The sequence below is a fragment of the Andreprevotia sp. IGB-42 genome (genome assembly GCF_009848685.1).
In the GTDB taxonomy this organism is placed as follows: Bacteria; Pseudomonadota; Gammaproteobacteria; order Burkholderiales; family Chitinibacteraceae; genus Andreprevotia.
The window spans coordinates 171,690-226,394 of the sequence record NZ_WXTX01000002.1; the positions used below are offsets into that span (position 1 = coordinate 171,690).

The 54,705-nt window shown below is 62.4% G+C and carries 65 protein-coding genes and 1 tRNA gene (2 of these 66 running past the window's edge); 13 read left to right on the plus strand and 53 right to left on the minus strand.

Features of this window, described 5'->3' with window-relative positions; translation table 11 throughout:
• The 7 genes from pth to IGB42_RS03535 all read right to left on the minus strand — a co-directional run.
• Positions 1-112, minus strand: the 5' portion of a protein-coding gene (pth, locus tag IGB42_RS03505; protein ID WP_159666863.1) for an aminoacyl-tRNA hydrolase. The gene continues 503 nt to the left of window position 1, outside the view; the window shows 112 of its 615 coding nt (coding positions 1-112); its start codon is at positions 110-112; its stop codon lies beyond the left edge, outside the window.
• 98 nt (positions 113-210) lie between these two features.
• The gene (locus IGB42_RS03510; RefSeq protein WP_159666866.1) at positions 211-789 is read right to left on the minus strand and encodes a 50S ribosomal protein L25/general stress protein Ctc; all 579 of its coding nucleotides are present in this window, start codon (positions 787-789) and stop codon (positions 211-213) included.
• Positions 790-869: 80 nt separating this feature from the next.
• Entirely contained in the window at positions 870-1,820 is a 951-nt protein-coding gene (locus tag IGB42_RS03515) for a ribose-phosphate pyrophosphokinase (RefSeq protein ID WP_159666869.1), read from the minus strand.
• A gap of 61 nt (positions 1,821-1,881) precedes the next feature.
• Positions 1,882-1,958, minus strand: a tRNA-Gln gene (locus tag IGB42_RS03520).
• Between the two features lie 17 nt (positions 1,959-1,975).
• The gene (ispE, locus tag IGB42_RS03525; RefSeq protein ID WP_159666872.1) at positions 1,976-2,833 is read right to left on the minus strand and encodes a 4-(cytidine 5'-diphospho)-2-C-methyl-D-erythritol kinase; all 858 of its coding nucleotides are present in this window, start codon (positions 2,831-2,833) and stop codon (positions 1,976-1,978) included.
• A 12-nt stretch (positions 2,834-2,845) separates the two neighbouring features.
• Positions 2,846-3,385 (minus strand): lipoprotein insertase outer membrane protein LolB, encoded by a 540-nt coding sequence (gene lolB / locus IGB42_RS03530; protein WP_159666875.1) that lies wholly within the window; start codon positions 3,383-3,385, stop codon positions 2,846-2,848.
• Positions 3,385-5,160, minus strand: coding sequence for a tetratricopeptide repeat protein (locus IGB42_RS03535; RefSeq protein ID WP_159666878.1), 1,776 nt, complete (start codon positions 5,158-5,160; stop codon positions 3,385-3,387). Before IGB42_RS03535 ends, lolB begins: the two co-directional genes overlap by 1 nt.
• A gap of 160 nt (positions 5,161-5,320) precedes the next feature.
• Between IGB42_RS03535 and mutM the strand changes: the two genes are divergently transcribed.
• Both mutM and IGB42_RS03545 read left to right on the plus strand, forming a co-directional pair.
• Entirely contained in the window at positions 5,321-6,139 is an 819-nt protein-coding gene (gene mutM, locus IGB42_RS03540) for a bifunctional DNA-formamidopyrimidine glycosylase/DNA-(apurinic or apyrimidinic site) lyase (RefSeq protein ID WP_159666881.1), read from the plus strand.
• Positions 6,140-6,219: 80 nt separating this feature from the next.
• Positions 6,220-8,247, plus strand: a complete 2,028-nt coding sequence (locus IGB42_RS03545; protein ID WP_201799809.1) for a dynamin family protein — start codon at positions 6,220-6,222, stop codon at positions 8,245-8,247.
• A gap of 109 nt (positions 8,248-8,356) precedes the next feature.
• Here the strand turns inward: IGB42_RS03545 and IGB42_RS03550 are convergent, their stop codons facing one another.
• The gene (locus IGB42_RS03550; RefSeq protein WP_159666884.1) at positions 8,357-8,899 is read right to left on the minus strand and encodes an NAD(P)H-dependent oxidoreductase; all 543 of its coding nucleotides are present in this window, start codon (positions 8,897-8,899) and stop codon (positions 8,357-8,359) included.
• Positions 8,900-9,028: 129 nt separating this feature from the next.
• On the opposite strand from IGB42_RS03550, the gene moaC reads away from it, so the two are divergent.
• Genes moaC through IGB42_RS03565 form a run of 3 tightly spaced genes read left to right on the plus strand, consistent with a single transcriptional unit; the run spans position 9,029 to position 11,115 of the window.
• A complete protein-coding gene (gene moaC / locus IGB42_RS03555; RefSeq protein WP_159666887.1) occupies positions 9,029-9,535 on the plus strand; it encodes a cyclic pyranopterin monophosphate synthase MoaC in 507 nt (168 codons plus the stop codon).
• 59 nt (positions 9,536-9,594) lie between these two features.
• Positions 9,595-10,329 carry a pseudouridine synthase gene (locus IGB42_RS03560; protein ID WP_159666890.1) on the plus strand — a complete coding sequence of 245 codons (735 nt, stop codon included), beginning with the start codon at positions 9,595-9,597 and terminating at the stop codon, positions 10,327-10,329.
• A 42-nt stretch (positions 10,330-10,371) separates the two neighbouring features.
• Positions 10,372-11,115 carry a TlyA family RNA methyltransferase gene (locus IGB42_RS03565; RefSeq protein WP_159666893.1) on the plus strand — a complete coding sequence of 248 codons (744 nt, stop codon included), beginning with the start codon at positions 10,372-10,374 and terminating at the stop codon, positions 11,113-11,115.
• A gap of 13 nt (positions 11,116-11,128) precedes the next feature.
• Here IGB42_RS03565 and IGB42_RS03570 read toward each other — a convergent pair whose 3' ends face one another.
• The 27 genes from IGB42_RS03570 to IGB42_RS03700 form a co-directional block, all read right to left on the minus strand.
• Entirely contained in the window at positions 11,129-11,542 is a 414-nt protein-coding gene (locus IGB42_RS03570) for a VOC family protein (protein WP_159666896.1), read from the minus strand.
• 57 nt (positions 11,543-11,599) lie between these two features.
• Positions 11,600-13,825: an O-antigen ligase family protein gene (locus IGB42_RS03575; RefSeq protein WP_159666900.1), complete on the minus strand. Its 2,226-nt coding sequence runs from the start codon at positions 13,823-13,825 to the stop codon at positions 11,600-11,602.
• Entirely contained in the window at positions 13,825-14,565 is a 741-nt protein-coding gene (tatC, locus tag IGB42_RS03580; RefSeq protein WP_159666903.1) for a twin-arginine translocase subunit TatC, read from the minus strand. The genes IGB42_RS03575 and tatC overlap by 1 nt, the downstream gene beginning before the upstream one ends.
• Positions 14,566-14,567: 2 nt before the next feature.
• The gene (gene tatB / locus IGB42_RS03585; protein WP_159666906.1) at positions 14,568-15,122 is read right to left on the minus strand and encodes a Sec-independent protein translocase protein TatB; all 555 of its coding nucleotides are present in this window, start codon (positions 15,120-15,122) and stop codon (positions 14,568-14,570) included.
• Between the two features lie 3 nt (positions 15,123-15,125).
• The gene (gene tatA / locus IGB42_RS03590; RefSeq protein WP_159666909.1) at positions 15,126-15,338 is read right to left on the minus strand and encodes a Sec-independent protein translocase subunit TatA; all 213 of its coding nucleotides are present in this window, start codon (positions 15,336-15,338) and stop codon (positions 15,126-15,128) included.
• Between the two features lie 124 nt (positions 15,339-15,462).
• Complete coding sequence (locus IGB42_RS03595; RefSeq protein ID WP_159666912.1) at positions 15,463-15,819, minus strand: histidine triad nucleotide-binding protein; 357 nt, start codon at positions 15,817-15,819, stop codon at positions 15,463-15,465.
• Positions 15,820-15,823: 4 nt separating this feature from the next.
• Positions 15,824-16,150, minus strand: coding sequence for a phosphoribosyl-ATP diphosphatase (locus tag IGB42_RS03600; protein ID WP_159666915.1), 327 nt, complete (start codon positions 16,148-16,150; stop codon positions 15,824-15,826).
• A gap of 147 nt (positions 16,151-16,297) precedes the next feature.
• A complete protein-coding gene (gene hisI, locus IGB42_RS03605; RefSeq protein ID WP_159666918.1) occupies positions 16,298-16,684 on the minus strand; it encodes a phosphoribosyl-AMP cyclohydrolase in 387 nt (128 codons plus the stop codon).
• Positions 16,685-17,032: a hypothetical protein gene (locus IGB42_RS03610; protein WP_159666921.1), complete on the minus strand. Its 348-nt coding sequence runs from the start codon at positions 17,030-17,032 to the stop codon at positions 16,685-16,687. It lies immediately after the preceding gene.
• Entirely contained in the window at positions 17,029-17,796 is a 768-nt protein-coding gene (hisF, locus tag IGB42_RS03615) for an imidazole glycerol phosphate synthase subunit HisF (RefSeq protein ID WP_159666924.1), read from the minus strand. The genes IGB42_RS03610 and hisF overlap by 4 nt, the downstream gene beginning before the upstream one ends.
• 8 nt (positions 17,797-17,804) lie before the next feature.
• Complete coding sequence (locus IGB42_RS03620; protein ID WP_159666927.1) at positions 17,805-18,575, minus strand: class I SAM-dependent methyltransferase; 771 nt, start codon at positions 18,573-18,575, stop codon at positions 17,805-17,807.
• 4 nt (positions 18,576-18,579) lie between these two features.
• Entirely contained in the window at positions 18,580-19,323 is a 744-nt protein-coding gene (hisA, locus tag IGB42_RS03625) for a 1-(5-phosphoribosyl)-5-[(5-phosphoribosylamino)methylideneamino]imidazole-4-carboxamide isomerase (RefSeq protein ID WP_159666930.1), read from the minus strand.
• Positions 19,324-19,358: 35 nt separating this feature from the next.
• Positions 19,359-20,006 (minus strand): imidazole glycerol phosphate synthase subunit HisH, encoded by a 648-nt coding sequence (gene hisH, locus IGB42_RS03630; RefSeq protein WP_159666933.1) that lies wholly within the window; start codon positions 20,004-20,006, stop codon positions 19,359-19,361.
• 52 nt (positions 20,007-20,058) lie between these two features.
• Entirely contained in the window at positions 20,059-20,661 is a 603-nt protein-coding gene (gene hisB / locus IGB42_RS03635; RefSeq protein ID WP_159666936.1) for an imidazoleglycerol-phosphate dehydratase HisB, read from the minus strand.
• Complete coding sequence (gene hisC, locus IGB42_RS03640; RefSeq protein ID WP_159666939.1) at positions 20,661-21,734, minus strand: histidinol-phosphate transaminase; 1,074 nt, start codon at positions 21,732-21,734, stop codon at positions 20,661-20,663. Before hisC ends, hisB begins: the two co-directional genes overlap by 1 nt.
• Entirely contained in the window at positions 21,731-22,084 is a 354-nt protein-coding gene (locus IGB42_RS03645; RefSeq protein WP_159666942.1) for a TfoX/Sxy family protein, read from the minus strand. The genes hisC and IGB42_RS03645 overlap by 4 nt, the downstream gene beginning before the upstream one ends.
• A gap of 118 nt (positions 22,085-22,202) precedes the next feature.
• Positions 22,203-22,448, minus strand: a complete 246-nt coding sequence (locus IGB42_RS03650; protein ID WP_159666946.1) for a hypothetical protein — start codon at positions 22,446-22,448, stop codon at positions 22,203-22,205.
• Between the two features lie 88 nt (positions 22,449-22,536).
• Positions 22,537-23,835, minus strand: a complete 1,299-nt coding sequence (locus IGB42_RS03655) for a DUF58 domain-containing protein (protein ID WP_159666949.1) — start codon at positions 23,833-23,835, stop codon at positions 22,537-22,539.
• On the minus strand, positions 23,832-24,800 hold the full coding sequence (locus IGB42_RS03660; RefSeq protein ID WP_159666952.1) for a MoxR family ATPase: 969 nt from the start codon (positions 24,798-24,800) through the stop codon (positions 23,832-23,834). The genes IGB42_RS03655 and IGB42_RS03660 overlap by 4 nt, the downstream gene beginning before the upstream one ends.
• Complete coding sequence (locus tag IGB42_RS03665) at positions 24,797-25,969, minus strand: DUF4350 domain-containing protein (protein ID WP_159666955.1); 1,173 nt, start codon at positions 25,967-25,969, stop codon at positions 24,797-24,799. The genes IGB42_RS03660 and IGB42_RS03665 overlap by 4 nt, the downstream gene beginning before the upstream one ends.
• Positions 25,966-27,570, minus strand: coding sequence for a DUF4129 domain-containing protein (locus tag IGB42_RS03670; protein WP_159666958.1), 1,605 nt, complete (start codon positions 27,568-27,570; stop codon positions 25,966-25,968). The genes IGB42_RS03665 and IGB42_RS03670 overlap by 4 nt, the downstream gene beginning before the upstream one ends.
• Positions 27,560-28,507, minus strand: coding sequence for a stage II sporulation protein M (locus IGB42_RS03675; protein ID WP_159666961.1), 948 nt, complete (start codon positions 28,505-28,507; stop codon positions 27,560-27,562). Before IGB42_RS03675 ends, IGB42_RS03670 begins: the two co-directional genes overlap by 11 nt.
• Positions 28,504-29,196 (minus strand): RDD family protein, encoded by a 693-nt coding sequence (locus IGB42_RS03680; protein WP_159666964.1) that lies wholly within the window; start codon positions 29,194-29,196, stop codon positions 28,504-28,506. Before IGB42_RS03680 ends, IGB42_RS03675 begins: the two co-directional genes overlap by 4 nt.
• 9 nt (positions 29,197-29,205) lie before the next feature.
• Entirely contained in the window at positions 29,206-29,790 is a 585-nt protein-coding gene (locus IGB42_RS03685; RefSeq protein WP_159666967.1) for an RDD family protein, read from the minus strand.
• A 109-nt stretch (positions 29,791-29,899) separates the two neighbouring features.
• Positions 29,900-31,198, minus strand: coding sequence for a histidinol dehydrogenase (gene hisD, locus IGB42_RS03690; RefSeq protein WP_374705044.1), 1,299 nt, complete (start codon positions 31,196-31,198; stop codon positions 29,900-29,902).
• Between the two features lie 104 nt (positions 31,199-31,302).
• Positions 31,303-31,974 (minus strand): LysE family translocator, encoded by a 672-nt coding sequence (locus IGB42_RS03695; protein WP_236822483.1) that lies wholly within the window; start codon positions 31,972-31,974, stop codon positions 31,303-31,305.
• Between the two features lie 42 nt (positions 31,975-32,016).
• Positions 32,017-33,318 carry a DUF805 domain-containing protein gene (locus IGB42_RS03700; RefSeq protein ID WP_159666970.1) on the minus strand — a complete coding sequence of 434 codons (1,302 nt, stop codon included), beginning with the start codon at positions 33,316-33,318 and terminating at the stop codon, positions 32,017-32,019.
• Between the two features lie 200 nt (positions 33,319-33,518).
• On the opposite strand from IGB42_RS03700, the gene IGB42_RS21940 reads away from it, so the two are divergent.
• From IGB42_RS21940 to IGB42_RS03720, 4 genes are all read left to right on the plus strand, one after another.
• Positions 33,519-34,295, plus strand: coding sequence for a sterol desaturase family protein (locus tag IGB42_RS21940; RefSeq protein WP_159666973.1), 777 nt, complete (start codon positions 33,519-33,521; stop codon positions 34,293-34,295).
• Complete coding sequence (locus IGB42_RS03710; protein WP_201799810.1) at positions 34,285-35,139, plus strand: fatty acid desaturase; 855 nt, start codon at positions 34,285-34,287, stop codon at positions 35,137-35,139. The genes IGB42_RS21940 and IGB42_RS03710 overlap by 11 nt, the downstream gene beginning before the upstream one ends.
• Positions 35,139-37,028 (plus strand): iron-containing redox enzyme family protein, encoded by a 1,890-nt coding sequence (locus IGB42_RS03715; protein WP_159666979.1) that lies wholly within the window; start codon positions 35,139-35,141, stop codon positions 37,026-37,028. The genes IGB42_RS03710 and IGB42_RS03715 overlap by 1 nt, the downstream gene beginning before the upstream one ends.
• 289 nt (positions 37,029-37,317) lie before the next feature.
• A complete protein-coding gene (locus tag IGB42_RS03720; RefSeq protein WP_159666982.1) occupies positions 37,318-38,205 on the plus strand; it encodes a hypothetical protein in 888 nt (295 codons plus the stop codon).
• Positions 38,206-38,267: 62 nt separating this feature from the next.
• On the opposite strand, the gene hisG is transcribed toward IGB42_RS03720, so the two are convergent.
• The 14 genes from hisG to IGB42_RS03790 all read right to left on the minus strand — a co-directional run bounded on the left by hisG (position 38,268) and on the right by IGB42_RS03790 (position 47,283).
• A complete protein-coding gene (gene hisG / locus IGB42_RS03725) occupies positions 38,268-38,918 on the minus strand; it encodes an ATP phosphoribosyltransferase (protein ID WP_159666985.1) in 651 nt (216 codons plus the stop codon).
• 5 nt (positions 38,919-38,923) lie between these two features.
• On the minus strand, positions 38,924-39,328 hold the full coding sequence (locus tag IGB42_RS03730) for a DUF4870 domain-containing protein (RefSeq protein ID WP_159666988.1): 405 nt from the start codon (positions 39,326-39,328) through the stop codon (positions 38,924-38,926).
• Positions 39,328-40,578 carry a UDP-N-acetylglucosamine 1-carboxyvinyltransferase gene (gene murA, locus IGB42_RS03735; RefSeq protein ID WP_159666991.1) on the minus strand — a complete coding sequence of 417 codons (1,251 nt, stop codon included), beginning with the start codon at positions 40,576-40,578 and terminating at the stop codon, positions 39,328-39,330. Before murA ends, IGB42_RS03730 begins: the two co-directional genes overlap by 1 nt.
• Before the next feature lie 78 nt (positions 40,579-40,656).
• A complete protein-coding gene (locus tag IGB42_RS03740) occupies positions 40,657-40,854 on the minus strand; it encodes a hypothetical protein (protein WP_159666995.1) in 198 nt (65 codons plus the stop codon).
• Positions 40,851-41,093, minus strand: coding sequence for a BolA family protein (locus IGB42_RS03745; protein WP_159666998.1), 243 nt, complete (start codon positions 41,091-41,093; stop codon positions 40,851-40,853). The genes IGB42_RS03740 and IGB42_RS03745 overlap by 4 nt, the downstream gene beginning before the upstream one ends.
• Positions 41,094-41,299: 206 nt before the next feature.
• Positions 41,300-42,055 carry an ABC transporter permease gene (locus IGB42_RS03750; protein ID WP_159667001.1) on the minus strand — a complete coding sequence of 252 codons (756 nt, stop codon included), beginning with the start codon at positions 42,053-42,055 and terminating at the stop codon, positions 41,300-41,302.
• Positions 42,052-42,486 (minus strand): GNAT family N-acetyltransferase, encoded by a 435-nt coding sequence (locus tag IGB42_RS03755; protein WP_159667004.1) that lies wholly within the window; start codon positions 42,484-42,486, stop codon positions 42,052-42,054. Before IGB42_RS03755 ends, IGB42_RS03750 begins: the two co-directional genes overlap by 4 nt.
• A complete protein-coding gene (locus IGB42_RS03760) occupies positions 42,487-43,395 on the minus strand; it encodes an ABC transporter ATP-binding protein (RefSeq protein WP_159667007.1) in 909 nt (302 codons plus the stop codon).
• Positions 43,392-44,189 (minus strand): VacJ family lipoprotein, encoded by a 798-nt coding sequence (locus tag IGB42_RS03765; protein WP_159667010.1) that lies wholly within the window; start codon positions 44,187-44,189, stop codon positions 43,392-43,394. The genes IGB42_RS03760 and IGB42_RS03765 overlap by 4 nt, the downstream gene beginning before the upstream one ends.
• Positions 44,190-44,268: 79 nt before the next feature.
• A complete protein-coding gene (locus IGB42_RS03770; RefSeq protein WP_159667013.1) occupies positions 44,269-44,544 on the minus strand; it encodes a lipid asymmetry maintenance protein MlaB in 276 nt (91 codons plus the stop codon).
• Positions 44,541-45,158 carry a phospholipid-binding protein MlaC gene (locus tag IGB42_RS03775; RefSeq protein WP_159667016.1) on the minus strand — a complete coding sequence of 206 codons (618 nt, stop codon included), beginning with the start codon at positions 45,156-45,158 and terminating at the stop codon, positions 44,541-44,543. The genes IGB42_RS03770 and IGB42_RS03775 overlap by 4 nt, the downstream gene beginning before the upstream one ends.
• Before the next feature lies 1 nt (position 45,159).
• Complete coding sequence (gene mlaD / locus IGB42_RS03780; protein WP_159667019.1) at positions 45,160-45,684, minus strand: outer membrane lipid asymmetry maintenance protein MlaD; 525 nt, start codon at positions 45,682-45,684, stop codon at positions 45,160-45,162.
• Entirely contained in the window at positions 45,684-46,478 is a 795-nt protein-coding gene (mlaE, locus tag IGB42_RS03785; protein WP_159667022.1) for a lipid asymmetry maintenance ABC transporter permease subunit MlaE, read from the minus strand. The genes mlaD and mlaE overlap by 1 nt, the downstream gene beginning before the upstream one ends.
• Positions 46,471-47,283, minus strand: a complete 813-nt coding sequence (locus IGB42_RS03790; protein ID WP_159667025.1) for an ABC transporter ATP-binding protein — start codon at positions 47,281-47,283, stop codon at positions 46,471-46,473. The genes mlaE and IGB42_RS03790 overlap by 8 nt, the downstream gene beginning before the upstream one ends.
• Before the next feature lie 461 nt (positions 47,284-47,744).
• Between IGB42_RS03790 and IGB42_RS03795 the strand changes: the two genes are divergently transcribed.
• On the plus strand, positions 47,745-48,371 hold the full coding sequence (locus IGB42_RS03795) for a type II secretion system protein (protein ID WP_159667028.1): 627 nt from the start codon (positions 47,745-47,747) through the stop codon (positions 48,369-48,371).
• A gap of 96 nt (positions 48,372-48,467) precedes the next feature.
• Entirely contained in the window at positions 48,468-49,613 is a 1,146-nt protein-coding gene (locus tag IGB42_RS03800) for a GNAT family N-acetyltransferase (RefSeq protein ID WP_159667031.1), read from the plus strand.
• Between the two features lie 65 nt (positions 49,614-49,678).
• Here IGB42_RS03800 and grxD read toward each other — a convergent pair whose 3' ends face one another.
• The 4 genes from grxD to mgtE all read right to left on the minus strand — a co-directional run bounded on the left by grxD (position 49,679) and on the right by mgtE (position 53,212).
• Positions 49,679-50,005 carry a Grx4 family monothiol glutaredoxin gene (gene grxD, locus IGB42_RS03805; RefSeq protein ID WP_159667034.1) on the minus strand — a complete coding sequence of 109 codons (327 nt, stop codon included), beginning with the start codon at positions 50,003-50,005 and terminating at the stop codon, positions 49,679-49,681.
• A gap of 84 nt (positions 50,006-50,089) precedes the next feature.
• Positions 50,090-50,908: a peptide chain release factor N(5)-glutamine methyltransferase gene (gene prmC, locus IGB42_RS03810; RefSeq protein ID WP_159667037.1), complete on the minus strand. Its 819-nt coding sequence runs from the start codon at positions 50,906-50,908 to the stop codon at positions 50,090-50,092.
• A gap of 32 nt (positions 50,909-50,940) precedes the next feature.
• Complete coding sequence (locus tag IGB42_RS03815) at positions 50,941-51,654, minus strand: EAL domain-containing protein (protein WP_159667041.1); 714 nt, start codon at positions 51,652-51,654, stop codon at positions 50,941-50,943.
• Between the two features lie 127 nt (positions 51,655-51,781).
• Complete coding sequence (gene mgtE / locus IGB42_RS03820; RefSeq protein WP_159667044.1) at positions 51,782-53,212, minus strand: magnesium transporter; 1,431 nt, start codon at positions 53,210-53,212, stop codon at positions 51,782-51,784.
• Between the two features lie 412 nt (positions 53,213-53,624).
• Between mgtE and corA the strand changes: the two genes are divergently transcribed.
• Positions 53,625-54,587, plus strand: a complete 963-nt coding sequence (corA, locus tag IGB42_RS03825) for a magnesium/cobalt transporter CorA (RefSeq protein ID WP_159667047.1) — start codon at positions 53,625-53,627, stop codon at positions 54,585-54,587.
• Positions 54,588-54,628: 41 nt separating this feature from the next.
• Positions 54,629-54,705: the beginning of a carboxylesterase gene (locus IGB42_RS03830; protein WP_159667050.1), read on the plus strand. The gene runs 760 nt beyond the window's last position; 77 of the gene's 837 nt are visible here — the first part of the coding sequence; the start codon lies at positions 54,629-54,631; its stop codon lies off the right edge, out of view.

A 54,705-nucleotide genomic window follows, 5' to 3' on the forward strand; every position in this document is an offset into this window, starting at 1 on the left:
CCTTGCCGTCCCGGGCCAGTTCATCCACCCACCAGAACCCGGCGTTGTGGCGGGTATCGGCATATTCGGCACCCGGGTTACCCAAGCCGACAATCAGTTTGATCTGGGACATTACGCTTCAACACTCGACAATCAAGCCGTCATTATCGCACGGACATTAAAAAACCCGCCGGGCCGGAGCCGGGCGGGTTTCTGCGGAGCAAGGCGTGATCAGACTGCCTTGGCACCGTTCAGGCTTGCAACTGCCAAGTCTTCACCGCGAGCCAGCGACGGCAGGCTGACGCCTTCCGGCAGGGCGATATCGGACAAGTGGGCAATGGCATGGCCAGCGTTCAGCGTGGACAGATCGACGGTGAGGAATTCCGGGATCTTGGTCGCAACGCAACGCACCAGCGCTTCGTTCAGGATGTGGCTGACCGAACCGCCTTGCAGCTTCACGCCTTCCGAAGCATCAGCACCGACGAAGTGCAGCGGAACGCGGATTTCGACCTGGGTGCTGTCGTCCACGCGCTGGAAATCGATGTGCAGCACCAGTTGCTTGAAGGGGTGATAGTTCACCGAACGCACCAGCACCTGCTCAGCCTTGCCGTCAACCGACAGCTGGACCAGCGAAGTGTGGAACGCTTCTTCTTGCAGCGTGTAGTACATGCTGTTGTGATCGAGCACAACGGCTTGCGGCTCGGTGCTGCCACCGTAAACGATGCCCGGGAGCTTGCCGGCTTTACGCAGGCGGCGGCTCGCACCGGTACCCTGCTCTGCACGTGCTTGGGCTTCAATTTGATAAGTCATGATGTAACTCCGTTACTTCAAAGAACGCCACCCGCCCGCGACCAGAACGAGTTGCGATTCCGGGCACGATTGCCCGTGAATTAGTCGACGAAGAGGGTCGAAACCGATTCTTCGTTGTTGATGCGGCGCATCGTCTCGGCCAGGAGGCCGGCAATCGATACCACGCGGATACGATCCGAACCGCGGCCGGCTTCCGGCAGCGGAATGGTATCGGTGACCACGACTTCGTCGAGATCGGACTGCAGGATGCGCTCTACCGCAGCACCCGACAGCACCGGGTGCGTGGCATACGCCATCACCTTGCGGGCACCGTGCGCCTTGAGCGCCTGCGCAGCCTTGCACAGGGTATTTGCGGTATCGATCATGTCATCGATGATCACGCAGGTACGGTCTTTCACATCACCGATGATGTGCATCACTTCGGCCACATTGGCCTTGGGGCGACGCTTGTCGATGATGGCCATGTCCACGCCCAGTTGCTTGGCCATGGCGCGGGCACGCAACACGCCACCCACGTCCGGGCTGACAACCATCAGGTTTTCGTGGTTTTGCGCACGAATGTCCGACAGGAGCACCGGGGTGGAGTAGATGTTGTCTACCGGGATATCGAAAAAGCCCTGGATCTGGTCGGCATGCACATCGACCGTCAGCACGCGGTCTACACCGGCGATGGTCAACATGTTGGCGACGATCTTGGCCGAGATCGGCACGCGCGCCGAACGCGGGCGGCGATCCTGGCGGGCATAACCGAAGTACGGGATGGCGGCAGTGATGCGCCCGGCAGATGCGCGCTTGAGCGCATCGACCATCAGCATCATTTCCATGATGTTGTCGTTGGTGGGCACACAGGTGGACTGCAGGACGAAAACATCGCGACCGCGGACGTTCTCGAGCAGCTCCACCGTGACTTCGCCATCGGAGAAACGGCCGACTGTGGCACGTCCCAGCGAGATGTCGAGGTGATTGACCACATCTTCGGCAAGCTTGGGGTTAGCATTGCCGGTAAACACCATGAGGCTGTCGTAAGCCATTTCCGAACCCTGAAAAAACGAAAAGCGTGTAACGGGCGTACACGCTTTTCTACTTTCGAATTGGCAGGGGAAGAAGGATTCGAACCTTCGCATGTCGGAATCAAAATCCGATGCCTTAACCAACTTGGCGACTCCCCTATCGACACGTCCGCAAACTAGTCCGCGGCGTATTCGCATAACGGGTGACGACGCAGCGTTTCCGCTGCAAAACCTGTCGTTCCGTTAGGAAGCCGAGATACTACATTGAGAATTTCGTTTTGTGAAGCCCCAAATGCAAAAAGGCACGCGCCGGAGCCGGTCATGCGGGCCGGCAGCTGCTGCGCCAGCCAGTCGCGCACCGCGCCGACCTGCGGAAAAAGCCGGCAGGCCACCGGCTCCATGTCATTGCGACTTGCTTTGTAATCAATATCTTGTACGCGTATCGCCGGCGTATCGCGCACCAGGTCGTCCGCCCTGAAAATGGCCGGCGTGGGCACGTGCACGCCCGGATGCACCACCGCATACCAACCGTGCGGTGTTTCCACCGGCGTCATGATTTCGCCGATGCCTTCGACAAATGCATTGCGGCCGTAAATGAAGAAAGGCACGTCCGCCCCGAGCGCGAGGCCGATTTCCATCAGCCGCCGGCGCGGCAGGTTGACGCCCCACAGCCGGTTGAGCGCCAGCAGCACCGTTGCCGCGTCCGAGCTGCCACCACCCAGCCCGCCGCCCATGGGCAGCCGCTTGGTAACGCCGAGGTCGACGCCGGCAGTCACACCGGTTTCTGCCTGCAGCAGCCGGGCAGCACGCACGCTCAGATCGGTATCCGCCGGCACCCCGGGCAGCGGGTTGTGGTGCACCACCGCGCCATCGGCACGCACGTGCATGTGCAGCGTGTCGCCGTAATCGATCAGCTGGAATACCGATTGCAGCAGGTGATAGCCGTCGGCACGGCGGCCAACGATATGCAGGAAGAGGTTGAGCTTGGCGGGGGCCGGATAGGCGTGCCAGCCATCAGTCTGTGTAAAGGTCATGCCGGAGCGGGATCAGGGCCAGTCGGTGACGGCGATGCGCACGTCGAGTGCATCACGCTTCAGTTGTATCAGCTTGGGGTATAGCGGCGACGGCGCGCCCAGCGACACCTGCCAGCCGGCCTGCGCAAAGCGGCGGGCGCCAGCCGCATCGGTTGCATCGTCGCTGAGCGGGGCATCGGGCGCCGGTTTGCCTTCCAGCCACCAGCGCAGCGGCGTGACGGGGATGGCGTAGCCGGTGGCATCGAACAGCAGCGCATCGGCATCGCCAGCCTGCCGTACCGTGCCACGGGAATCGATCAGCTCGGCCCCGCCGGCATCGAAAGTAAGCCGCGCCTGGGTTTCGCCCAGCGGGCTGCCCAGTTCGACCTCGGTGCGCTCGCCGCTGCGCTTCCAGCGGAAATTGGCGGTTTCGGACACCTTGTTGCCGTCGATCTCGCCACGGATGGCCAGCCGCCCATCCGCGGCGAAATCGGCACGCTGCGCGGGCGGCTGGCCCGGTGCCGCACAACCGGCCAGCCACGCCGCCAGTAGCACGGCAACAAAAAGCCGCATCAACGTACGCCCAGACGCTTGTTGAGTTCCTGCAACACCTCGCTGGCCGGGTCGCCCAGCAACGCGGCATCGTAGACCTTGCGTGCTTCACTCTTCGCGCCATCCACCCACAATACTTCGATGTAGTGTCCGGCGATTTCCGGGTCGTTCAGCTGACCGTAGGCCTTGGCCAGCAGCTCACGCGCCTCTTTCAGCTTGCCCTGGCGGAAACGCAACCACCCCACGCTGTCGATGATCACCGGGCTATCCGGCTCCTTGGCGATGGCTTTTTCCAGCAACTGGTCGGCCTCGTCCAGCGAACGGTTGCGGTTGGCCAGCGTATAACCCAGCGCGTTCAGCCCCTGCACGCTGTCCGGTTGCAATACCAGGTAGCGGCGCAAATCGCGTTCGGCCTCGGCATCGTTGCCGGCAAGGTCGGCCACAAGCGAACGGTCATAAAGCAGATCCGCGCTGTCGGGATACGTTTTCAACCCGTCATCAAGCACCTGCAGCGCCTGCGGGTACTGCTTGGCCTCGCGCCATACCTGCGCCTCCAGCTGGATGCGCTCGATGCGGCTGTCGTTGGTATCGGCGGGCTTGGCCTGCAGCAGCGCCAGCGCCTCTTCCACCTGGCCCGAGCGCGCCAGCAGACGAACGCGACGCTGGTCTGCAGTGGGCTTGAGCTCTCCTTCCACGCTTTCATACCAGCGCAGTGCTTCATCGGTATGGCGTTTTTCCTCGGCGATCTGCCCCATGTAGAAGCGCAAGTTGGCCGTCTGGCCTGGCGCAAGCCGGATGGCATCACCCAAGCGTTTTTCCGCGCTGGCCGTATCACGCAACTGCAGTGCCACCAAGCCCGATCCCACCAGCGCTTCCAGATTCTGGGGCTGCAGCTTCAGTACCGAATCGTAGAGTTTGAGTGCTTCGTCGTAGCGCTTGGCAGTTACCAGCTCCTTGGCGGTGGAAAGCTGCAGTGAAACCAGCTTGGGGTAGCGCTTCTGCGCATCCTGCAAATAGGCAAGCCGCTGGTCTTCAGGCAAGAGCTGGGCGTGGTACAGCACGGGGATATCCCAATCCGGGCGCAACTGCTCCGCAGCATCCAGCTCTTTGAGTGCGTCATCGACACGACCGACATTGGCGAGCGCAATGGCATGGGCAAACCGGGCCTCCGGCAGCTTGGGATAGGGGGCAATCAGCTCCTCGGTCAGACGCAGCGCAGCAGCGCGATCGGTGCTCTTGTCCCACAACTGATGCAACTGCGCGAAGAAGGCCGCGGCCTCGCCCGGTTGATCGCGCAAGATGTTCTGCAGGAAAGGCAGTGCTTCGTCCAGCCGGTTGGCACGCAATAACAAGCCCAGCATCACCTGCTTGGCCGGGCGCGAATCGGGCTCGGCATCGATCCAGATTTGCGCATCCTCGCGCGCCAGCGCCAGCTGGCCGGTGCCGATGGCCACCTCGGTGGCACGCTTGGCCACGCGCGGGTCTTGCGTGCGCTTGGCCAGATCGCTCCATGTTTGTGCGGAGAACTGGCCCTTGCCGCGTTGCAGTGCGATTTCACCCACGAGGAAGCGCAGCAGCAGATCGTCGCTCAGATCCATGCGCGGCAAGTTGGCGTTTTTGGCTTCGCTTTCCACCTCCTCGCTGGCGGGGGTACTGGCAACGGCGGATGCGGCAGCAACGCCGGCTGGCGCCTGTGGCGGCGTGGTGCACGCTGCAAGCAGCCACGCAAGGGCCAGCCCGGCGCCGGCAAGGCGCAAGGACTGCGGAATGGGCTTGAGCGAGGGCACACGGCGCATGGCGACTTTCCAAAAAATGGGCATATTGATAGACATAACGATCTTACGGGAATTCCGGCTTACGCGTTCAGGGCTGACAGGTATATTTCGGCGTCCGATCTTGGCATCATTTACATCAGCACACAGATGGGGACGAACCCGCATCTTTACAGGATAAGCAATGCCAGAACTTCCCGAAGTAGAAACAACGCGACGCGGCATTGCCCCGCACCTTGCCGGCGCCACCGTCAGCGAAGTGATCGTGCGTGAAGCGCGGCTGCGCTGGCCGATCCCCGCAGAACTGGCCGGCGTACTGGCCGGGCAGCGCGTGGAAGCGATCGAGCGGCGCGCCAAGTACCTGCTGTTCCGCTTTGCGCACGGCACGCTGATCGTGCACCTGGGCATGAGCGGCAACTTGCGCGTGCTGACGGAGGCCTACCCGGCAGAGAAACACGATCATGTCGATCTGGTATTCAGCAACGGCACTCGCCTGCGCTACCGGGATCCACGCCGTTTTGGCGCCATGCTGTGGCATGCGGGCAACGATATTGCCACCCATCCGCTGATTGCCAGCCTGGGGCCGGAGCCGCTGTCCCTTGCATTTGATGCCGTTCATCTGCGCAATGCGCTCGCCGGCAAGCGCGTGGCGATCAAACTGGCGTTGATGGATAACCATATCGTGGTGGGCGCCGGTAATATCTACGCTTCAGAATCGCTATTCCGCGCCGGCATCGATCCGCGCCGCCCGGCCCGCGATCTGAGCCTGGCCGATTGCGAGCGCCTGGTGATTGCAGTGAAGGAAACACTGGAAGCTGCACTGGCCGCCGGTGGCAGCACATTGCGCGATTACGTGGATAGCGATGGCAAGGCCGGTTACTTCATGCTGCAGAGCTTTGTATATGGCCGGACGGGCGAGCCATGCCGCGTTTGCGGCACGCCCATCCTGCAGATCCGGCAGGGGCAACGCTCGACATTTTACTGCCCTGTCTGCCAGCGTTGACAAATAGCCCGGTGCCGGGTGATAAAGCCTTAATCAGGCACGTAAAATAGCCGCCCGCCAAAAGGCGGAGGAGACACGAGATGAGCACCGAATACCTGCATCAGGACAGCATTGCGGTCAATGACCCCGCTGCCCTTGATATTGTGGCCAGTGACCGCCTGATCGGCGATTTCCAGGCCTACAGCACCTGGCGCGCCGAGTTGTCGCAATCGATTGCGCAATTGTCGCGCTGGCTGAAGGAACAGGATCTGGACGACAGCCAGACGCAATTGCGCATTGCGCGCCTGTTGGAGAAGCTCAAGGACGACAAGCTCAATATCGCTTTTGTCGCCGAGTTTTCGCGCGGCAAATCGGAATTGATCAACGCGATTTTCTTTGCCCATTACAAGCAGCGCGTATTGCCATCCAGTGCCGGCCGCACCACCATGTGCCCGACCGAATTGCTGTACGAAGCCGGCAAGCCGGCGGCAATTCAATTGCTGCCGATCGAAACCCGCGCCGGCAATGCCACTACCAGCGAATATCGCCGTTATCCGGAAGAATGGACAACGATCAATCTGGACCTCGATAACGCCGATGCGATGCTGGGTGCATTCCGCAAGGTGGGCGACACCAAAAAGGTATCGACCGAGCAGGCGAAGAAATACGGGCTGTTCGACGAAAGCGATCCGGATCAGAAAATGACCGTCGATGCCGACGGCCAGATCGAGATTCCGTGCTGGCGCCATGCGGTGATCAATTTCCCGCACCCGCTGCTGGAACAGGGCCTGGTCATTCTCGATACCCCGGGCCTGAATGCGATCGGTACCGAACCGGAACTGACGCTCAACCTGCTGCCCAATGCGCACGCCATCCTGTTCATCCTGGCTGCCGATACCGGCGTGACCAAGAGCGATATCGATGTGTGGCGCAACCATATCGGGCGTGCCCAATCGGGCAGCCGTGGCCGGCTGGTGGTGCTCAACAAGATCGACGGGCTGTGGGATCCGCTCAAATCGCAGGCGGAAACCGATGCGGAGATCCTCAAGCAGGTAAATACCACTGCGCAATTGCTGGGCGTGCCCACGCGGCAGATTTACCCGATCTCCGCACAGAAGGCACTGGTGGCCAAGGTGCAGGACGACGACGCATTGCTGGAGCGCGCGCGGCTGACCGATCTGGAAAACGCGCTCTCCAAGGAACTGCTGCCCGCCAAGCAGGACATCGTGCGCGACAGCACCATGACCGAAGTGGAAGACGTGGTTTCGGCCACGCGCAACATCATTTCCGCCCGCCGTGGTGGCGTGAAGGAACAACTGGGCGAGCTCTCCACGCTCAAGGGCAAGAACCAGGACGTCGTCACGCAGATGATGGACAAGGTGATGCTGGACAAGAAGAGCTTCGAGCAGGGCCTGGTGCGCTTCCAGGCGCTGCGCAGCGTGTTCAGCCAGCAAACCAACCAGTTGCTGTCGCTGCTGGGCATGGATGCGCTGAAGGCGGAAATCGCCCGGATCCGCGGCGAGATGGACAACAGCCTGTTCTCGTTCGGCGAAGGCGGCCTGCGCTCGCTGATGGAGCGCTTCTTCAAGGACATCAACGGCAATATCGCCCAGTCTGCCGAGCAGGTGGCAGAAATCCAGGCGATGATGGCGGCAATGTACAAGAAATTCAGCGAGGAGCATGGGCTGGGGTCAGCCACGCCGCCGCCATTTTCCACGCTGAAGTACCACAAGGAAATTGCCCGGCTGGAGAAATCGTTCCGCGAGCATTTCAATACGCTGGGCAACCTGATCACCACCAGCCGTGGCCGCCTGACCAGCAAGTTTTTCGAAACCGTGGCCAGCCGCGTGGTGTACGTATTCGAAGTAGCCAACCGCGATCTGGAAAACTGGCTGAAAGCGGTGATGGCGCCGATGGAAACGCAGGTGCGCGAGCATCAGTTGCAATTGCGCCGCCGGCTGGAAAGCATCAAGCGCATCCACAAGGCCACCGATACACTGGAAGAACGCTTGGGCGAGCTGGAAGACGCAGACCGCCAGCTGGCGCTGCAGATTGCCGAGCTGGATGATCGCCTGCGTGCGGTGTACAGCTTGCTCAACCGGGAAATCGGCCAGTTGAAAGCCGCCTAGATGCTTGCGATGTAGCTGGTGCACGCTGCCAGCTACAAATACAAGCCAGGCAATATCAGGAACCCGGCCAAGCCGGGTTTTTGGCTGTATGGGCTGGCAAAATGCCCGCTCAGGGCGCTTCCAGCAATGCCTGCAGATGCGCGGCGAAGCTGAGGATGCGCCTTTCTTCATCCTCGTGCGGGGCATGCCCGGTCGGGTGCGTGATGTCGGGCAGGATCAACGGCTCGGCAAATGTCATGCCGCACAATAATGCCGTTGCTTCCAGCGGGCTGAGCAAGGTGGCGGCCTTGAAGTACGCATCGTTGCCGGGGTGATAGATGGCCCCGTCGCCAGTGCTGAGCACCAGTTGCAAGGTCTTGCCCGCCAGCGCATGCCCGCCCTCGCCATATGCCCAGCCACGGGCCAGCACCTCATCCTGCCAGTGCTTGAGCATGGGCGGGGTTGAATGCCACCAGAACGGAAACTGCATCACGATGCGCCCAGCGCGCAGGCAGGCCGCCTGTTCGGATTCGATATCGATGCGCCCGTCCGGGTACAGGCCTTCCAGGTGGTGGATTGCCGTATCGGGCAGATCCTTGATCTGGTCGATGATCAGCGTGTGCGCGTGCGATGTGGCGAGCTGCGGGTGCGACAGCAAAACGAGATTCTTCATGGCGACTCTCCAGGCCCGGTATGCGGGCCGGTTTTCATGCCTGCTTCCACTATAGGCGTGCCAGCACGCTGCCGGGCGATGCGTGGCGGGATATCATGGCGATCATCCGCAAACCGGTAGTGAACCCAGATGAGTGATGCACCCTCTTCCCCCGGCCTGAGCCATTTCAACGCCCAAGGCGACGCCGTGATGGTCGACGTGGGCAGCAAGCCGGAAAGCCACCGGCTGGCACGCGCCGAGGGCGTAATCCACATGCTGCCCGCCACGCTGCAACTGATTGGTGCCGGCGGCCACAAGAAAGGCGACGTGCTGGGCATTGCCCGGCTGGCCGGCATCATGGCGGCCAAGAAAACCGGTGAGCTGATCCCGTTATGTCACCCGCTGCCGCTCACCCACGTGGCGGTGGATTTCGTGCTGGAGGCCCACAGCGTGCGCTGCAACGCAGTGGCGGAAACCGTCGGCCGTACCGGCGTGGAGATGGAGGCGCTGACAGCGGTCAGCATTGCGCTGCTGACCATCTACGATATGTGCAAGGCGGTAGATCGCGGTATGACCATCAGCAATGTGCGCCTGCTGGAAAAGCAGGGCGGCAAATCCGGCCACTGGCTGGCCGGCAATGCGTCGGATAACCCTTAACGCGGACAGCGCGATCCGTTATCCTGCGCCCCTCCCTACTGACAACCCGGAACTCCGCGATGGAACCGCTTCGACTCTCCAAACGCATGGCCGAGCTGGGCCTGTGCTCCCGGCGCGAGGCTGACGAATACATCGCCCGTGGCTGGGTGTTCGTCGATGGCGTGGTGGTGAACGTACTGGGCAGCAAGGTGCTGCCCACGCAAACCATCACGCTGAAAAAAGCCGCGCAAACCGCGCAGGCCAACCGCGTGACCGTGCTGATCAACAAGCCCATCGGCTATGTATCGGGCCAGGCGGAAGATGGCTACGAACCCGCCGTGGTGCTGGTAAAACCGGAAAACCAGTGGGAAGGCGATACCACCGGCGTGGCCTTCCAGCGCGAGCACCTGGCCAGCCTGGTGCCGGCCGGCCGGCTGGACATCGATTCAGTGGGCCTCTTGGTGCTGACGCAAGATGGCCGCGTGGCCAAGACACTGATCGGCGAAAACTCGCAAGTGGAAAAAGAATACCTGGTGCGCGTGGAAGGCTCACTGCCACCCAGTGGCCTCAAGCTGTTGAACTACGGTTTGTCGCTCGATGGCGAAGCGCTGCGCCCGGCACAGGTGAAATGGCAGAACGACGACCAGCTGCGCTTCGTGCTCAAGCAGGGCAAGAAGCGCCAGATCCGCCGCATGTGCGAGCAGGTAGGCCTGCATGTGGTCGGCCTCAAGCGTATCCGCATCGGCAATATCACGCTCGATGAGCTGCCCACCGGCCAGTGGCGCTACCTCGCCGCCGATGAAAGCTTCATCTGACCTGCGCCCGCAGTTGCACGCGGCCAGCGCCGGGCAACGTTGATGGCGCGCGCTGACGTACTGCTGGTAGAACTGGGTCTGGCAGCATCACGCACAGCCGCGCAGCTGCTGATCGAATCCGGCCGAGTGAGTGCAAATGGCACAGCCGTGGGCAAATGCAGCCAGAAGCTCGATACCGCTGCGCAGATCAGCATCACGCCGGATGCCGCAGACCGCTTCGTATCGCGCGGCGGGCTCAAGCTGGCGGGCGCGCTGGCGCATACCGGCCTCGATGTGGCCGGCATGCAGGTGCTGGATGTGGGCCAGAGCACCGGCGGTTTCACCGATTGCCTGTTGCAGGCCGGCGCACGGCGCGTGCTGGGGCTGGAAGTGGGTCACGGCCAGCTGCACCCGCGGCTGCATGGCGATGTGCGCATCGTGACGCTGGAAGGCGTGAATGCGCGCCACGTTACCCCGGATGAACTCGCCCAGCACCTGGATGGCCCGGTTCAGGCCATCGTCGGCGATGTCTCGTTCATCTCGCTCACGTTGATCCTGCCGGCATTGGCCGCACTGCTGCCTGCCGGTGCCGTGCTGCTGTTCCTGGTGAAGCCGCAATTCGAAGTTGGCCCGCAGGGGCTGGGCAAGGGTGGCATCGTGCGCGACGCCGCGCTCTATCCGGCGGTAGAAAACAAGGTGCGCGACGCCGCTACGGTGGCCGGGTTCACGGTACTGGATTACTTCGACAGCCCGATTGCCGGTGGCGATGGCAACCGCGAATTCTTCATCCACGCGCGCAAGGCCTGACGCGCCGCCACGCTCAGGCTGGTGCGCTCACCATCCATTTCACGCCGAAGCGATCAACCAGCATGCCGAAACCGGACGACCAGAAGGTACTCTGGAACGGCATGGTGACCGTGCCGCCATCGACCAGCGCATTGAACATGCGCTCGGCATCGGCCTGACTGTCTGCCTCGATGGACAGTGAGCAGGCGCGCATACTGGCATCGCCCTCAAGTGCACACTGCCCATCCGATGCCATCAGCTGGGTATTGCCCACTTCGAAATTGGCATGCATGACTTTGTCTGCCCAGTCCGGCGCGGTGTTGCTGCTGCCTTCGGGCGCGTCGCCAAAGCGGGTGATGAAGGTGGTTGTGGCGCCGATGGCGCTGGCGTAGAAAGCCAGCGCTTCGTCACAGCGGCCATTGAAGAACAGGTAGGACTGAACACGCATGCTGGCGCTCCGGTTAGCGGAAACCATCAGTATAGCGACGCCAGCATGACTTTACGCTTACAGTACCTTGGCCTTCCTGAACAACGCCCGGGCCTCGTCGATATCCGGCTTGAGCGCCTGCACTGCGGCGTCCTGCGGGTAGTCATCGACCACGTCGTAGAAGTAATCGAGGCTTTCCGGGTAGGCAAACGCCGCGCGGCGCATCAGTGCGTGCGAGAGATCCTTGTCGCCCCGCATCGCGTGCATCACCGCCGCATCGGCCAGTTGGCTGGGGTACGGGCGTACGCTGTTGAGGCGATCAAGAATGCCCAGTTTCCACGGGATGTCGTTGCGGCTGGCAACGATGTAGTTGGACAGCGCGAAATCGGCGTAGTAATCGACGAACACGTTGCTGCGCAGCCGCTGCAGCGTGTCGATATTGATGGCGTTCTGCTTGGCATCCTTGGTGGATTCAAGGATGGGGTACAACTTCAGGTAGTAATGACCGCCCAGCCCGGCAATCACCAGCAACGCAACCGCTGCCGTGCCCATTGCGGCCCGTACCGGCAACACCGGCCAATGCCAGCGCGACGCGTCATCACGCGCCAGGTACAGCATCAGCGCGAACGGCATCAGGAAATGTGCGTACCACAGCGGGTATTCGACCACGCTATGCAACACGGACACCGCAACCAATGCGGTCGCTAGCATGGCAACCGCATTGCGACGGCGCTTCCACACCCCCACTAGCAAAAATAACCCAGAAACCAGCAGCAACACGTTGGCGACAATCAGTTTCGGCCAGAAAAACCGTCGGTTTGCAGCCGGCAACCACCAGCCGCCAGTGCACCACAGCAATCCCAGCAACACAACGAAGGTACCGATCAGCCCCGTTTCCGCCATCAGGTTCAACAGCGAGTTATGGGCGTGGGTGAACAGCACGCTTTCGGCGATCACGGCAAATTCCGGGCGTACCTGGTACAGAATACTCTGTGCTGCATAGGCGCTCCAGCCCACGCCCAGTACCGGATGATCGACAAAGGTAATCCACGCTTTTTGCCATTCGACAAGCCGGCGCGCACCATTTGAATCCAGCCTGTCCAGCCCGGTTGCCACCCCGTTCGAGGTATGAGTGAAATGCTGGATGACATCATTTACCGCAGGTACAACCACCAGCATCGAAACGAAAACCAGCGCCGCGGTCAGAATGAGGTAGAAGCCCAGCCGTCTTTCCTCTGCTTTCCATACCTGACGTCCCCACGCGCTCCAGCGCGACCTGCTCAGCCATTTTCCCAGCCGGCGATACCAGCGGAGATAGGGATATCGGTTGGCAAGGCGTGGCGAAGCCAGCAAGCGACAGCGCAGGTTACGTATAGCTGGCAGACGGCGTTTTTCGCGCCGCAGCCATCGCTCGAGCAATGCGTTCAGCTTTGCAGGGCGTTGCTTTTGCTGCCGTTGGCCGCCATGGAAAAACCACAACCATCCCATCACCAGCCAAGCCAGCATATACATCAACGGGGAGCGCGATCCGCACCAAGCAATGCTCAAAGCCAGCCATATCAGCAAGATCAATAGTGTTATTCGCGGGTAATGAGCCGCTCCCAAGCCAAGCAGCAGCACCCCGACCGCAAGCCCTTCCAGTGCAAATCCGGTAGTCAGCAGATCTCCGGGCACAAGAAATTTGCCGATCAACACGCATGCCATACCAATCAAGCCGATGGCAAAGCCTGACCAGACCACCAGCTCGGTGCTGGCAAGCTTGCGCTTGGCCAGAAGCCAGCATGCTGCAACCATGCCCCACGCCAGATAATGGCCGTACATGTTCTTCTGGCCGATATTGCCGAACACCAGCCGGCCATCACCGTATTTGATCAGGTCATGAACCTGGCCTGCTCCAACGCCGGAATTGAACAGCGTGCCCACCAGCAAGCCCCAGGCAAACGCGGTGACGAGGGCATCGGTGCCGAACAGTTCGCGCGCGCGCGCCAGCGCCCACACCGACAGGCCCGCCGCCAGAAAGTACAACGCCGGCACCGTACGTTCCGACCAGTAGGTGATGGGCAGTGCCACGCATTGCAGCGCGATCACGCCCACCAGCGCGGCCCAGATCAGCGCCGACCACGGGATGGCGGTGCGTGGCTGATCTTTTCTGGCCGGCAGCGCCGCCGCGGCCAGCACCAGCAGTACCGACAGCGCAAAGGCGGCCAGTTCGGATGGAAATACCGGATTGGGGTTGTAGCGGTAGGGAATGCCGCAAGGCACGGCAGCAAGCAGAAAGAGCAGGCACTGAAAAACGTAAAGCATCAGGAATCCGGGGTGAGTTCTTTGGCGGCAGGTTTGCCCGTCCAGGCGGCAACCATGCAGCCTACCTCAAACAGCAGCCAGAGCGGAATGGCCAGCAGCAACTGGCTCATCACGTCTGGCGGCGTCACCACTGCAGCAATCACGAAGGCGCCCACGATCACGTAAGGGCGCCATTCACGCAGCTTCTCCACGCTGACAAAGCCCATGCGCACCAGCACCACCACGAATACCGGCACTTCGAAGGTCACCCCGAAGGCCAGGAACATGCTGAGGATGAAATCGAGATACTCGGCCGAATCAGGCAGCCATTGCATCGAGGCCGGCACCACCGAGGCGATGAACCGGAACACCACGCCGAACACGAAGTAATACGCAAACGCCATGCCGGCCAGAAAAAGCAGCGATGACGACACCACCAGCGGCAGCACCAGCTTTTTCTCGTGCGCGTACAGGCCAGGCGCCACGAATGCCCAGATCTGGTACAGCGTATGCGGCAGCGAGATCAGGAAAGCCACCATCGCAGCCACCTTGATCTGCACCATGAACGGCGCGGCGATGCCGAACGAGATCAGCTGATGCGTGGGCAGCACGTTGGTAAGCGGCGCGGCAACGAAGTTGTACAGCGTTTCACGCACGGCGAAGCACGCCAGGAAGGCCACGATGAACACCAGCGAGCCGCGCACCAGCCGGGTACGCAGCTCCAGCAGGTGCACCAGCAGTGGTTGAAGTTGTTCCTGCATGGTCAGCGCCTGTCCCTGGCTATCGCTACGGGCGCCGGGGGCGGCGCGAAAAGATCGAGCTGGCGCTCGTCGACCACCGGGGCCAGTAACGCCGGTACGACATCTGCCGCCATGTCAGCCGGGTAGTCCGCGATGTCCCCGCCGGGATCATCGACAGGCACATCGATGGGCGCGGCCAGCAGCGGGGCTGGTGCCTCGTCTGCCAGCACCGTATGCACCGGTGCCTGCAGCAAAGCCGCAGTGGCTTCGACCTCGGCATGCACCGGGCGCGAGAAATCCGTGAAATCGCTGTGCGCCTGCCGTACCGGGGCCACCACGCTCTGGTGGATGGTATTGCGCAGGTCATCGCCCTCGGCCCGTAATTCGGCCTCGATACGTGCCAGCTCGGTCTGATGCATTTCGCGATCCAGATCTGCCTTCACGCTGGTAACGAAACGCTGTGCACGGCCGATCAGCGCGCCAACCGTGCGTGCAACCCTGGGCAGCCGCTCGGGGCCGAGCACGACCAGCGCGACAGCCCCCACCACCACCAGCTCACCAAAACTGACATCGAACACGGCTTAACGCTTGTCCTTGTCTGCCGCCTCGATCACGCGGCCGGCTTCATCGGTCTTGGCCTTGGGGGCCTCGTCGCCTTCACCCTTGATGCCATCCTTGAAACCGCGCACCGCGTTGCCAAGATCCTTGCCGACGTTGCCCAGCTTCTTGGTACCGAACACCACCACCACGATCGCCAGCACGATCAACCAATGCCAAATACTGAAGGAACCCATGATTATTCTCCGAGCAGGTTTGAATTTGCCGGGCGCCGCGCATGGCCTGCGCCCCTGTATGCGAAAGATGCCTGGCTTTTGTTACCGCCGAACTGGTGTAGACGACCAACCCGACCAGCGTGCATCAATGTGTAGCAACGCCGACGATGCCGGCAGGCAGCCCCGGGCCGCCGATCACGTGCACATGCAGGTGGAACACCGTCTGCCCACCGCCTGCACCCGTGTTGATGATGGTGCGGAAACCGCTTTCCAGCCCCAGCTCGCCCGCCACTTGCGCCGCCACCAGCATCAGCTTGCCCAGCAGCGCCTGATGTTCGACAGCGGCATGCGCAAGAGATTCGATATGTGTTTTCGGCACCACCAGCACATGCACCGGCGCCACCGGGTGCAAATCGTGGAACACCAGCACGTCGTCGTCCTCATAGACTTTGTTCGACGGGAACACGCCGGCGGCAAGCTTGCAGAAAATGCAGTCTGTCATGGGTTTACTCCTGCGGGCGCGAGGCTTTTTCTTCGATGCCGGAAATGCCTTCGCGGCGCGCCAGCTCTGCCAGCACGTCTTCGTGGCTGAGGCCTTCGTGCGCCAGCAGCACCAGTGTGTGGAACCACAAGTCGGCCACTTCGCGCACCACGTGCAGCTTGTCGCCATCCTTGGCGGCCATCACCACTTCCAGCGCCTCTTCGCCGACTTTTTTCAGGATGGCTTCGGTGCCCTTGTGATAGAGCTTGGCCACGTAGGAGGTGGACGGATCGGCGCCGCGGCGGCTGGCCAGCGTGGCGGAAAGGCGTTCAAGGATTTCGGCAGAGACCATGCGGGCTTGTCCGGTCAGGGGGTGATCAATGGATAGGGGCAATTATATTGCCGTTTGCCTTCATTCACGTTGCACTTCAACGTGACAGATTGAAAAAGGCCGGCCATGGGCCAGCCTTTTCTGCCGCTTTGCACGTCGGGCAGCGCGTCAATGCTTGTGGTAGATCGCCGCCGGGTCTTTCAGCACCGGGTCTACCGCGACCCAAGCGCCGTCTTGCAGCACGCGGAAAAAGCAGCTGGCGCGGCCGGTGTGGCAGGCAATGCCGCCTTCCTGCTCGATCAGGTAGATCAGTACATCACCATCGCAATCGAGGCGGATTTCGTCCACACGCTGGAAATGGCCGCTTTCCTCGCCCTTGTGCCACAGGCGGTTGCGCGAGCGCGTCCAGTAATGCGCGGTGCGGTGCTCGGCCGTCAGCGCGACCGCATCGCGGTTGGCATAGGCGAACATCAGCACGCGGCCGCTGTGCTTGTCTTGGGCAATCACCGGCACCAGGCCTTTTTCATCCCACAGGATTTCGTCCAGCCAGCCCAATCAATCCACCTTCAGCGTTGCCGCGGTGTAATCGGGGCTGGGCGTGTAGTGCGCGCGGATGGCAATGGCGCCACCCGGGGCCAGGCTCTGCGGCGCGGCGTCCACGCTGGCCGGCTTCTGGCGGCGGCCGTTTTCGTCGACCACGTACAGGCTGTCGGCACCGTTGAACGCATACGCGCCCTTGCCCTCGTTCTTGAGCGTGAGGAACAGCGTCAGCTCGTTATGCGTGCCATGGCGCATGTTGTTCACTTCGATTTTCAGCGGCTTGCCGGCGGTATCCACCTCCAGCTCGCAGGCCAGCGCGGCCACCGGCAACATGGCCAGTGCAATCAATACCCATTTTTTCATAATCTCACCTCGATCCCGGCGGCCTGCATGGCTTCTTTGGCCTGGCGCACCGTGTACTCGCCAAAATGGAAAATGCTGGCTGCCAGTACCGCATCGGCATGCCCGCGGGTTACACCATCCACCAGATGTTGCAGATTGCCTACGCCACCGGATGCAATCACCGGGATATCCACGGCATCGCTCACCGCACGGGTCAGCGGCAAATTGAAGCCGATCTTGGTGCCGTCGCGGTCCATGCTGGTCAGCAGGATTTCACCGGCGCCCAGTTGCTGCATCCTGCACGCCCACTCTACCGCATCCAGCCCGGTTGGTTTGCGCCCGCCGTGGGTAAAGATTTCCCAGCGGGTATTGCTGTCATCGACCGCCTTGGCATCGATGGCAACAACGATGGCCTGGCTGCCGAATTTGCTGGCGGCGGCTTCGACGATTTCCGGGTTGGTAACTGCGGTGGTGTTGATGCTAACCTTGTCGGCACCGGCATTGAGCAGGCGGCGCACATCGGCCACCTGGCGCACACCGCCACCCACGGTCAGCGGAATGAAAACCTGCGATGCCACCGCCTCGATCACGTGCAGGATCAGGTCACGGTTGTCGCTGGACGCGGTGATGTCGAGGAACGTCAGCTCATCCGCGCCCTGATCATCGTATTTCTTGGCAATTTCGACCGGATCACCCGCATCGCGCAAGCCGACGAAGTTGACGCCTTTGACGACACGACCATTGGTCACGTCAAGGCAGGGGATGATGCGTTTTGCGAGGGGCATGGCAAGCTTCAGGGCGCGAGGGGTGCGCAGTAGATACGGGTCTGGTAAAGGAATTCGATGGCACCGTCCTGCTGGTGCGCATCGAACAGGGCATCAAGCGCTGCCATCATTGCATCGAAGCCGGCTTCCCCGGCCTTGGCCACGTAGGAAACCGACAGCAGGCGACTGTGCAGCATGGCGCGGTCGCAGCGGTGCACATAGGGCACGGCGGCGATCCTGGGCGACGTGCCGAAGAACGTGCTGATGATGGGCACATCGATGCGCTTGTGGTTGACCTGGTGGTAATCGGTACCGAAGCGCTGCAGCAGTGCCTCGTAGCCCACCAGAAACGGTGTGGCATCGAGTTCGCGGTCATTCCAGATCAGTGCGGCCTGCCGGCCGGGCTTGAGGATGCGGCGCCACTCGGCACGGGTGGCTTGCGGATCGAACCAGTGGAAGGCCTGGCTGGCGGCAATCAGGTCGACGCTGGCATCGGCCAGCGTGGTGGCCTCGGCCGAGCCGTTGATGCTGGCAAACAACGGCGTGCCGGCAAAGCGCAGCTCGGCCGCCTCGCGCATCGCCTTGTTGGGTTCCACGCCGCAGACGGTATAGCCGGCCTGCAGGAACAACGCGCTGGAAATACCGGTACCGGCACCGATATCGGCCACCACCGCGCCATCGGGCAATGCGCCCCAGTCGCGCAGCTGGTCGATCACCGCCGTGGGGTAGCCGGGCCGGCCGCGCACATAGGCATCGGCATGATCCGAAAAACGCTTGGTAGGATCGTTGCCGTGGCGCATGGGATCAGGCCGTTACCAGTTGATCGGCCAGCTCTTGCGCGGCCCTGAAGTCGATGGTGCCTTCGTAGATGGCACGACCGGTGATCACGCCCTCGATGCCTTCGGCTTCCACTTCGGCCAGGCGGCGCACATCGTCGAGGTTGGTCAGGCCGCCCGAAGCGATCACCGGGATGGTCAGCGCCTGCGCCAGCTTCACTGTGGCCTCGATATTCACGCCGGACAGCATGCCGTCGCGGCCGATGTCGGTGTAGATCACGCTTTCCACGCCATAGCCTTCAAAGCGCTTGGCCAGATCGACCACATCATGGTCGGTGATCTTCGCCCAGCCATCGGTGGCAACCTTGCCGTCCTTGGCATCGAGGCCAACGATGATGTGGCCCGGGAACGCATCGCAGGCTTCGTGCAGGAAACCCGGCTGCTTGATGGCTGCGGTGCCGATGATCACGTAGTCGATGCCGGCATCGAGATACATCTCGATGGTTTCCAGGCTGCGGATGCCGCCGCCCAGTTGCACCGGCACATCGCCATCTATCGCACGCAGGATGCGTTTGACCGCATCGAGGTTCTTGGGCTTGCCGGCAAACGCACCGTTGAGGTCCACCAGGTGCATGCGGCGCGCGCCCTGGCCCAGCCAGTGGCTGACGAAGCTGGCCGGATCGTCGGAGAACACGGTGGCGTCGTCCATTTCACCTTGGCGCAGGCGTACGCACTGGCCGTCTTTGAGGTCGATAGCAGGAATGATCAGCATGATTAGAAAAACAATAGAACAATTGAAAGAAGGACTTAAGCCTTGCCGTCCCAGTTTACGAAATTCTGCAACAATTGCAGACCTGCGCGATGCGATTTCTCCGGGTGGCACTGGATGGCGAAGATGTTGTCGCGCGCCACTGCCGCCGCAAAACGGTAAGGATAAGCCGATTCGACCACGGCAATGGCCTCGGTCGGGGCAAAATGGTAGCTGTGCACGAAGTAGAAGCGCTCGCCATCGGCAATGCCGTTCCACAGCGGGTGGCTGTGCTTGATGAACATTTCGTTCCAGCCCATGTGCGGCACTTTCAGCTTGTGCCCGTCCGCGCCCACCATCTTGTCGGCGGGAAAGCGCACCACATTGCCCTTGAATACGCCCAGGCTGTCGGTAGGGCCTTCTTCGCTGCGCTCGAACAGCAGCTGGGCGCCCACGCAGATGCCGAAGAACGGTTTTTCTTCCGCCGCCTCGAGCACCGCGGCTTTCAGGCCGGATTCGTTCAGGTGCAACATGCAGTCGGGCATGGCGCCCTGACCGGGAAACACCACCTTGTCGGCAGCGGCCACCACGGCCGGATCAGCGGTCAGCGCGATCTCGGCGCGCCCGTCCGCCACCAGCTCGAAAGCCTTGGTCACCGAGTGCAGATTGCCCATGCCGTAGTCGACGATGGCGATTTTCTGGGTCATGCGGCGCGATCCATGGAGTAAAGCTGGCCGAGGCAGCTGGCAACAACGCGTGTCATCCGACCAGTGTGCCCTTGGTGGACGGGGTGATGCCGCTCATCCGTTCATCGAACGACACCGCCATGCGCAGTGCGCGGCCCAGCGCCTTGAAGATGGTTTCGGCCTGGTGGTGGGCGTTCTTGCCCTTGAGGTTGTCGATATGCAGGCTGATGGCGGCATGGTTGACGAAACCGCGGAAAAACTCGCCGAACAGGTCGACATCGAAACCGCCGATCATCGCCCGCGTGTATTCGCAGTCGTATTCCAGGCAGGGGCGGCCGGATAGATCGACCACCACGCGCGACAGCGCTTCATCCAGCGGCACATAGCTGTGGCCATAACGGACGATGCCCTTCTTGTCGCCAACGGCCTTCGCAAACGCCTGGCCCAGCGTGATGCCGACGTCTTCCACCGTGTGGTGGGCATCGATATGCAGATCGCCGACGGCCTTGATCTCGATATCGAACAGGCCATGGCGTGCCACCTGGTCGAGCATGTGTTCAAAAAACGGTACACCGGTATCGAACTTGGATACGCCGGTGCCATCCAGATTCAGCGTGATGGTGATCTGGGTTTCCAGCGTGTTGCGGGTGACGGTAACAATACGTGCGGCGGTCATTACGAGCAGATCTCTTTAAGTGCCGCGAGGACAACGGCGTTGTCTTCCGGGCGGCCAACGGTAAAACGCAGGCAATTATCCAAGACTTTCGGCCCGCCGTGCAGATTCTTGATGAGTATCTTCTTTTCTTTCAGCGCATTGAAGATACGCGGCGCATCCGGCACGCGCGCCAGGATGAAGTTGGCCTGGCTGGCAAACGCGGTCACGCCGGGCAAATCGTTCAGTGTCTGCAACAGTTTTTCACGCTCCACCTTGAGCGTGGCGGCCTGGTCATTGAGGATATCCACATGCTCCAGCGCAAACTCGGTGGCAACCTGCGTCAATACATTGATGTTGTAGGGCAGGCGCAATTTATCAAGCTCGGTAATCCAGCCCGGTGCACCGGCAATGAAGCCCAGCCGCAAACCGGCCAGCCCCAGCTTGGAGAGCGTGCGCATCACCAGCAGGTTGGGGTAGCGCGCCAGCCGCGAAAAGAAACTGTCTTCGGCAAACGCATGGTACGCCTCGTCGACCACCACGATGCCGGGCGCGGCTTCGATGATGGCCTCGATCGCTGCGGCATCGAATGCATTGCCGGTGGGGTTGTTCGGGTAAGCGAGGAACACCAGCGCCGGCTGGTGCTTGTCGATCGCCGCCAGCGTGGCAGCCAGATCGAGCGAAAAATCGGCGGGGTTCAGTGGCACGCCCACGTATTCGAGGCCGCAGAAGGTGGCGATCATGTTGTACATGACGAAGCTCGGCTCCACCGACAGCAAGGTGGCGCCCGGCTTCATCACCAGCATGGCCAGCAACTGGATGATTTCATCCGAACCGTTGCCCAGCAGCACATCGAAACCCGCCGGGATGCCCATCGCCGTTTGCAGTCCTGCCTTGATGCCGCCGCCCTGTGGATCCGGGTAGCGGTTGATGGCGGCACTGGCCAGGCGCCGGCCCAGCTCGGCCTGCAGATCAGCGGGCAGATCGTAGGGGTTTTCCATGGCATCGAGCTTGAGGAAGCCCGTGGCAGGCGGTACGTGGTAGGCATGCAGCGCAGAGATTTCGGCGCGGAGGATATCGGTGTGGCGGCTTGTCATGCGGTTTTCTTTTTGCGTTGAGGCGAGCGCAGCGCTGCGGCCAGCGCTTTCCGGGCCCAGAGCAGCAGTTCGGCCTGATCTTCGAGCGCGGATTCAGGCGGCGGATAGTACTTCATTGTCTGCGCGATGCCATCCTTCATCGCATAGCTGAAGGGCTGCAGGTGCTGCGCGGCAAAGTCGGGAATCGATACGTCGTCGGCTTTCAGATACAGCACGTCATCGGCAACGATGGCAAAAAACAGGTCGTCGCAGTAAAGGCCGAAGCCGCCGAACATTGCCTTGGCGCGCACGCTGCCCAGCGGGGCAAGCTGTTCGATCAGCCAGGAAAGATATTCGTTGCGGGCAGCCATGCGCATACCGTATCACGACAGCGGCAGCGCTTCCATCGCCGGTGACTGATGGAACAAGGCTGCCTGGCGCTTCGCCCGGCATGCGGCCCCTCACGCCATATGCCGCTCCGGTAGAAACCTAATCACTGCTGCAGTCTCGGCCACCCCCGTCATCGCCACCGGAGGAAGAGAAATCCTGGTCACTCCCGAAGATGCCGGTGTTGCCATCCTCATCCGTCGTGCGCTCCGAAAGCCAGCGCCATAACGCCGGCAACACGAATAGCAGGAACAACAGCAGGGCAGCGGTTCCCATCAGCACCATGCTGCGCGACATTGCGCCCAGCAACAGCATTCCCAGAAAAATACCGCCCAGCAGCAAACGCATTGTTGCTCCATACCCTGCCGCCTGTACGGCGGTCGTCCGTCATGCATCCGATGCAACGAGGCGCCATGCCCCAAGCGACCTGACACGCTTACAGTGCGCCGCTTTCCTTGAGTTCGCGATAACGGTTCACCAGCGTGACCGGCAACGCCTGCGGCGTGACATCGATCAGTTCGCGCGCCGGGCCGGCCAGCGCGGCAAAGGCCTTGCGGCGCTGTTCCAGATAGGTCAGCGTGCTGCAATGCGTGAGCGCATCGTCGAAATCGGCTACCGGCTGCGTCAGCGTGGCATCGAGCACGGTTTCACGCAGGCTGGCGCACAGCACGCGGTGCGGGTGCACCAGCAGCGTCATCGCATCAGCGAGGCCATCGCCATCTTCGTCGCGCAGATTGGTCAGCAGCACGATCAGGCTGCGCTTTTTCACCCGTTCTGCCAGTGCCTCGGCAGCAGCCAGATAGTCCGGATGTGATTCTGTCGGTTCCAGGTCATACAGGCTGGACAGCAGCCGGTCGAACGATGCCCTGCCTTTTTGTGGAGCAAGCCAGCGCTCGTTACCGCCAAAGGTATACAGGCCGATGGCATCACCCTGCTTCTGCGCCAGCCAGGCCAGTACCAGCATGGCATTGAGTGCGTGGTCGAAATGCGAGGTATCGCCGTCCTGCGCCTGCATGCGCCGGCCGCAGTCGAGCAGGAACACGATCTGCTGATCGCGCTCTTCCTGGTATTCGCGGCTGATGGGTTTTTGCAGCCGTGCGGTGGCTTTCCAGTCGATGGCACGCAGGCTGTCGCCATTGCGGTACTCGCGCAGCTGGTGAAAATCCGTGCCTTCGCCACGGCGACGACGGCGCAGCACGCCCGCTTGCGGCACCATGCGGTCCGCTGCCACCAGCGAGCGTTTGAGCACCGGTGCAAAATCGGGAAACACCCGTACTTCGCTACCGGCGCCAACACGGCTCTGGCGCAGCCACAGCCCGAATGGCGATTCGATCCGCACGCCCAGCGCTTCGAAACGATGATCACCACGGGCCAGCGGCTGCACCCGGTACGCCAGCCGCACGAACTGCCCGGGGTTGAGGCGGCACGATTGCGGCAGCCCTTCCATTGCCCAGCCTTGCGGATAGTGATCGAACACCTGCAACGCAATGTTCCGGCCAGACTGATGCCGTATCGTCAGCGCAACCTCGCCCCAGCGGCCACGCGCCCATGCGCCGGCCATCTGGCGCTCCACCACCAGTGCCGGCAGGCGCCAGCCCAGCAGCGCGTCGACCACGGTCAGCGCACCGGCAATGGCAGCCGCGCCCCACCACAGCCAGTGCGGCATCCAGGGCAGGGCAAACGCCAGCGCGGCAACGAGGCCGGTCAGCAGCAGCAGACGGCGTGTGGGGATCATGCGCGCGGCGCGGCGATCTGTTCCAGCAGGCCCGCCAGCGCACGGTCTGCGGTGATGCCTTCCAGCTCGGCCTCCGGCGCCAGCGCCACGCGGTGGCGCAGCACCGGCAAGGCGGCCTGCTTGATTTCATCCGGGGTGACAAAATCGCGCCCGGCAATCAGCGCCAGTGCACGCGCCACGCGCACCAGCGCGATAGCGCCACGCGGGCTGGCGCCGATCGAGAAGCCCGGCCAGTCACGCGTGGCACGCACGATGCGTACCGCGTAATCGAGCACCTGTTCATCGACGGCGATTTCCGCCACCAGTTGCTGCAGAGCAAGCACGGTTTCCGGCTTGATCAGTGTGCCCACGGCATTGACGTCGAGCGCGTCGCCAATCTGGCTGCCGGTAATCTGCTTCACCAGCGCCAGCTCTTCAGCCTCGGTGGGGTAGTCGATCAGCACCTTGACCAGGAAGCGGTCGAGCTGCGCTTCCGGCAATGGATACGTGCCTTCCTGATCGATGGGGTTCTGTGTAGCCAGCACCATGAATGGCGACGGCAGCGGATTGGCCTCGCCCTCGATGGTGACCTGGCGCTCCTGCATGGCTTCCAGCAACGCCGCCTGCGTTTTGGCCGGCGCACGGTTGATTTCGTCGGCCAGCACCAGGTTGGCAAAAATGGGGCCGCGGCGGATGGTGAAGCGATGCTCCTTCATATCGAGGAACGCATGGCCGGTCACGTCGGCCGGCATCAGGTCGGGGGTGAACTGGATGCGCGCAAACTGCCCGGAAAAGGTCTTGGCCAGCGCCCGCACCAGCAAGGTCTTGCCGAGGCCGGGCACGCCCTCCAGCAATACGTGCCCCCCTGCCAGCAAACTGGCCAGCGCGGTATTGACGGTATCAGTCTGGCCGACGACAGCGCGGCCGATTTCCTCGCGCAGCCGCCGCACGATTTCGACAGCCTGGTTGAAGCGTTCCGGGGTCATAACTTGTTCCTCAGCGTTTGTAGGGTGGCCACGGCGGCGGTGAATGCGGCGGGCTGGTCGGATCTGGCCTGGTTGAGTGCGGCGTCGATGTCGGCCTGCGGCAAGTCGTAGCGTGTTGCCAGACGGCGCGCCAGTTCATCTGGCGGCAGGCGCGACCATTCGGGCACACGGGTGGCGATCAGCGCCAGCGTGCTGCGGCGCGCGGCCTGCAGCAATGCCGCGCGGCCGTCATGACGCCACGCCCAGCGCGCGCTGGCGCGGATATGCTCCAGCAGTGCCCGGCGTGGCGGTGCGGCCTGTGGCAGCAATGGGCCAAACCGCACACCGTTGTTCCACAACAGCAGGGCCAGCAACAGCGCCAGCATCAATACCGCTTGTGGCCACATGTGCCACAACCGCGCATACCACACCTTGGGTGTGCCGCCACGCGCCAGCCAGACCTTGCCCGGATTGAGGGTGGCCAACCGCCACAGGAACTCGGCGTGATCGCGCTGTGCCAGCGCATGCCGATCGAACAGCCGCGAATTATTGAGCACCACCAGCCAGCCCTGTCCCATGCGATAGGCAAACATCTGCTGGCCGGTGCTGTCTTGCCACGCCGGCGGCACCGCCGCAGCCGGCGCCAGCCGCTTGTAGCCCAGTTCAGTCAGCGTCAGCGGATAGGCAGACCCCGGCGGAGTGAGCTGCAGCGTGCCTGCTGCAGTCGCACCAGATGCAGCAACATCACCCGGTTTGCCGGCACCCTCGTCATCATCACTACGTACCCGCAGCTGCAGCGGCGCAACGATGGCGTTTTCCGCCAGCACTTCATCGTCTTCTTCGTCATACAAGGTGATCGACGTCACCAGCACGCCACCGCGCCGCACCCAGCCCAGCAGCGCCTGTTGCTCGGCCAGCGGCAGATCGTCGTTGATCTGCAACGCCAGCAGGGTATCGTGGGGATGCAATTGCGCGGCCACGCCATGCACTGATTCTTCTGCCACCGTTTGCAAACCACGGCGCTGCAAGTAACGCTCTGCCGCCAGCAAGGGGTTTTCGAGTGCCGCACGTTGCGGCAGGCGGAACACCCAGTCGGGCTGGCGCTCCATATTGCCGGCCCACCACCACGATCCATAAGCCACCAGCGCCAGCAACAGCGCGGCGGCAATCCAGCGCAATACCCTGCTCATGCGCCACCCCCGCCCAGGCCCAGCCGCCATGCGGCCAGCGCATGGTCGAGCTGAGCATCATCGGGCCAGCGTGCTGCATAGGCAGCATTGCGCCACACGCCGGTGACCTCTGCGCATGCGGCCTCCGCCGGCTGCGGCAACGCACCGTTGCGATGCGCGGCCTGGCTGGCAGCCAGGATATCGCCCTCGGTATCGCCGCGATGCAGTTCGAGCGCGTGATCATGTGCCAGCTTCGATACCGTGGCACGGTACAGCAGCGCCAGCGCCTCACGCCGGCTGCCGGCCTGCCACAGGCGATTCACGCTGGCCGGCACATCTTCGGGCAGGGTTTCCGGGCGGATATCCATACCCAACACCTGCTGCGGTGGCGCAGCCCGCTGCCTGCGCTGCGTAACCAGCGCTCCCAGCGGCCCGCGGTAGCGCCACAACAACCATGCAAACAGCGCCACCAGCACGCCGATCAGGCCCAGCTTGACCGCCCCCGCGCCGGAGAAATCATGGATTTTCTGTTCCTCATCCTTGGCTTCACCGGGCTTCCTGTTCTTGAACAGCCAGGTCAGGAAGCGCACCAGCCAGTTCTCTTCATCATCCTGCTTGGCTTCCGGCCGCTTTTTAGGGGCCCATGTCATCTGGCAATCCCACTGGCGGAATTCATCGCTCTGGAAAACGGCGTCGATATCGCGTCGCAGTGCGGCTTGCGATGCGTTGTGCGCGGGGCCGCGCTGCTTTTCCAATTCCAGTTGCGCCTTGGAGGGCGCACAGGTGGCGGCGCTGGCGTCGTGTTGCGGCAGCGCCCATAACGCCGCGCATAGCAGCATCGCCAGCGCAGATTTGCCCAGCGTGGCCAGCCTGCGGCGGCGCTCTGCCAGCCGGCGCAGCGACAGCTCGATATCCCAGCCTTCCAGCTCGGCGCGACGGCGCAGGTACAGCGTGAAGCATCCGGACGCGTATACGGGCCCGATCAGCCCATCGGCGATCACGTAGCAGATATGCCCGGTCAGTGCCAGCGTGGCCGGGTCACTGAAATACTTGATCATGAACAGCATGGGATTGGCCTCTTCCGGCCGCGCCATGAACAGGCCCAGCATAGCCAGCAGCGCCAATTCCAGCACCAGCGTGAAATGCACGCACGCCAGCCCGAACCACGATGCAGCACCATAAGCGCCACGGGCGCCCAGTGCACGGCGGCGCTGGTTGGCAAACCGGCCTTTGGCGCCTTCCAGCATCCAGATCGGTGCATACAGGCCGCGGCCCAGCATGATGGGGCGCCACCAGGTCAGGCTGCGCAACCACCCACCCAACTGCCACGGCCATGCGCGCAATGCCTGCCACGCAGTCACCCGTTCACCGAATACCTCGCGCGACAGGATGTACACCGGCAGGCGGTCGAACAGCGGCCGCAACCACCAGATCGCCAGCGTGCCCCAGCCCAGATAGGCAGCGGGCAGGCACAACCATAGCAAGACAGCCAGCGTCAGCCACGGCAGCCACCATGCCAGATAGACCTGCTGCCAGTAACGTCGCAGCAGTGACTGCCCCAGATCAATGGCGGCAGCGTGCGAACCCGGGCGGATATCGATCTGCAGGGATTCAAGCTGCACGGTCACGCCCCGCGAAACAGAAGTAGGCAATCACCGCCAGCCACATGCCACTGCCTACCAGATATTTGACGAAATGCGGGATATCGGTGCGCGCAGACCAGAAGCCTTCGATGAAGGCGGCCAGGAAAGTCATCAGCGCTGCCCCCATCAGCATGGGCAACATGCGGGATGCGGTTGCACGTAGCGCCGCGCCGCGCGCCAGCCGCCCGGGCATCAGCAGTGCTGCGCCCAGTTTCATGCCGGCTGCGGCAGACAGGATCAGCCCTGTGACCTCCAGCGAGGCATGCGTGATCACGAACGACCAGAAATTGCCCGATGTGGCCGCCGAGCGCGACAACCATGCCCCCACCACGCCCAGATGCATGCCATTGAACGCGCTGGCAAACAGCGCCCCCAGCCCGAACACGATGCCGCTGGCAAAAGTACGGAAGGCAATGGCCACGTTGTTCCAGATGTAGAAGCCGAACATGTACACGTCGTCTTCCGCGCCGCGCCGCGCCAGCCGGTGCGCACCATCCTGATACATGCTTTCCATGCCGGAGAGCTCTGCCGGGGTCATGAATGCATACGCCAGCTCGGCCCGCCACGCGATCAGGCCACCGGTCAGCAGCGCCACGCCAAAGAAAGCCAGCATGGCCAGGCAGACCACCCGCCACTCGGCCCGTACCAGTCGCGGGAAATCCCGTTTCAGCCAGCGGATGAACGCGTACTCGCGTGAGCCCGTCTCGGCATAGATGACGCGGTGCGCATTGATGGCCAGCGTATCGAGCCGCTTGACCAATGAGGGCGAATAGCCACGCTGGCGCGCAACGGCCAGCGTATTGCATAGCGCGCGGTAACGCTCGGGCAGCTGTGGTGACGGTTTCCTGCTGACCACCTCGGTCTCCATGCCGGCCCACAGCGCCGCGTGGCGCGCCTCGAATTGTCGCTGCCTCATGATCTGGCCTCGCCAGTCAGCCCGGCCGCGTACTGGAACAGGCGCTGCAACGATGCTTCGCCATCCAGCCCGGTCAGCGGGCGCGCCAGATCACCCAGCTCCTGCTGGCGTTGCGGCGGCACGGAGCGCACCCGCTCGACCAGATCCAGCAACGCATGCTGCTCTTGTGGCGTGAGCGGAAAGGGCAACGGTAACGGCTCGGCTTGCGCCAGCGCCACGGCCTTGGCGGCAGGCTCGCGATAAACCACCAGCGTGCCCGCGACCATATCGCCAATACGGCGGAAATTGCCATCCATCAACATGATGACAAGGCCGACGCCATACAGCATGGGCAGGAAATCGATGCCGCGCAGCAAGTTGCGCAGTGCCGATTCACGCCAGCCTACCGGCAGGCCATCGTCACGCACCACCTGCAGCCCCAGCATGCGTTTGCCCGGCGTCATGCCGCTGCCGAATACCTCGAACACCACCGGGTATGCCCATTCCATCAGGAAATAGCCGACCAGCGCCAGGCCGCGCCCCATGGTGGGCCCCAGCAACAGCACCAGGCCGATGGTCAGCAGTATATTGAGCAGCACGCGCAGCAGCAGATCGATGAACCACGCATACCCGCGCCGCGCCGCGCCGGCAGGGGTCAACGCAAGCGTCACGCCCTCGGGCGTGGAAAGGTGGAGTTTGCCGTCCAGCATGGGTGCGGATCAGGTCGTCACGACGATGGTATTGGCCAGGTCATCATGCAGGCAGCGACGCGTTTCCCGGAAGATCAGCAAGCTGTCGAGCAAGCTCACCAGCAGCCCCAGGTAGGGAATGGCCTTCACGATGCCCAGTGGCAGGCTGCGAATGAAAAGATAGCGCCGCAGGCTGCAGCGCTGCCCATCCGCACAGACCACACGGATGCCCAGTGCTTTCTTGCCCAACGTTTGCCCATTGCGATGAATCAACGTGCAGTTGATCGCAACGAGTGCAATCCAGGCAACACCCATGGCCACGAAAAAAGCGACGGTACCCGCGCCCCAGCCCAGACCGGGGCTGGAACGGCTGCTCAACAATACGGGAACCAGAAGCAACGTCGGGATCAGCATCGCTGCAACCCAGATCAGACCATCCACCACAGTCGCGCCAAACCGTGCACTTCGCGTTGCCAACTCGTATCCGGTGCCCGGCGCCGCTTCCAGCTCGGCATGCGACGGGGCATAGGGGTTCACATCGTTCATCATCAAGCCTGTAAGAATAAAACGTATGCCTGTCAGCAGCTGACAGCGGCACCATTCTACCGTGAACAAAAAATACCTCGTCAAAAACGGGGCATTTTCCCGGGATCAGCCGTTGGCAAAGGCATGGATGCAACAATGTCCGCGCACTGGCGCGCCGCTGGCGCGGTCAGCTACCGCTTTATCGCGGCTTGAGCCTGAACTCGGCCGCATTGGCATGCGCAGTCAGCCCCTCGCCGTGCGCCAGCACGGCGGCGATCCTGCCCAGCTTCTGCGCGCCCGCTTCGGAGACCTGGATCAGGCTGCTGCGTTTCTGGAAGTCGTACACGCCCAGCGGGCTGGCAAAACGCGCGGTGCGCGCGGTCGGCAACACGTGATTGGGGCCAGCGCAGTAATCGCCCAGCGATTCACTGGTGAACTTGCCCATGAAGATGGCGCCGGCGTGGCGCAGCTTGTGCACCCATTCCTTGGGCTCGGCCACTTGCAGCTCCAGATGCTCGGGGGCGATCTGGTTGGAAATGGCACATGCTTCGTCCAGATCCTGCACCAGGATCAGCGCCCCGCGGTTTTGCAGCGATGCGGCAATGATGTCGCGGCGCGGCTGCGTGGGCAGCAGGCGCGCGATGCTCTCTTCCACACGGCTGATGTATGCGGCATCCGGGCACAGCAGGATGGCCTGGGCGATTTCATCGTGCTCGGCCTGGCTGAAGAGATCGATCGCCACCCAGTCCGGATCGGTGGCGCCGTCGCACAGCACCAGGATTTCGGACGGGCCTGCCACCATGTCGATGCCGACCACACCGAACACTGCGCGCTTGGCCGCAGCCACATAGGCATTGCCCGGGCCGGTGATCTTGTCGACCGGCGGCACGGTTTGCGTGCCGTACGCCAGCGCACCGACCGCCTGCGCACCGCCCACGGTAAACGCCCGCGATACGCCGGCGATATAGGCAGCGGCCAGCACCAGATCGTTACGCTCACCTTTGGGGGTTGGCACCACCATGATGATCTCGGCCACGCCGGCTACGTGCGCGGGGATGGCATTCATCAGCACCGACGACGGGTATGCCGCCTTGCCGCCCGGCACGTAGATGCCGACGCGGTCGAGTGCGGTGATCTGCTGGCCCAGCATGGTGCCGTCTTCGTCCTCGTAGCTCCAGGAGGCCATTTTCTGGTGTTCGTGATAGCGGCGCACGCGCCCGGCGGCAGCAAGCAGCGCATCACGCTGCTCTGCAGGCAGCCGGTCATGCGCGGCTTTCAGTTCGTCCTGCGTCAGCTCCAGATCAGCCATCGATTGCGCAGCGGTGCCGTCAAAACGGTTGGTGTACTCCACCACCGCGGCATCGCCACGTGTTTTCACATCGGCAAGAATGGCGGCCACGCGCTGGTCGACCTGCGGGTCTTGCGAGGTTTCGAATGCCAGCAACGCAGCAAGCTGGGTCTGGAAATCGGGGGAACGGGAATCGAGTCGGCGGATCATGGCGCACAGTCAGCAACAGATTGGATAGCTGATTATACCCAAGCTGCCCGCCCCCGCCTGCCGCGTGCACCAGTTACAGCGCCGAACCGCCATGGGCGCCTACCTCAGGACAGTGCCACCTTCAGGCCGAGCGCTACCAGCACGCCTCCCAGCAATTTGTCGATCACGCGTTGCGCGCGGGTCAGCACGCGGCGCACCGGGCCGCTCTGGATCAGGAACACCAGCAATGGCCACCAGATCACCGCGAGCGCCCAGATCACGAACGCATACCAGAGCTTCTCGAACGTGGTGCTGTGGATATCCAGCACCTGCGTGAACATCGCCAGGAAAAACAGCGTGGCCTTGGGGTTGAGCAGATTGCACAGCAGGCCCTGCATGAACGCGGCGCGCAAGGTCACCTCCTCCCGCCGGGTATCGGGCGAAAGCGTGCTACCGGCTTGCGAGCGCAATGCCTGGATGCCGATCCAGATCAGATAAGCAGCCCCTGCGTACTTGAGCACATTGAACAACCACGGCGTGGTGGTGATCACCACCGCAAGGCCGGCCACGCAGTAGGCCATATGTACGAGGACGGCGGTGTTCACGCCGGCCGCCGTCGCCAGCGCGGCCGACCTGCGGTAGCGCGCGGCATTTTTCACCACCAGGAAGAAATCCGGCCCGGGCGAGAGCATGCCCAGCGTGGCGATGGTGATGACGATCAACGTGGTTTCGAGCATGCTCTGATCCAGTGTGGGGACAATAACGGCATCGTGCCGTGGCGACAGTGCACCGACCATGCGGGGTTTCCGTGATGCGTGGCAGCACGGGCCCGTGGGCAGTTACCGGGCCGGTGCTTCGTTGCTCTCGGTACCGTGATCGCTTTCCTGCTCATCGTCGCTATCCATATCCGCGCTGTCTGCCGAATCTGCCCCGGACTGGCTTGCCGTGGTTTTTTCATAACGGTGGCGCAGGTTTTCCTTCTTCATCAGGAAGGGCAGCATGATCAGCGACAAGATCAGGCCAAGGCCACCCACCACGGTGATCCAGGTGGTTGGCGGCTCGGACGGCGCACCGTATTCGTTCCCGTCCTTGCTACCCGGCACCACGCACAGCGCGAATGAACCCAGCGTGATGCCGCCAGCGACGACCATACCCAGCGTGGGATTGAACTGATGGCTGGCGTAGCCGGCAATCGATGCACCGGTAATCCAGTAACCGGACAAATTCAGATCATGCAGGCGCAGGATGGTTTGCCGTACATACAGCCACCAGACCGCCAAGGACAGGATCGCGGTCAATACGAGCGAGTTCAGTACCAGCACGGCACCAACAAGCAGGGGAATGGCTGCGACGATCACCACCATGGTATAGGCCAGGTAACGCATGCGGCCGAGCCGGCCATTGCTGCGCAGACTGAAAATCGACGGCGTTTCATACCAGGCTTCTTCAGGCGGGGCCGCCTGGCTCCCAGGGTTGCGGGCATAGGGATTGGCAGCGATGTCTGGCTCCCGCGCTTTCAGCCTTTCTGCCTGGGCTTCCGTTTCGCGCGCGGCAATCATGCGTGGCATGTCGGTGCCGCACCCCAGACACAAGGTGCGCTTGGGCTGTTCACGCCCGCAGGACGGGCAGGTCGTTGTCGCGGCCGCCACGGCGATTTCATCCACCAGCGCCAGTGCCTGCCTGGGCTGAGGCGCCGGCGTTGCCACCGGGGGCGCCGCCACAGTGGCCGATGCGGCGGCGGCGATCAGGGGTTCCAGCCCCGGGATCGGGGCCACGGCTGCAGGTTCGGGCACAAGCGAAATCATCGCGACGTGATCTCGTGCAGGCATCGCAGCCCTGGCATCCGGCACGGACGCCCTGGCTGCCGCCACCGGCTGGTTGGGCGCAGCAGCGGGATCGGCAGGCGGGCGGGCAGGCGGCAAGGTTTTTGCCACGACTCCGGCCCTGTTGAGGCCAGCGATATAGGATTCGACATCCTTGTGTGGCAGGTTCTGCTTGATGACCGTGGGCGCATTCTGCAGCAACTGCCGTGCACGCCCCAGATCAAGCCGCATGATGCGCGCCAGGTTTTCAGCTGCGCTATCCTCGGTAAAGCCCGGTAGCAAATGTCCTGTCAGTATTAATTGAACCGTATCGCTCATGACTGTGCCAATAATGCAAATATTGCCAAAAATGGTGAATAAATTCAGTTTCCAGCAAGAATTTACCGGGTATTCTGCGATTTGTTAATGCCGCCCGTCGTCCGTTGGCCGGTCCGGGCGATCGGCCCCTTTATTCTGCTGACACCGGACGGGGCCAATCGGCCCGGCTCTGGCCCGATCACTCATAGCCTGCCTATTCAATGCGCGAATACATACTCCACTGCAGTTGGTACCAGATCATCGTGGTGGGCTGGGTGTTCTTTGGCGGCCTGTATCTGGGCATGGGCGCACTCAACACGTTGCTGAGCCGGTACGTATTGCCCGCTGTGCACTACGGCCGGCCGCTGGACCCACGCCCGCTGCTGCCGGGCCAGACCCGGCGCGAATTGTTGCAATCGGCCGGCTCCGTTTTCCTGTTCGGCATCGACATGATCTTTCCGTGGGGCCTGCTGCAGCTGGGCTGGGCGCAGCTGGCCATGGCCCCGCCATGGTGGCAAAGCGCGCTGGAGATCCTGGTGCTGGTGGTATGGAACGAAGTGCACTTCTACGCCAACCACTGGCTGCTGCATACGCGCTGGCTGCGGCGATTTCACATGCAGCATCACCGCTCGGTGGTGGTGACGCCGTGGGCCGCCTACAGTTTCCACCCGGTAGAGGCGCTGATGCTGGGCAACGTGGTGATGCTGCCCATGGTGGTACACGACTTCAGCGTGTGGGCAGTGGTTGCGCTGCCGGTTGTCAGCCTGGTGTTCAACAACATCGGCCATTCAAACTACGACTTCCTGCCCGATGCGCATGCCGACCGCTGGTGGCTCAACGGTGCGCGCCGCCATCATCTGCATCATGCGTGCTTTCACGGCAACTTCGGCTTCATGTTCCCGTTCATGGATCGGCTGTTCGGTACCGCGCTGCCGCCGGACGCCGCCGACAAACACATCGACAGCTGGCGTGCACGGCACGCGCGCGATGCTGCGTAATTGGCGCGATCTGCAATCACTGACCTACCTGACTGCGTTGCCGCTGCTGGTGGCATGGCAATGGCGGCACGGTTTCAGCTGGCCACTGTATGCGGCCGTGCTGTTCCTCACGCTGGGCGTGGGGGTCATCCATCACAACCACGCGCACTTGCCCATGTGGCATAGCCGCTGGCTGAACCGGCAGGGCGATTTCTGGCTGACACTGTTGCAGGGCCACCCCACCTATGTGTTCCACGCCACACATGTGGCCAATCACCACCGCTACCGCCACGGCCCGCAAGATATCGTGCGGACCTACCGCTTTGGCGACCACAACCACCTGGCCGGCTACCTGCTGCACCCGTTGCAGGCGGTGCCGGTGCTGTACCCGGTCTTCGTGGCATGGTTGCGGCAACTGCAGCGCCGCGACCCCGCTGCGCTGCGCTATTGCCAGCTGCAATACGCAGCAGTGCTGATGCTATGGGGCAGCCTTGCATGGCTGGATTGGCAAAAATGGCTGTTGCTGGTACTGATCCCGCAATTGCACGGGCTGCACTGGCTGCTAGCCACCAACTACCTGCAGCATGCCCATGCCGATGGCCATTCTCGCATCAATTACGCGCGCAATTTTGAAGGCTGGGTGAATCCGCTACTGTTCAATATCGGCCTGCATACCGCCCATCACGAACACCCGCGTGCGCACTGGTCTGAACTGACCGCGCTGCACCAGCGCTACCGCAGCCAGGTAGATCCGCGCCTCAACGCCGGTGGCCTGCTGCCCTATATGTGCCGTACTTTCCTGCTCAGCCTCGTTTTGCCGCGCCATCGCAGCCACAGCCTGATGGCGCCCCCGGAGACCCATTGATGCCCACCCGTTTCAAGCACGTTTACATCGAAGCCGCCGGCTACCACCTGCCCGGGCCGCCAGTGGGCAACGATGCCATGGATGCGTATATCGCCCCGATCAACCGTATTTCCGGCCGCATCAAGGCACGCATCCTGGCGGAAAACGGCATCAGGACCCGCCACTACGCAATCGATGCTGACGGCAATACCGTGCTGTCGCACGCGCGGCTGGCTGCCAATGCGGTGGCCGATTGCCTGCAGCGTGCGCAGGCCACCATCGCCGACGTCTCACTACTGGCAGCAGGCTCGTCCGGCGGGGATGCGCTGATGCCGGGCTTTGCCAGCATGATCCAGGGCGAACTGGGCGCACCGCCGATGGCCACGCTATCGAGCCAGGGCGTATGTGCTGCCGGCGTAACGGCGCTGGCACACGCCGCCCAGGGCATCGAGCTGGGTGCGCACCGGCAGGCGCTGGTGGTGGCGGCGGAGATGCCCTCGCGCATGTTCAAGCACAGCCGCTTTGCACCACGCGGTTACGATAGCGATTTCGATGCGCATTTCCTGCGCTGGATGCTGTCGGACGGCGCGGGTGCCATGCTGCTGACCGACAGCCCGAGCGGGCGTAACGGGTTACGACTCAAGCTGAACTGGGTGCATCAGCAGAGCTTCGCCGGCGATTACCCGGTCTGCATGCAGCTGGGGCTGAGCGAGGATCGCAGCACCTCCTTCCTTGATTACCCGTCGAGCAGCGAAGCGGAAGCCGCCGGAGCGCTGTCGTTGCGCCAGGACATCCGCCTGCTGCCGCACCTGTTCGATGTATCGATCCACGAATACGTGAAGCTGGTGGAGGCAGGCTGGGTGACATCGGCCGGGGTCGATCACTTTTTGTGCCACTACTCGTCCGAAAAATTCATTCCGGTGGTGGAAGACCTGCTGGACAAGGCCGGGCTGACCATCCCGAAGGAGCGCTGGTACAGCAACCTTGCCACGCGCGGCAATACCGGTGCGGCGTCCATCTTCGTGATGCTGGCCGAGTTCCTCGATACCCATGCGGTGCAGCCGGGGGAGAAAATCCTCTGTTTCATCCCCGAATCGGGCCGCATCAGCGCTGCCTACATGCTGCTGGAAGTGGAAGATGCCACTGCGCCGCTGGCCACAGCCACGCGGGGCGCCGTAGCAGTGCCGGCCAGCTGCGATACCGTACCCGGCACCATCACCGCGCCACACGATCCCGCCAGCGCGCCCGAGCCGTTGCAACCGCTGCTGACCGCGCTTGCGGGCATCTGGCATGACTACCGCTCGAAAGTCTGGCGCAGCCCGGTGATCCACAAGCTGGTGGCCGGCCGTTTCGGGCTGGCCGATTACCGCAGCTGGATCGCGCAATGGGTGCCGCAGGTGCGCGAGGGCAGCCTGTGGATGCGCGAAGCGGTGGCATCGCTGACGGGGCCGTTTGCCGAGCTGGGTGCGCTGATCGAAATGCACGCCGGCGATGAACAGAACGACTTCATGATCCTGTATCAGGATTACCGGGCAGCCGGCGGCAGCGCGCCGCTCGATACGCTGCGGCGCAATCCGGGTGGCGAGGCGCTCAATGCCTACCTGCACGCGCTGGCCGCAACGGAAAACCCGCTGGGTTTGCTGGGGGCGATTTACGTGATCGAGGGCACTGGCCAGCGCATCGTGCCCGCGTTGCTGCCACTGCTGCGCAAGCAGGTGGACTTGCCCGCCAGCGCATTCCGCTTTCTGGAATACCACGGCGCCAACGATGAACATCATCTGGCGCGCTGGCTGGCGGCGGTCGAGATCACGCTGGACATATCACCAGCGGCAGCCGACGCCATCCTCGCCACCGCAAAGCGCACCGCGCAGCTGTACCTGATGCAGTTCGAGCACATCATTGCGCATTGAGTTTTGCCAATGGCCAGTCATAAAACAGGATTAGCTGCTGTCTGGCTATCCAGGTTGAGGCGGTTTTTTTTAATGCAGATTTATCCAAAGCAACCCACTGCCCACTACAGAGCCCCGAAGAACCACTGACGAGTGACAACGAGGCGCCCTCGCGGCGGCGAGGGCGGGGGAAGTGGAATGGAACAGGATGTGCCGCTGCTTCGCTCTTCCACGATAGCTTGGAGCCCGGCTTGGCCGGGCTTTTGATACGATTTGGCTCACCGTAGCCGTCACATGGAACAACAAGGCGATGAAACACCTGCCCAACTTCCTGCTGCAAGAGCACGACCCGCGCGACCCCAATCCGTGGCTGGCGCTTTACCTGGACCAAAGCACGCCGCTACCCGATCACGTGAAGCGCGCATGGCTGGCCGATTCCAGCTCCGTAGCGCGGCAGTTCCTGCTGCCCTTCGTGCGCCCGCTGGCACGGGTCAGCATCATCCTGATCCAGGTGGTGAAGACGTTCATGCCGCGCCGCTGGGCGGCATCGCGTTTCCTGCACTGGCTGCTGGCGGAGGGGCTGAAAAAGCTGGTGTCCCCGGAAGCCAACTGGCTGGTGATGCGGCACTTCCACATCGGTGGGCAGATCCTCGAGTTCATCGCGAAGAACGCGCCGGTACCGGCAGAAACCGCGCCGCTCAAGCCCTTGGTGCTGGATGACCTGAAAGATGACACGTTTCTCAAACACGATCTCAACCTGTTCAACTTCGTGATCAGGCTGAACCAGGCGCTGCGCTTTGCAGATCAATCGCTGATCCCGCTGGACCGCCCCGATTTCAGCATGATCGAAGAACCGCCGCTGTCGCTGGCCGCGATGCCGCATGGCCGGCTCAATGTGGTCGATCTGCAAACGGCCATCGAATGCTTCACGCCGGTCTACCAGCTCTTCCTCACCGACAACGATTTCTGGCGGGCCGCCAACTCGCTGCAGCTGGATGAAACCATTGCCGTCTATGCCGCCACCATCCTCAACGCACCGCAGCATCTGCTGCTGCTCAACAACAAGCATCCATTGGTGCCGCTAAGCACCTTGCGCGCCGGTTACCGGCTGGTGTTGCACGGGCTGTCATCCGAAATGCTGCACGCGCTGCTGATGCAGCTGAAAGCGGCGCAGCAGGCCGAGGATCAGGCGCGCTGAGGTAGCAGGCAAAGAAAACGCCCCGACATACGGGGCGTTCTGCTTGTTGCGGTATTGCCGGATCAATCGGCTTCGCGCGCGGCCACGGTTGCCGCAAATGCATCGAGCACCGGCTGGATCAGGTCGTGCTTGAGCTTGAGCGCAGCCTGATTCACCACCAGGCGGCTGGAGATATCGCGGATGTGTTCAACCGCCACCAGCTTGTTGGCCTTGAGCGTGCCGCCGGTGGACACCAGGTCGACAATGGCGTCCGCCAAGCCTACCAGCGGCGCCAGCTCCATCGAACCGTACAGCTTGATCAGGTCCACGTGCACGCCTTTGGCGGCAAAGTGTTCTTGCGCGCCATACGTGTACTTGGTGGCCACGCGCAAACGCGCACCCTGCTTGACGGCGCCCTCGTAATCGAAGCCCTCGCGCACGGCAACCATCAGCTTGCACTTGGCGATTTCCAGGTCCAGCGGCTGGTAGAGGCCCGCACCACCATGCTCGAGCAGCACGTCCTTGCCGGCAATGCCAAGGTCGGCTGCGCCATATTGCACATAGGTCGGCACGTCGGTGGCGCGCACGATGATCAGGCGCACATCGTCGCGGTTGGTGCCGATGATGAGCTTGCGGCTCGCTTCCGGGTCTTCGCTCGGTACCACGCCTGCGGCGGCAAGCAGCGGCAGGGTTTCTTCGAAAATACGGCCTTTGGACAGCGCAATCGTGATCATCGGTTTTACTTGAAAAGTTTAAGAGTCAACGGGTACTTCGATTTCCAGCCATTGATGGCCTTGGCGCCTTCCCACAGGCCAAACGCGGACGACACGATCGTTACCCACCAGATCAGCGCCGGCGTATGCAGCGCCATGCCCAGCAACATGGCCAGCACATACATGCAGCCCATCAGCAACTGGAAGTTGGCCGCCTGCATTGCGTGCTGTTCGACGAACTCCGAATGCACGCGGGCAAACTGCAGGATGATGAACGGCACGATCAGCGCCAGGCCGGGAATCGGCAACAACGGAATCCACAACAGGCCCGCCAGGTGCGCCATCGCCGCAAAGCCTTTCTCGGCTTGTGTGGGCGGCTTGAGCTGGCCGTCGCCGTCTTCCTTGGCAGGTTTGGGATTGAGCGTGAGCATCAGGATACGCGCTCGATCTGCGCGCCCACACCGGCCAGCTTGCGCTCGATATGCTCGTAGCCGCGGTCCAGGTGATAAATGCGGTCCACCACGGTTTCGCCATCGGCAATCATGCCGGCAATCACCAGCGACGCCGAAGCACGCAGGTCGGTCGCCATCACCACCGCGCCGGACAATTGCGCCACGCCGGTCACGATGGCGGTATTGCCTTCGGTATTGATGCTGGCGCCCATGCGCACCAGTTCCGGCGCGTGCATGAAGCGGTTTTCGAAAATGGTTTCGGTGATCACGCCGGTGCCTTCGGCAATGCAGTTGAGCAGCATGAACTGCGCCTGCATGTCGGTCGGAAACGCCGGGTAGGGCAAGGTCCGCACGTTGACGGCCTTGGGGCGTGTTTTCATGTCGAGCGAGATCCAGTCATCGCCCGCTTCGATATACGCGCCCGCTTCACGCAGCTTTTCCAGCACCGCATCCAGGATGTTGGCGCGCGTATTGCGCAGCACCACATGGCCCTGCGCGGCGGCAGCGGCAACCAGGAAGGTCCCGGTCTCGATACGGTCGGCAATGATGGCGTGCTCGGCGCCGTGCAGCTTTTCCACACCTTCGATGGTGATGCGGTCGGTACCGTGACCGATGATTTTTGCACCCATCTTGATCAGGCAGTCCGCCAGATCGACCACTTCGGGCTCGCGCGCGGCGTTCTCGATGATGGTGGTGCCTTCAGCCAGCGTGGCCGCCATCAGCAGGTTTTCGGTGCCGGTGACGGTAACCATGTCGCATACGATGCGCGCGCCCTTGAGCTTGCCGCTGGCCTTCACATAGCCGTGCTCGATGACGATTTCGGCGCCCATCGCCTGCAGGCCCTTGATGTGCTGATCCACCGGGCGCGCGCCGATCGCGCAGCCACCGGGCAAGGACACCTGCGCCTCGCCAAAGCGCGCCAGCGTGGGGCCCAGTACCAGGATGGACGCTCGCATGGTCTTCACCAGCTCGTACGGCGCAACCAGGCTGGTGATCTGGTTGGCGGTAATTTCATACTCGTGCACGTTATCGGTCATCACGCGCACGCCCATGCCCTGCAGCAGCTTTTGCGTGGTTTTCACGTCTGCCAACTGCGGCACATTGGTCAGGCGCAGCGTATCTGCCGTGAGCAGGCTGGCACACAGGATGGGCAACGCGGCGTTCTTCGCGCCGGAAATGGTGATTTCGCCATTGAGCGGCAGGCCGCCAGTGATCTTGAGCTTATCCATAATCTCTAAAGAAAAATGCCCGCGGCAAGGCGGGTTGGGGTTGGATAGCGCGCATTATCGCGCTTTCTCAGCGGTGTTTCAGTGGAATTTCCACCAAAGGAAGGCCACCAGCGCAATCAGCAGCGGCAGGTTGGTCAGCGCCATCAGCCGGCCGCCACTGCGATCACCCTTCTTGCTGGCGTTTTCCTTGGCGCGGGCGAGCGCATCCTGCTGTTTCTGGATCCCATCAAGACTGAAGCGGTCGCTGCTTTCTTCCTCGGGCCGATCGTAGCTCATTGCGCTGCCGCCCATTCTTCCGGCGTCAGCGTCTTTTCCAGGCTGAGCGCATGCAGCTCGCCCGAATCGATCACGTCCTTCAGCGCGTCCTTCACCAGCCGGTGGCGCGCCAGCAGCCCCAGCCCCGCAAAACGCGGGCTGGCCAGCTTGGCATAGAAATGATGCCCGTCACCGCGTACATCGGTATGCGTGGCATCCAGGCGGTCAGTCAGTAGTTGTGCAACGAATTCAGGTGCCATCGGGTGTTCTAGGGTCCAGCAATGTTCAATATGGAAAAGACTGCAACCGCCGACACTAGCATCCTCTTCGGCAGGCAGTTGTGTCATGCGCATCAGTCAGCAAGCGGTGTTCGGAAAATGTCGCTGGCAAGGCGTGCGAAGCGCAGACAGTACAAGCAGTACGGCAAGCAAGCACAACGCAGCCAGCGGCTTTTTACGAACACCGCTCAGTGGCGGATTTTGTAGCCGGATCTTATCAGCCCGTAACAGTACCCGGACAACACAATGAAGGTTGCGCCGACGACCGCAACGCTGGTCCACGGTGAAACGTCCGAAACACCGAAGAAACCGTGACGGAAACCATCAATCGCGTAGAACACCGGGTTCCATTGCGATACGCCGTACCAGAACGGCGGCAGCGAGTGGATCGAATAGAACACGCCGGATAAAAATGTCAGCGGCATGATCAGGAAGTTCTGGAATGCAGCCAACTGATCGAATTTCTCGGCCCAGATGCCGGCAATCAGCCCCAGCACCGCCATCAGGCCGCTACCCAGCAACGCAAACGCCAGTACCCACAACGGGTTGGAGAGCGGCGGCACTGCAAACACCATGGTCAACACCAGCACGCCGATGCCAACAAACACGCCGCGCACCACTGCAGCCAATACGTAGGCGGCAAAAAACTCGAAATGCGACAGCGGCGGCAGCAGGATGAACACCAGGTTACCGGTGATCTTGGACTGGATCAGGCTGGACGAAGTATTGGCAAACGCGTTCTGCAGCATGCTCATCATCGCGAGGCCGGGAATCAGGAACGCCACATAGCGCACGCCCGGATACGGCTGCACATGCGCATCGAGCACATGGGCAAAAATCAGCAGGTAGAGCAGCGCAGTCAGCACCGGTGCCAGCACGGTCTGGAAGGCTACCTTCCAGAAGCGCAGCAGTTCCTTGTAGAACAGCGTGGAAAAACCCGTCATGTGTCGCTACCGATTTTCTTGTAAAAACGCAGGCCGTTGTTGGCAAAGCCGCGTCGCTCGTAAAACGCATGCGCCTCGGGGCGGTGCGTGCCGCTGTTGAGCTGCAGCGAGGTGGCACCGTGGGCGCGCGCCCAGCGCTCTGCCTCGTCCATCAATGCCACGCCGATGCCCTGCCCGCGCGCATGCTCGTCTACCACCAGTGCAACGATGCGCACCTGCATGCCGTCCAGCTCGATCATCCAGGCCTGCGCCAGCAGCACCAGGCCCACCAGCCGCCCGCCATCGTCTGCTACCAGGCAGGCATAACCGCCGGCACGCTCGAGATTGGCGAGGCGCACGCGAACCGCGGCCTCATCGCTGGGGTAACCCAGATCGGCCAGCAGCGGGCAGATGGCCGCCGCATCGTCATCCACAACCGGTCGGATCAGCATTCAGTCCACCTGCGGCGCATCGCGCATCATGCTGACGAAAATGTCTTCCAGATCCGGCTTGGCCACTTCGATATCGCTGATGCTGATACCCGCATCCTTCAGCGCAACCAGAATGTCGGTCAGCGCATCGGGCTCGGACAATTTCAATTCGAATTGATCATCACGCTGCGCAACCTGCAGCGAGCGCAACGCCTCCGGCAGCTCGGCCGGGCGCAACCGCAAGGTGAGCGAGCGCGCCTTGCCACGGTTCATCAGCGCGGATTTTTCTTCCAGCGCCAATAGCCGCCCCTGCTTGAGCATGGCAATGCGGTTGCACAGCGCTTCGGCTTCTTCCAGGTAATGCGTGGTCAGCACGATGGTATGGCCATCGGCATTCAGGCGCTGGATGAACGCCCACAGCGTCTGGCGCAGCTCGACGTCCACACCGGCGGTGGGTTCATCCAGCACGATCACCGGCGGGCGATGCACCAGCGCCTGCGCCACCATCACGCGGCGCTTCATGCCGCCGGAGAGCGAGCGCATATTGGCATTGGCCTTGCTGGTGAGGCCAAGGCTGGCAAGGATTTCGTCTATCCATGCGTCGTTCTTTTTCAGCCCGAAGTAGCCGGACTGGAAGGCCAGCGTTTCCCGCACGGTGAAGAAGGGATCGAACACCAGCTCCTGCGGCACGATGCCGACGGCGCGGCGCGCGGCGCGGTAATCGCTGGCCACGTCATGCCCCATCACCGCCACATTGCCACCACTGGCCTGGGTGAGCCCGCCCAGAATGGAGATCAGCGTGGTCTTGCCGGCGCCATTGGGGCCAAGCAGGGCAAAAAAGTCGCCCGGTTCGACATCGAAGCTGACGCCGGACAACGCCTCGAAATCACCGAAGCGCTTCACCACCCGATCAAACCGGATGGCACTCACTTTGCCGGCTCCGCTGCTGCGGGTGCGCTGGCAGAAGCGGGTGCTGCCGGCGCGGCGGCCGCCGCATCGGTGGCAGCGTCGTCCTCATCGCCATCGTCACCCAGCGGCAACGGCGCTGGCGGGCTGCCATCCCACACGTCGTTGTAGCGCTTCTGCAGCCACGCATCACGCAGATAGGCATAAGGATCGATTTGCGCTTCGATCAGCGGATCGAGCGCCAGCGTACCGGCACGGGCATCCACCGCTTCCCCCCCCCAGCGCAGCACTTCCACTGCGGTGGTGGGATCGAACGCGGCATCCACCGGGTCCAGGAAGAAGCGCCCCAAGGGTGTGGCCATGTCACGCGCGGACGAGGGGCCGAAGAACGGCAGCATCAGGTAGGGGCCGGTACCCACACCCCAGCTACCCAGCACCTGGCCGAAGTCTTCTTCGGTTTTCTTCAGGCCCATGTCGCTGGCCCAGTCCACCATGCCGAACATGCCGATACTGGTGTTGACCAGCACGCGACCGGCGCTGTTGCCGGCATCGCTGACCTTGCCTTGCAGCAGGTTGGAGAAAATCGAGTAGAAATCGTCGAAGTTCTCGAAGAAGTTATGTGTGCCATCCTTGGCCGGCCCCGGCATGTGGTTCTTGTAGGCGGTCGCCACCGGCTTGACCGCAGCGCGGTCGAGCACGGTATTGAATGCGAACACGCCACGATTCACTTTCTCGAGCGGATCGTAGTTGTTCTGGGGGGTGGCACAGCCGGCAACAAGCGCGGCGGCACCAACAGCAAGCAGGGTAGTCAGGCGCATGGCAGTGACGGGGCTTAGAAAAACGTTATTGTAGGGGATGCAGCGCGTGCCGGGCATGGTTACCCATGCGCACAGCATATCAGGCCGCCGGCGCAAAGCCGGGCAAGCCCGCAAGGCCGTATACGCTGGCCAGTTGCTGCAGGCCAGGCGGCATGTGGCTCAATTGCAGCGTGACTTCTTTTGCCGCTGCCGCGCGCAGCCAGTGCAGCAGCACCGATACCCCGGCGGAATCGGCCGCTTCGACGCCGGAAAAATCCAGCGTCAGCGTATCACCGGCAGAGGGCCACACCATTTCATCCAGCCGCTGCGCGGCGGTATCGAAAGTCAGGCGACCGCCCACTTTCACGGTGGTCACTTGGGCGCAGCCTTGCTGGCACCGGCCGCAGATGCAGCATTCAGCTCTGCCAGTTGCTTGATCAGGCCATCGATGCCTTTCTGGCGGATGGCCGCGCCGAACTGGTTGCGGTTGTTCACGGTGAAGCTGATGCCGTCCACCGCGATGTCGTACACCTTCCAGTTGCCACCCAGTTTTTCGAAGTAAAACTCCAGCGGAATCGATTTCTGGCCGGGAATGCTCACTTCGGTGCGCACGCTCTGCTCGTCGGCGCTTTCGCCCGGGCGCGCGCCGATCACATTGACCTGCGCATTCTTGTAGATGGTCAGTGCCGACAGGTAGGTGCGTACCAGCATCTGGCGGAACTCGTTGGTCAGCGCTGATTGCTGCTCGGGCGAGGCCGTTTTCCAGTAACGGCCTACTGCCAGAGAGGTCATGCGCGTGTAGTCGGCCAGCGGCTCGACCTTTTGCGACACCTGCTCGCGCAGCTTGGCCACATCCTTGTCATTCTTCTTGATCGCCTCGAGCACGTCACGGCTGACGTTCTTGACGATCACTTCCGGAGTCTCGCCCGCAGCAGCCAGCGCAAACGCCGGCAACAGGCCCAACAAACACACTACCAGCCACTTTTTCATCTCATTTCTCCACTGCATGATTCGATTTCGGTTCGGTCGCGGCGGTGCCGCCGCCCTCTGCCCCATTGCCGCCTTCCTGCGCCTTGGAGAACAGGAAGCGGCTGATCAGTTGTTCCAGCACCACCGCGGACGACGTGATGGTGATACGGCCACCTTCTTCCAGCATGCGGTCATCCGCACCGGGCTCGAGGCCGATGTATTGCTCGCCCAGCAGGCCGGACGTCAGGATGGCGGCGCTGGTATCGCGGCTGAACTGGTAGCGCTTGTCGATGGCGAAGGACACCTTGGCCATATAGGTATGCGGATCGAAGATGATGCCGGTTACCCGGCCGATCACCACACCGGAGCTCTTGATCGGCGCGCGGGTTTTCAGGCCGCCGATATTCTCGAAGTTAGCGCTCAGCGTATAGGTATCGCTGGCGACCAGCATGCTGGTGCTGCTGACCTTGAACGCGAGGAACAGCAAAGCGACGATACCCGCCGCCACAAAGAGGCCCACCCAGAAATCGATCAAGCCACGTTTCATCAAACACCCCTAAACATGAATGCGGTCAGGATCACGTCCAGACCCAGAATAACCAGCGCTGATGTCACCACCGTGCGCGTGGTGGCACCGGACACACCCTCCGCAGTTGGCGTGGCGTCGTAACCTTCGAATACGGCAATCAGCGATACCGCGATGCCGAAGAAAATACTTTTGATCACGCCATTGATCACATCGAGGCGGAAATCCACCGCGCTCTGCATCTGCGACCAGAAACTGCCCGAATCGAGGCCGAGCAACTGCACGCCCACCAGATAGCCGCCAATGATGCCCATGGCGCTGAACATGGCCGCCAGCAGCGGCATCGAGATCACCCCGCCCCAGAAACGCGGTGCCACCACGCGGGCAATCGGGTTGACCGCCATCATTTCCATCGCGGACAACTGCTCGGTGGCTTTCATCAGGCCGATTTCGGCAGTAATGGCAGAGCCTGCGCGGCTGGCAAACAGCAACGCGCCCACCACCGGCCCCAGTTCGCGCACCAGCGAGAGCGCCACCAGGATGCCCAGCGACGACGACGCGCCAAAGCGCACCAGCGTGTCGTAGCCTTGCAGCGCCAGCACCATGCCGATGAACAGCCCGGATACCCCGATGATCAGCACCGACAGCACGCCCGCAAACCAGATCTCGCGCATGGTGAGCGAAAAGCGCAGCAGCGAGGTGGGCGAGTGGCGCAAGATCGCCACGAAGAAACGCCCGGCAAAGCCCAATTTGAGCAGCGCATCGGTAAACGGCGCGCCCAGCCGGCTGAAAAAACGCACCAGCACATCAGCCATGCGCACGCTCCAGGCCCAGTTCGGCAGCCAGCGGCGTGGCCTGACGGTGGAATGGCACCGGGCCATCCGGCTCGCCATTGATGAACTGCTTCACGAACGGGTGCGTGGACGCACGCACTTCGTCCGGCGTACCTTGCGCAACGATCACGCCATCGGCCAGGAACACAACGCGGTCGACGATGGCCAGCGATTCGGCCACATCGTGCGTGACGATCACCGAGGCACTGCCCAGTGCATCATTGAGCTCGCGGATCAGCTTGCCGGTCACTGCCAGTGAAATCGGGTCGAGCCCGGTAAAGGGTTCGTCGTACAGCATCACCAGCGGATCGAGCGCGATGGCACGCGCCAATGCAACCCGCCGGGCCATGCCGCCGGACAATTCATTGGGCATCAGTTGCGCTGCGCCGCGCAGGCCGACTGCCTGCAGCTTCATCAGCACCAGATCACGGATCACCGATTCGGGCAGCGCGGTGCGCTCGCGTAGCGGGAACGCGACGTTCTCGAACACGGAGAGATCGGTAAACAGCGCGCCGAACTGGAACAGCATGCCCAGCTTGCTGCGCAACCGGTACAGCGCCGCTTCCTTCAGGCTGGCCACATCCTCACCGTCAACGCGCACATGGCCGGCACTGGCCTGCAGTTGGCCGCCGATCAGCTTGAGCAACGTCGTCTTGCCCGATCCCGACCCGCCCATGATGGCCACTACTTCGCCACGCGCCACCTTGAAGGAAACGTCGCGCAGCACGTCACTTTCGCCATAGGCGAACCGTACCTCATCAAGTTCAACGACAGCAGCAGAGGGCATGGGGAACCAGATTTAGACTGGTGAGTACAAGTAAAGACGCATTCTAAGCTTGCGCCCCCATTACGAACAGTGCGGTATCTCACGCTATGACATTTTCACACCTATCCCCACCCGGATCGGGTCAGAAAGCCCGCCTTGGCAGGGGAGAAAGGCGGGCCTGAATCCGGGCAGGCGGGTAAGGACAGGGTAATGCAATCGGCCTGAAATATTCTGCTCCGCAGGCCCGCCAGCAGCATGCGCCGGGCACGTACGGATTACCGGAATGCCGCCAACAACAGAGGAATGTGGCGCCAGGCTCTCGCAGATCAAAGCCAACAAGGGCTGTAGGCAAGATCCAAAGAACCGGTCAGCCTAAAACTTACATGCAATCTCTTTCATTACATATTAGCAATTGGTGTTACACTGAGCGCAGCAGTGCCCTACCCGCTTCCATACATTGCTGCAACCGGAAAAAACACAGTATGCGTGCCCCTCTGCAACAAGGCTTTACCTTGATCGAAGTCGCAACCATTGCCGTGATCGTCGGCATGGTGCTCGGGCTGGCTTTCAAGGGGCGCGACCTGATGGACAGTGCGCGGGTGAAGAGCACGCAGGCCAGCGCAATCAAGATCCAGTCGGCCATTGCCCTGTATCACGAGCGCTACGGCCGCTATCCCGGCGATGGCTGCACTGGCAGCACGCCCACGACCGAGGCTACATGCAAGGGCGCCCGCGATGGCCTGCTCAATACCGCCAGCGAGCGCATTGCCTTCTGGCAGCAGTTATCCCCGGTTGCCGGCGTGCTCTCGCCCGCAGATCGCAATACGCCGCTGGGCGTGCAGTGGAATGTGGTCTCCAAGGGCAGCAATCTGGGCGCGGCCGACTCTTCCGCGTGGATCGTGGCCGGCAACGATGGCAGCCAGCCGACAGTGGATATCCGCTACGTTTGCGCGATCGACAACGAGTTCGATGATGGCGAGCCCGATACCGGCAACATCCGTAGCAGCGCCGCGCATGGCGCCGGCAGTGGCCAGTACCAGCAAAACGACCGTTGCTGGTCCAAGGGCAAGACCGACCTGCAGACACTGGCAATACGCATCCTGCCCTGAGCGGAAGCGGGCCGCCCCGGTGGCCTGACTGCGCAGCAGCACTTTTCCCCGTTGCACGATTGACGTGCCGGGGCGCAAAGCCGTTATCCTTGCCGCATGCTGCGCGTACACCCCCATATCGCCGACCTGCCCGCTGATGGCTGGAATGCCCTTGCCGGCACCAGCCCGGTGCTGCAGCACGCGTTTCTTGCCGCGCTGGAACAAACCGATTGCGTGGGTGCCGGGGCCGGCTGGCAGCCGTGCCACCTGGAGCTGACCAATGAAGCGGGGATGAGTCAGGGCCTGCTGCCGCTTTACCTCAAGCACCACTCCTACGGTGAATACGTATTCGACTGGTCGTGGGCACAGGCCTACCGTGAACACGGGCTCGATTACTACCCCAAGCTGGTCAGCGCCATACCGTTCACGCCGGTGCCCGGCGAGCGCCTGCTGGCGGTGGATGAAGCCAGCCGCAGCATGCTGGTGCGGGGTGCGCTGACGCTGGCGCAGGATATCGAAGCCAGCAGCCTGCACCTGCTGTTCCATCCGCCCGCCGACCTGCCGTTATTGCACGCAGCCGGACTACAGACGCGCACGCAAATCCAGTTTCACTGGCTCAATCAGGGCTGGCAGCATTTCGATGACTTCCTGGCGGCGATGAAGCGCGAGAAGCGCAAGAAAATCCGCCAGGAGCGCAGCAAGGTGGCAGCCACCGGCATCCGCATCGTGCGCAAGACCGGCCACGACATCAGCCACGAAGACTGGGCATTTTTTGCCCGCTGCTACAGCAACACCTACCACGAACACCGTTCCAGCCCCTATCTGAGCGAGGCGTTCTTCCAGTTGCTGGGCGATGCACAGCCCGAGGCATGCATGCTGGTGCTGGCCTACCGCAACGACGAGCCGCTGGCGTGCGCATTGAATCTGATCGGGCCGGAGCGGCTGTACGGCCGCTACTGGGGTGCGGACTGGAATGCGGGGGGTGGCGGCTTCGAGCCCAGCCTGCATTTCGAGCTGTGCTACTACCAGGGCATCGAATTCGCCATCGAGCGTGGCCTGGCGGTATTCGAAGGCGGCGCACAGGGCGAGCACAAGCAGGCACGAGGCTTCTCGCCGGTACTGACCTACTCCGCACACTGGCTGGCACACCCGGGCTTTGCCCGCGCGGTGGCGGACTATCTGCAGCGGGAACGCCCGTTGATCGAGCAACAGTATCAGGCGCTACTGGCACGTGATGCGTTTTCGGCCAGCAGTTCCGAATAAACCCGGCAACAGAAAAAAACAAAGCCCCCGCCAAAGGCAGGGGCCTGGCGCAGCGCCGGCTTGGATCAGCCGACCTTGTGCGCTTCCAGCAGCTTTTGCAGCTCGCCGTTTGCGTACAGCTCTTTCATGATGTCCGAACCGCCAACGAACTCACCGTCGATGTAGAGCTGGGGAATGGTCGGCCAGTTGGCATAATCCTTGATGCCCTGGCGGATATCTTGGTCGGCCAGCACGTTGACAGCGGCAAACTGCACACCAACATTCTTCAACAGCTGCACGGCACCGGCCGAGAAACCGCATTGCGGGAAAGTCGGTGTGCCTTTCATGAAAAGCGCCACCGGGTTTTCGGTCACGATCTGGTGGATTTCCTGCTGGATATCGCGTTCGCTCATGGGTAGTGCCCCTAATAACCTATCAAATCAGTCGGATATTGTACCGGCGAGTCTTGCCCGGCTGCAAGATGCCGCCGGGCAGCATCACGGCCGGTGCACAGCGCAACGCCCGCCCGTCACCCGGTCCAGGCCGGCCAGGTCGTGCCAGGTTTGCACCTCGCTGAACCCCGCCGCGTCGAGCAAGGCGCGGCTTGCCCCGCCCTGATCGTAACCGTGCTCGAACAACAGCCAGCCACCCGCACGCAGATGCTCCACACAGGTCGTGACGATATGGCGGATATGCAAGAGCCCATCCGCACCATCGGTCAGCGCGCCACGCGGTTCGAAGCGCAAATCGCCCTGTGCCAGGTGCGGATCGTGCTGTTCGATATACGGCGGATTGGAAACGATCAGCGAGAAGGTCTGGCCTGCCAGCGCGGCAAACCAGTCAGAGTGGACAAACTGCACCTCCGCGCCCAGCCGGCGCGCGTTGTGCTGCGCCACAGCCAATGCATCGCTGGAGATATCCACCGCGCTCACCAGCAGATCAGCCCGCTCCAGCTTGAGGGTGACCGGAATGCAACCGGAGCCCGTACCCAGGTCCAGCACCCGTGCATTGTCACCAGCCCGTGCCAGCGCCAGCTCCACCAGCAGTTCGGTTTCCGGGCGCGGAATCAGCACGGCGGGGCTGACGGCGAAATCGCGGCCATAGAATTCACGCGTGCCCACCAGATAGGCAACCGGCTCGCCAGCACGGCGCCGTGCGGCGAGGGCATCATATGCGGCGGCCAGCGCAGGGTCTGCTTCGTCGCTGCCGTGCGCGATCAGCCATGCGCGGTTATGGCCGGACACGTGGCTGAACAGCACTTGCGCATCGATGCGCGCGAGGCCGCTAGCGGCCAGCAGGGTCTGGTAATCAGGCATGGCGGCAGTTTAGCAGCCGCGCACAGTGTTGATCACGGGTGCACGCTGTGAAAGCAATCGCGGAAGAAAAAGCCCTGCACGTAGTCGACGCCGAGATCCATGGCCGCTTCCCAGTGCGCCACCGTCTCCACGCCTTCCAGTATCGTGGCTTGCCCGTGCTCGCGCGCAAAGCGCACCAGCGTCTGCAGCAGCTTACGGTAGCCGGGGCTGTGCCAGTGCTGCCACCAGTGGCGATCAAACTTGAGGTAGTCCATCTGCAGCAGCACCGGCAGCGACAGCACCGATGCCGGCGCGCCGATATCATCCAGCGCCAGCCGTACATCACGTGCGGCAAACGCATCCGCCATGGCGAGGCTGCGGTCGGCATCGCCTGACGAGCTGTTCTCGATGATTTCCACCGTCAGGCCGGCACGGCCGGATACCAAGTCCACCAGCGGATGCGGGCCCTTGTCCTTGCTGGCGATATGGAAGGTATCCGGGTCGAGATTGATGAACAGCATGCCCGCTGGCGATTCATCGATCTGCAGCCGCTTGAGCGTGTGCTCCACCTGATACAGCGCCAGCGGATGCGCTTCGAGCGCATCGAATACCGCCTGCGGCGGCACCGCGGCACCGGCAGCGGTATAGAAGCGTGCCAGCGCCTCGTGCGCGTACGCCTCGCCGCTTTTCACTTCGACGATGGGCTGGTACTCGACACCGAAGCGACGGCTATGCAGCAGTTCGATCAGGATGGCTGGAGAGAGCATCTGGCGGGTATCGGTGGACGATGCCTTTATTGTTTCGGGCCATGCTACCCGAAGCGGATGGCGCTGCGGCATACGGGCAAGCACCTAGTGCGGGGGGCAGCATGCTGACACGAACAGTTGATCCTGATCAGCGCAGGAATACCGTTGCCAACCCCAGAAAGATGAAAAAGCCCATGCTGTCGGTAGTAGCAGTCAGCAACACGCTGGAGCCATAGGCCGGATCGCGCCCGAGCTTCTGCATGGTGAGTGGCACCAGGATGCCCACCAGCGCGGCTACCTGCAGGTTGAGCACCATGGCTGCCATCATCACGCCGCCCAGCTTCCATTGGCCGTACAGCATGAAGGCGATCAGCCCCAGCACGCAGCCCCACACCACGCCGTTGACCAGTGCAATACCCTGCTCCTTCACCAGCAGGCGCAGCGAGTTGGACGGCGTGATCTGCCCCAGCGCCAGCCCGCGGATGATCAGCGTGATGGTTTGCGTGCCGGTATTGCCGCCGATGCCCGATACGATGGGCATCAGCGTGGCCAGTGCCACCAGATGGGCGATGGTTTCCTCGAACGCGCCGATCACGCGGCTGGCGAGAAAAGCGGTGCAGATATTCACCGCCAGCCACGGCCAGCGATTTCTGGTGGATTTCCAGATGCTGGAAAACAGGTCTTCTTCCTTCATGCCCGCGAGGGACAGCACGTCCGAATCCTCGCGGATCACGTCCAGCATGTCGTCGACGGTCAGCCGGCCGATCACGCGCTGGTTGGAGTCAAGCACCGGCGCGGAGACCAGGTCATAACGCTCGAACGCGTTGGCGGCATCTTCCACGCGGCCATCGGGCGCAAACACCACCACATCGCTGCTCATCACCTCGGCAACGGCTTTCTTCGGGTCGTTCAGCAACAGGCGCTTGAGCGACAGCACGCCCTTGAAGGTGCGCTGCCGGTCGGTCACGAACAGTTTGTCGGTATTGTCGGGCAGGTTGTCGAACCGGCGCAGGTAACGCAGCACGGTAGCCAGCGTGACATCGTCACGGATGGTCACCATGTCGAAATCCATCAACGCGCCCACTTCATGCTCGCCATAGGACAGCGCACTTTGCACCTGCGCACGCTCGTCGGCATCCAGCCCCACCATGACCTCGGACAGCAGGTGCTCGGGCAGATCGGGCGCGAGGTCGGCGAGTTCATCCGCATCCAGCGTGCCGGCGGCGGCAACGATGTCCTCGTTGTCCATCTGCTCGAGCAGCGATTCACGCACCGCATCGGAGACTTCCAGCAGGATTTCGCCATCGCGCTCGGCGCGCACCAGTTCCCACACGGTAAAGCGGTCACTACGCGGCAGGGCTTCCAGGATGTCGGCAATGTCGGCCGAATGCAGCCGTTCCAGCTTTACCGACAGCTCGGCCAGGTTCTGTTTATGCACCAGTTGCTCGACCAGATCGTGGCGCGGCATTTCCTGCTTGTGCACCATGCCCTCGACCAGTTTGTGGCGTGCCAGCAGGCGCTGCACCTGGGCCAGCGTTTCCTGAAAATTTTCCTGGGTCTTGCGGGTAGTGACGGTCATACGGGTTCCGTTACACGGCGGCGTCGACAGCCTGGTGCCTGTCAACCCTGGTTTCGCAACTGCACCGGGCCGCAAAAGCCCATATAACAAGGCGTGCGACGCAGGCAATAACGGGTTATTGCCAGGGAGCGTAACACCGTAAATGGGCTTTTTGCGGCCCAGCGCTGTGGGTTCGGGGTATTTCAGCCAGGCCGGGGCCGCCTGCGAGCAAGCAGGCGACTTGCAAAAGCGGGGTGGCGGCTCTTTAAAACGACCACATGCAGCCCGGCTGGAAGACCCCGGACGCGGTTGTGAAACCGGGGTTAACAGGCCCGCGCAAGGTGTTACAACATGTGCGCCGACGAATTCGTCCAATCGCTTATATAATCGCGCGGCCTCGCAGTTTCCAGGGCAGGTTCAACCGGAGTCACTCATGCTCGCAGCCTTCGCACTGGCCCATGGCCGCCTTGTACACCTGCCGGTGCAGACACCCGCCGATCTTGCCCGCCCCGAGGTGATGTGGGTGGACCTGGTCGACCCCAGTGATGACGAGCGGGCAATGGTGCAAAGCGTGTTCCGGCTTGAACTGCCCGAGGACGAAGAGCTGGAGGACATCGAGGAATCCGCGCGCTGCTATGTGGATGAAGCCGGCCTGCACCTCAACTCCTACTTCCTGCACCAGCATAGCGAAGGCGCGGACAACGTCACCGTCTCTTTCCTGCTGAACGAAGGCCGGCTGCTGACCATGCGCCAGGAAGAGCTGGCGGTGTTCCGGCTGTTCCGGCTGCGTGCCCGCGTGCAGCCGGAATTCGTCAGCAGCGCCGAGGACATCCTGCTATCCATCTATGAAGTGGCGGTGGAATACGATGCCGACGTGCTGGAAGGCGTGTACAGCGCGCTGGAGAAAGTGAGCAGCCGCGTGCTGAATCGCGAAACCGACATGAACGACGAAGCGATGGCGGAAACCGTTGCCGATATCGCCCAGCAGGAAGACGTGAACGGCAAGGTCAGGCTGGACCTGATGGATACGCGCCGCGCGCTGTCCTTTTTGCTGCGCTCGCGCGTGATCGGCCGCGAGCAGGAGGGCAACCTGCGCGAAATCCTGCGCGATCTGGAATCGCTGAACAACCACACCGGCTTCCTGTTCGACAAGATCAACTTCCTGATGGACGCGGTGATGGGCTTGATCAATCTGTCGCAGAACAAGATCATCAAGATTTTCTCGATTGCCAGCGTGGTGTTCCTGCCACCGACGATGATTGCCAGCGTCTACGGCATGAACTTCGGCCTGATGCCCGAACTGAGCTGGGAATTCGGTTACCCGTTCGCCATCCTGCTGATGCTGCTGTCCGGGATTGCGCCATACTGGTTCTTCAAGAAGAAAGGCTGGCTGTAACGCAACACGCCGTTGCGCGGCGCCCGCCTGCTGGAGTGCATATGTTCCGTCTGGATGCCCAGGATGCCATTCTGCTGGTACACGGCCTTGCCGGCAGTGAAACCGAAATGCGCCCGCT

Excerpts from the sequence above, each read along its gene's own strand:
- mlaD (WP_159667019.1), bottom strand. The coding sequence starts at position 45,684 with ATGAAACGTGGCTTGATCGATTTCTGGGTGGGCCTCTTTGTGGCGGCG.
- hisH (WP_159666933.1), bottom strand. The coding sequence starts at position 20,006 with ATGACCCAGAAAATCGCCATCGTCGACTACGGCATGGGCAATCTGCAC.
- IGB42_RS03800 (WP_159667031.1), top strand. The coding sequence starts at position 48,468 with ATGCTGCGCGTACACCCCCATATCGCCGACCTGCCCGCTGATGGCTGG.
- hisF (WP_159666924.1), bottom strand. The coding sequence starts at position 17,796 with ATGCCCCTCGCAAAACGCATCATCCCCTGCCTTGACGTGACCAATGGT.
- corA (WP_159667047.1), top strand. The coding sequence starts at position 53,625 with ATGCTCGCAGCCTTCGCACTGGCCCATGGCCGCCTTGTACACCTGCCG.
- IGB42_RS03715 (WP_159666979.1), top strand. The coding sequence starts at position 35,139 with ATGCCCACCCGTTTCAAGCACGTTTACATCGAAGCCGCCGGCTACCAC.
- IGB42_RS03645 (WP_159666942.1), bottom strand. The coding sequence starts at position 22,084 with ATGGCTGCCCGCAACGAATATCTTTCCTGGCTGATCGAACAGCTTGCC.
- IGB42_RS03660 (WP_159666952.1), bottom strand. The coding sequence starts at position 24,800 with ATGACCCCGGAACGCTTCAACCAGGCTGTCGAAATCGTGCGGCGGCTG.
- IGB42_RS03675 (WP_159666961.1), bottom strand. The coding sequence starts at position 28,507 with ATGAGGCAGCGACAATTCGAGGCGCGCCACGCGGCGCTGTGGGCCGGC.
- IGB42_RS03620 (WP_159666927.1), bottom strand. The coding sequence starts at position 18,575 with ATGCGCCACGGCAACGATCCTACCAAGCGTTTTTCGGATCATGCCGAT.
- lolB (WP_159666875.1), bottom strand. The coding sequence starts at position 3,385 with ATGCGGCTTTTTGTTGCCGTGCTACTGGCGGCGTGGCTGGCCGGTTGT.
- IGB42_RS03790 (WP_159667025.1), bottom strand. The coding sequence starts at position 47,283 with ATGCCCTCTGCTGCTGTCGTTGAACTTGATGAGGTACGGTTCGCCTAT.
- IGB42_RS03565 (WP_159666893.1), top strand. The coding sequence starts at position 10,372 with ATGGCGCGCGCTGACGTACTGCTGGTAGAACTGGGTCTGGCAGCATCA.
- IGB42_RS03575 (WP_159666900.1), bottom strand. The coding sequence starts at position 13,825 with ATGCTTTACGTTTTTCAGTGCCTGCTCTTTCTGCTTGCTGCCGTGCCT.
- IGB42_RS03775 (WP_159667016.1), bottom strand. The coding sequence starts at position 45,158 with ATGAAAAAGTGGCTGGTAGTGTGTTTGTTGGGCCTGTTGCCGGCGTTT.
- IGB42_RS03815 (WP_159667041.1), bottom strand. The coding sequence starts at position 51,654 with ATGCTCTCTCCAGCCATCCTGATCGAACTGCTGCATAGCCGTCGCTTC.
- IGB42_RS03610 (WP_159666921.1), bottom strand. The coding sequence starts at position 17,032 with ATGAAAAAATGGGTATTGATTGCACTGGCCATGTTGCCGGTGGCCGCG.
- tatA (WP_159666909.1), bottom strand. The coding sequence starts at position 15,338 with ATGGGTTCCTTCAGTATTTGGCATTGGTTGATCGTGCTGGCGATCGTG.
- IGB42_RS03570 (WP_159666896.1), bottom strand. The coding sequence starts at position 11,542 with ATGCGTGTTCAGTCCTACCTGTTCTTCAATGGCCGCTGTGACGAAGCG.
- hisC (WP_159666939.1), bottom strand. The coding sequence starts at position 21,734 with ATGACAAGCCGCCACACCGATATCCTCCGCGCCGAAATCTCTGCGCTG.
- IGB42_RS03745 (WP_159666998.1), bottom strand. The coding sequence starts at position 41,093 with ATGGCACCTGAATTCGTTGCACAACTACTGACTGACCGCCTGGATGCC.
- IGB42_RS03535 (WP_159666878.1), bottom strand. The coding sequence starts at position 5,160 with ATGCGCCGTGTGCCCTCGCTCAAGCCCATTCCGCAGTCCTTGCGCCTT.
- hisA (WP_159666930.1), bottom strand. The coding sequence starts at position 19,323 with ATGCTGATCATTCCTGCTATCGACCTCAAAGACGGCCAGTGCGTACGC.
- IGB42_RS03655 (WP_159666949.1), bottom strand. The coding sequence starts at position 23,835 with ATGATCCCCACACGCCGTCTGCTGCTGCTGACCGGCCTCGTTGCCGCG.
- grxD (WP_159667034.1), bottom strand. The coding sequence starts at position 50,005 with ATGAGCGAACGCGATATCCAGCAGGAAATCCACCAGATCGTGACCGAA.
- IGB42_RS03740 (WP_159666995.1), bottom strand. The coding sequence starts at position 40,854 with ATGAGCTACGATCGGCCCGAGGAAGAAAGCAGCGACCGCTTCAGTCTT.
- IGB42_RS03650 (WP_159666946.1), bottom strand. The coding sequence starts at position 22,448 with ATGCGTTTGCTGCTGGGCGGTATTTTTCTGGGAATGCTGTTGCTGGGC.
- mutM (WP_159666881.1), top strand. The coding sequence starts at position 5,321 with ATGCCAGAACTTCCCGAAGTAGAAACAACGCGACGCGGCATTGCCCCG.
- ispE (WP_159666872.1), bottom strand. The coding sequence starts at position 2,833 with ATGACCTTTACACAGACTGATGGCTGGCACGCCTATCCGGCCCCCGCC.
- IGB42_RS03515 (WP_159666869.1), bottom strand. The coding sequence starts at position 1,820 with ATGGCTTACGACAGCCTCATGGTGTTTACCGGCAATGCTAACCCCAAG.
- IGB42_RS03710 (WP_201799810.1), top strand. The coding sequence starts at position 34,285 with ATGCTGCGTAATTGGCGCGATCTGCAATCACTGACCTACCTGACTGCG.
- mgtE (WP_159667044.1), bottom strand. The coding sequence starts at position 53,212 with ATGACCGTCACTACCCGCAAGACCCAGGAAAATTTTCAGGAAACGCTG.
- IGB42_RS03700 (WP_159666970.1), bottom strand. The coding sequence starts at position 33,318 with ATGAGCGATACGGTTCAATTAATACTGACAGGACATTTGCTACCGGGC.
- IGB42_RS03560 (WP_159666890.1), top strand. The coding sequence starts at position 9,595 with ATGGAACCGCTTCGACTCTCCAAACGCATGGCCGAGCTGGGCCTGTGC.
- IGB42_RS03510 (WP_159666866.1), bottom strand. The coding sequence starts at position 789 with ATGACTTATCAAATTGAAGCCCAAGCACGTGCAGAGCAGGGTACCGGT.
- IGB42_RS03720 (WP_159666982.1), top strand. The coding sequence starts at position 37,318 with ATGAAACACCTGCCCAACTTCCTGCTGCAAGAGCACGACCCGCGCGAC.
- IGB42_RS03680 (WP_159666964.1), bottom strand. The coding sequence starts at position 29,196 with ATGCTGGACGGCAAACTCCACCTTTCCACGCCCGAGGGCGTGACGCTT.
- IGB42_RS03795 (WP_159667028.1), top strand. The coding sequence starts at position 47,745 with ATGCGTGCCCCTCTGCAACAAGGCTTTACCTTGATCGAAGTCGCAACC.
- IGB42_RS03730 (WP_159666988.1), bottom strand. The coding sequence starts at position 39,328 with ATGCTCACGCTCAATCCCAAACCTGCCAAGGAAGACGGCGACGGCCAG.
- murA (WP_159666991.1), bottom strand. The coding sequence starts at position 40,578 with ATGGATAAGCTCAAGATCACTGGCGGCCTGCCGCTCAATGGCGAAATC.
- tatC (WP_159666903.1), bottom strand. The coding sequence starts at position 14,565 with ATGCAGGAACAACTTCAACCACTGCTGGTGCACCTGCTGGAGCTGCGT.
- IGB42_RS03695 (WP_236822483.1), bottom strand. The coding sequence starts at position 31,974 with ATGGTCGGTGCACTGTCGCCACGGCACGATGCCGTTATTGTCCCCACA.
- IGB42_RS03545 (WP_201799809.1), top strand. The coding sequence starts at position 6,220 with ATGAGCACCGAATACCTGCATCAGGACAGCATTGCGGTCAATGACCCC.
- mlaE (WP_159667022.1), bottom strand. The coding sequence starts at position 46,478 with ATGGCTGATGTGCTGGTGCGTTTTTTCAGCCGGCTGGGCGCGCCGTTT.
- IGB42_RS21940 (WP_159666973.1), top strand. The coding sequence starts at position 33,519 with ATGCGCGAATACATACTCCACTGCAGTTGGTACCAGATCATCGTGGTG.
- hisG (WP_159666985.1), bottom strand. The coding sequence starts at position 38,918 with ATGATCACGATTGCGCTGTCCAAAGGCCGTATTTTCGAAGAAACCCTG.
- IGB42_RS03665 (WP_159666955.1), bottom strand. The coding sequence starts at position 25,969 with ATGAGCAGGGTATTGCGCTGGATTGCCGCCGCGCTGTTGCTGGCGCTG.
- IGB42_RS03595 (WP_159666912.1), bottom strand. The coding sequence starts at position 15,819 with ATGACAGACTGCATTTTCTGCAAGCTTGCCGCCGGCGTGTTCCCGTCG.
- IGB42_RS03755 (WP_159667004.1), bottom strand. The coding sequence starts at position 42,486 with ATGCTGATCCGACCGGTTGTGGATGACGATGCGGCGGCCATCTGCCCG.
- IGB42_RS03750 (WP_159667001.1), bottom strand. The coding sequence starts at position 42,055 with ATGACGGGTTTTTCCACGCTGTTCTACAAGGAACTGCTGCGCTTCTGG.
- IGB42_RS03550 (WP_159666884.1), bottom strand. The coding sequence starts at position 8,899 with ATGAAGAATCTCGTTTTGCTGTCGCACCCGCAGCTCGCCACATCGCAC.
- IGB42_RS03765 (WP_159667010.1), bottom strand. The coding sequence starts at position 44,189 with ATGCGCCTGACTACCCTGCTTGCTGTTGGTGCCGCCGCGCTTGTTGCC.
- moaC (WP_159666887.1), top strand. The coding sequence starts at position 9,029 with ATGAGTGATGCACCCTCTTCCCCCGGCCTGAGCCATTTCAACGCCCAA.
- IGB42_RS03600 (WP_159666915.1), bottom strand. The coding sequence starts at position 16,150 with ATGGTCTCTGCCGAAATCCTTGAACGCCTTTCCGCCACGCTGGCCAGC.
- hisD (WP_374705044.1), bottom strand. The coding sequence starts at position 31,198 with ATGATCCGCCGACTCGATTCCCGTTCCCCCGATTTCCAGACCCAGCTT.
- hisB (WP_159666936.1), bottom strand. The coding sequence starts at position 20,661 with ATGACCGCCGCACGTATTGTTACCGTCACCCGCAACACGCTGGAAACC.
- prmC (WP_159667037.1), bottom strand. The coding sequence starts at position 50,908 with ATGCCTGATTACCAGACCCTGCTGGCCGCTAGCGGCCTCGCGCGCATC.